Below are 57,091 nucleotides of genomic sequence, written 5' to 3' on the forward strand. Positions count from 1 at the left end.
GGCCGGACCGTTGCCCTCTGCCGGGAGCGGGGGATCGCCTGGTTCCCCGCGGGGAACTGGACGAACCTGATCATTGCCGACGCGGGCTGGCGGGGGGTCGTGGTGGCCCTCAGGAGCCTGCGTCGGATCCGGCTGGTCCGGGATGCCGGGAGCGGGGCGCGGATCGAGGCAGGGGCGGGGGCGCTCCTGGCGGAGGCGGTGGCCCTGGCCGCCCGGGAGGCATTGACGGGGCTGGAGTTCGGCGCCGGAATCCCGGGAAGCGTGGGCGGTGCCGTGCGGATGAATGCGGGGGCCTTCGGGCGGGAGATGAAGGACGTGGTGGAGAGTGTTCGACTGCTGGATGACGGCGGGAGTTTCCGGGAAATGGCAAGTCGGGACCTGGCCTTTGCCTACCGGAACCTTGATCTGTCTCCGGGATCGGTCATCACGGGCGCCCGGTTTCATCTGGAGGAGGGCGACGAAGCGGCGGTGCGCGGCCGGATCGCCGAGATCATGGCCCTCCGGCGGCAGAAGCATCCGCTGGAGTACCGGAGCGCCGGATCGGTCTTCAAGAACCCCCGGGGTATCCCGGCGGGGCGGCTGATCGAGGAGGCGGGCCTCAAGGGGACCCGCGTCGGCGACGCACAGGTCTCGGAGAAGCACGGGAATTTCATCGTCAACCTGGGGAAGGCACGGGCCGGGGATGTCCTGGCCCTGATCGAGCTGGTCCGGGAGCGCGTCCGGGAAAAAACGGGAGTGACCCTGGAAACGGAGGTGCGCATCGTGGGGGGGGCGTCGTGAGGACATCGCTGCGGACAAAACTCCTGACCCGACGAAACCGGATGCAGCGGACCCGGCGGCCATTCCTCAGGGAATCGCTGTTGGCGCTGCTGCTCCTGTCGGTCGTGGCGGTGATGTCAGCGGCCGCGATCGGCATCTTTTACGGGATCGTCCAGGCGCCTTATTTCCATCTCCGGGAAACGGTGGTCCGGGGCTGCAAGGAGATCACCGAGCAGGAGGTGCTGGCGCTTGCGGCCCTCCGGCCCTCCGTGAGCATTCTGGCGGTGAACCGCGAGAAGCTCGCCCGGCGGGTGAAGCAGAACCCCTGGGTCCGGGAGGTCTCGGTTGGCCTGGAACTCCCCGACAGAATGGTCATCCGGGTGCAGGAGCGGACGGTCCGGGCCCTCGTGAAGGGAAAAGACGGACTGTACCTCATGGACACGGCGGGCAATCTCTTCAAGCGGATGGAGAAACACGACGACGTCGATTTCCCGGTGATCACGGGCTATGAGAATCAGGCCGCCGTGGATGCCGGGTTTCAGAAGGCGGTGGCCTTCCTGAACAGAATGGCGGAGACCAAAACCCATCCCAATCTTCAGGACATCGCCAGCGTCCACCTGGATCCGGTGACGGGCCTCTCCGTCGTGACCACCTCGGGCCTGTGCCTGAAGCTGGGCTTCGACCAATACGACGAGAAACTGGCCCGCCTCGCCACGGTCATGGCGGACCTGGAGCGCCGGACCGGGCGGCCCCGGTACGCGGGGGTGGATCTGGACGATCCGTCGAAGGTGACGGTGCAGAAGAAGGAAATCCTCGGTCCGGCCGGGAACGCCGATCCGGGGAAGCAATTTCGGATGTAACGAAGGAACGGGGTAAAACGCATGGCAGGAAAAGGGAAATCGGTGATCGTCGGGCTGGATATCGGGACAACGAAGACCTGCGCCGTCGTCGGGGAACTGACGGAGCAGGGCGTGAGCATCATTGGGATCGGGTCCCACCCGTCGGAGGGCCTTCGCAGGGGCGTGGTGGTGAACATCGAGAGCACCGTCGAGGGAATCCGCCGGGCCGTGGAGGAGGCGGAGCGCATCTCCGGCTGCCAGATCCGGTCCGTCTTTGCCGGTGTCGCCGGAGCCCACATCCAGGGACAGAACAGCCTGGGCATCGTGGCGGTGAAGGGACGCGAGGTGGACCAGGACGACGTGAAGCGGGCCATCGAGGCGGCCAAGGCGGTGGCGATTCCCCTGGACCGCGAGATCATCCACACCCTGCCCCAGAGCTACACCGTGGACACGCAGGAGGGGGTCCGGATGCCCGTGGGGATGTCCGGCGTCCGGCTGGAGGCGAAGGTGCACCTGGTCACGGGCTCCGTCGCGTCCATCCAGAACGTCGTGAAATCGGTGAACCGCGTGGGCCTCGACATCGAGGGGATTGTCCTGGAGCAGCTCGCATCCAGCCTGGCCGCCCTCGGGGAGGACGAGAAGGACCTCGGGGTGGCCCTCCTGGACATCGGCGGCGGCACCACCGACATCGCTGTCTTCACCGAGGGGAGCATCCGCCACACCGCCGTCCTGCCCGTCGGGGGGAGCTACGTCACCAGTGACATCGCCACGGGCCTCCGGACGCCGGCGGCGGAGGCGGAAAAGATCAAGCTCAAGTACGGCTGTGCCTATCCCCCGCTGATCTCCAAGGATGAGACCATCGAGGTGCCCAGCGTGGGCGGCCGGGAGCCCCGGGAGGTGTCCCGGCAGATCCTGGGGCGGATCATCGAGGCCCGGGTGGAGGAGATCCTCATGATGGCCCAGAAGGAGATCGTCCGTTCCGGTTACGACGACCACCTGGCGGCGGGGATCGTCCTCACGGGAGGCACGGCTCTCCTGGAGGGGATCACGGAGCTGGCGGAGCGCGTGTTCAACGCCCCGGTTCGCCGGGGCTGTCCCCAGGGCGTCGTGGGGCTGGCGGACATCGTCAACAGCCCCCTGTACGCTACGGGGGTGGGACTGGTGGTTTTTGGAGGCATGGAGGCAATCAGGCAACAACGGTCTTTCAGGGGGAAGGGTCAGGTGATCGACCGAGCGGTAGACCGGATGAAGAGATGGATTCTTGATAACTTTTAGGGGGAGGAAATGTTCGAAATGACAGATTCATTGAGCATGGCCGCGGCAAAAATCAAGGTGGTCGGCGTTGGAGGCGGCGGGGGGAACGCCATCAACACGATGATCTCCTACAACCTGCAGGGCGTGGATTTCCTGGCCGCCAACACGGACGCCCAGGCCCTCCGGGCGAACGCTTCGCCCGTGAAGATCCAGCTTGGATCGGAGGCCACCCGGGGGCTCGGGGCGGGGGCGGATCCCGAGGTGGGGCGCCAGGCGACCATGGAGGTCCGGGACGAGATGTACCGCCACCTGGAGGGGGCGGACATGGTCTTCATCACCGCCGGCCTCGGCGGCGGGACGGGGACGGGCGGCGCGCCCATCGTGGCGGACATCGCCCGGGAACTGGGCGCCCTGACCGTCGCCGTGGTGACCAAGCCCTTCCAGTTCGAGGGGAAAAAGCGGACCGTCCAGGCGGACGACGGGATCGCGGAGCTCCGGAAGATCGTGGACACCCTCATCGTCGTCCCGAACCAGAGACTGCTCAGCCTCGGGGGGCGCGGACTCTCCATCCCCGACGCCTTCAAGAAGGCCGACGAGATCCTCTACAACGCCGTCAAGGGGATCTCCGATCTCATCACCGTTCCGGGCCTCATCAACCTGGATTTCGCCGACGTGAAGAACATCATGTCCGGGATGGGAATGGCCCTCATGGGAACGGGAACGTCCAGCGGGGAGAGCCGGGCGGTGGAGGCGGCCCAGAAGGCCATCTCGTCGCCGCTCCTCGAGGACAACACGATCCAGGGCGCCCAGGGAATCCTGCTGAACATCACCGGCAGCCCGGACATCACCCTCTTCGAGGTGAACGAGGCGTCCACCCTGATCCAGTCGGAGGCCCACGAGGACGCCAACATCATCTTCGGGATCGTCATCGACGAGAACCTGACGGACGAGATCCGGATCACCCTCATTGCCACCGGGTTCGACGGATCCATGGGGAAAAAGCGGCTGCCCCTCCCGGGGATCAACCTGGGCGCCTCGGCGGGCGAGGATCCCCTCCTGGTGCCGGCCTGGAAGCGGAAGCAGGTTCCCCTGGAGAGCATGAAGGTCGTGAAGCTCGGCCTGATCGACGACAACGACGACCTGGAGAGGCCGGCTTTCCTGAGGCGGCAGGCGGACTGAAAAGCAGGAGGACATTCCCCCTCCGGGTTTTGAGTTCCCTGGGACAATCTGGTACAAGGGAACGGGACCCGGTATGAACTCCTGGACGCTGAAACAGAAATATGCCCGTCTGACCGACGGCGAAGAAGGGGCGGTCCGAAAGGCCTGGACGGAGGCGGCCACCGTCTGCCTGGCCTACCCCAACGCCTACCGGACGGGCATGTCGAACCTGGGCTACCAGGTTGTCTATGCGATTCTGAACGAGCGTCCGGACTGGATCTGCGAACGGACATTTCTTCCCGACCCCGGGGACGAGGGCTTCTTCTCCCCGGGGTCCATCCCCCTTTTCAGCCTGGAGTCGCAGCGCCCCCTCACGGATTTCGACCTCCTGGCCTTTTCCGTCTCTTTCGAGAACGACTACCCCAACATCCTCTCGATCCTCGAAATGGCCCGTATCCCCCTTTCCGCTTCCCAGCGTGGAGACCGGGATCCCCTCGTCATCGGGGGAGGGGTCGCCCTCACGCTCAACCCGGAACCGCTGGCGCCCTTTTTCGACCTGTTCCTCCTCGGGGAGGGAGAGGAGATGCTCCGGGAGTTCATGGATGCCTACGGGGAGGCCCGGCACAGCCGCCTGTCCCGGGAGGAGACCCTCCGGAAGATCCAGGAGGAGATCCCCGGGGCCTATGTGCCCTCCCTCTGGCAGGTCCACTACGGCCCCGATTCCCGGATCGAGGCGGCGGAGCCCCTTCACTCCGGCTATCCCGGACGTGTCACCGTGCGGCGGGTCCGGGACATCGGCCGGTTTGCCACGGAGCAGGTCATCTCCACCGCCGGAACGGAGTTCGGGGAGATGTTCCTCACCGAGGTGAGCCGGGGTTGCGGTCGGGGGTGCCGCTTCTGTGCCGCCGGGTATCTGTACCGTCCCCCGCGATTCCGCCCGCCCGAGGTCCTGCTGCCTTCCATCGAGCGGGGCATCGCGCAGGGCCGGAAGATCGGGCTCCTGGGGACCGCCGTCTCGGACCACCCGGACCTGCGGCTTCTCTGCCGGGCCGTCCTGGAGCGGGGAGGCCGGGCGGCCATCGGCTCCCTCCGCCTGGACCGTCTGGACGGGGAAATGGCGGACCTCCTGGCACAGTCCGGGGTGGAGACGGTCTCCCTGGCACCGGAGGCGGGGACGCAGCGACTGCGGAACGTGATCCGGAAAGGCATTGACGAGGATCAGGTCCTGGAGGCGGCGGAGATGCTCATCGCCCGGGGGATTTCCAATCTCCGGCTCTACTTCATGACGGGCCTTCCCACCGAGACGGACGACGACGTCGAGGCGATCATCGAACTGACGCGGTCGGTGCAGCATCGCGCCCTGGCCTCTTCGCAGGGAAAGCGGCGGTTTCGCCGCCTCACCCTGAGCCTCAACCAGTTCATCCCCAAGCCGGCGACACCCTTCCAGTGGCATCCCCTGGAGGACGTCCGGACCGTCCAGCGGCGGATCCGGCGCATCACCCAGGCCTTCCGCCGCGAACGATCGGTGACGGTGCTCTCGGACCTGCCGAAGTGGAACTACATCCAGGCCCTCCTGTCCCTGGGGGACCGTCGCGTCGCGGACATTCTCCTCATGGTCCACCGCTCCGGCGGCAACTGGACGGAGTCGCTGAAGGCGGTGAACGTCAACCCGGATTTCTACGTCTACCGCCGGAAGGAACCCGATGAGATCCTGCCCTGGAGTTTCATCGACCACGGCGTTTCCGGGGACCTGCTCCGGAGGGAGTACCGGGACGCCCTGGCAGGATGGACGCCGCCGGAGGGGTGGGGGGCGGCGGAATGATGAATCCGCCACAGGTGCACGCCGCGACCGGGGGTGTTTACCTCCGGCTCTTCCTGACGGCCGTCCTGTGGGGCGGGACCTTCGTCGCCGCCCGCGTCGCCGCCCGGGAGGCGGGTCCCTTTGCCGGGTCGTTCCTGCGCTTCTTTGCCGCCTGTCTGCTCCTGGTCCCCCTGGTCTTTCATCGGGAAGGCCCGGGGCTCCGGATCCGGGGCCGCCAGGTTCTCTGGATCGCCCTCCTGGGCTTGACGGGGGTCTTCGGCTACAACTTCTTTTTCTTCCTGGGCCTGAAGACCGTGACCGCCAGCCGGGCGTCCCTCATCGTGGCGAACAACCCCGTCTTCATCGCCCTCTTCGCGGCGCTGATCTTCCGCGAGCGGCTGACCGGCACCCGGCTGGCGGGGATCCTCCTGTCCCTGGCGGGGGCTGTCACGGTCATCACCCGGGGGAACCCGGCGGAGATCCTCCACGGGGGCATTGGAATCGGAGAGCTTTCCATCCTGGGGTGCGTGGCGAGCTGGGTGGCCTATTCGCTCATCGGGAAGGTCGCCATGGACGGGATGAGCCCTCTCCTGGCGGTGACGGCCTCCTGTGTCACCGGGATGCTCTTCCTCCTCCCGCCGGCGGTTGCGGAGGGTATGATCGGGCAGGCCCCGGGCTACGGCTGGACGACCTGGGCGGGGATCGCCTACCTGGGCGTGTTCGGGACGGTTCTCGGCTTTCTCTGGTACTACGAGGGCATCCGGGCGATCGGCCCGTCCCGGGCGGGGATCTTCATCAACTTCGTCCCCGTCAGTGGCGTCATCCTGGGCTGGCTGATCCTGGGCGAGAAGATTGACCTGTCTCTCCTGGCCGGGGCGGTTATGGTGATCGGTGGCGTGGCCCTCGTGAACCGCACCCCGCCGCTTACCAGGGCAGATCGCCCAGACCTTCGAGGAACGCCAGGCAGTTGATGCCCAGGACGCGGTGGTTGTATCCGCCCTCCAGGACGGCAAAACAGCCGGCGCCGCAGTCGATCGCGGCCTCCTGGACCATCCTCCCGATCTCCCGGTAGTCCTCCGGGGCCAGGACGCCGCCCCAGTCTCCCTTCCCGTAGTCGAACCCGGCAGACACTGCAATCAGGTCCACCCCCTCCGAGGGGAGGGCCTCCTCCACCTGCCGCAGGTAGTCCGAGGCCCGGGAGGCGGAAGGATTGATGATGGTTGCGAAGTCCTGCGAGCCGAGGATGTTGACCGTCCCGTCGCCGAAGTGGAGGTCGATGTCCAGGATGAAGGCCCGCTCGATCCTTTCCTCCCGTTTGAGCTTCGCCACCGCCACGGCCATGTTGTTGAAGTAGCAGAAGCCCCAGGAGCGGCCGGCCGAGGCGTGGTGCCCCGGCGGGCGGACCAGCGCGAAGGCCGGCTCCTCCATTCCGATCATGGCCGCCTGGATCGTCGCGCCGGCAGCGAGGGCCGCCAGATCGTAAAGGCCGTAGGAGCCGACATGGTGGATATGGGTGTCCGTGTGGACTGCGGCGATGTCCGCCTCCGCGGCGGGCTCTGCCCGGAGGAAGTCCACCCGGCCCTCGAGGACGTTGACGATCGATTCCAGCCTGCCCGGCTCCGCCGCCGGGTCCGAGGTGTAGGTCTGGTAGAAGTCTTCGTGAAAGATCACGTTCATGGAGTCTCCTTTCCCACCTTGGCCGGCAGCGTCCGGACGAAGGCCCGCGCTTTTGCGAGCCAGGCCTTGAGGTCTTTGTCTTTCTCGACCCCCCGGGGGCCCACCATGACCCAGCCCGCCATGGGCCGGCCGGTCACGTCGAAGGGCCGGGCGTGGGGGGCGTCCAGGGCCTCCTGAAAACGATCCAGCCCCACCCGGACGATCAGGGAATCCTTCCAGATGCCGCACATCATGTTGCCCTTCAGGAGGAAACAGACCCCTCCGAACATCCTCTTCGCCGACAGGTCCGTCCATCGGTCGACAATGAGCCGGATGCGCTCCTCCAGAACCTGGTCATACGCCATGTTTTTCACCCGCTTTTCTGTTTGTCCTTGACGCCGCCCTGACTCTGCCGGAAAATCCGCTGCAAAAAAATACCCGAAAAGGCGTATGCATCATGAAACAGCGCGAAATCACGTCCACGGACCGCCTTCTGGCGGGCGTCTGCGCCTCCTGTCCGGTCTGCCGCCGTGCCCGGAAGACGCAGGCCGGAGCGGCATATTCCTTTGTCCGGACCATCGAGGCCGGGGCCTGCCCCTTTTGTCGGGCCTACGAGCGGGTTCACGGCCGCAAGGCTCATGAGCCGGTGCCCGGCAAGGCCGGGAGGTAAAGGCTGCGTGAAGGGGCGAAGACCCGAGTGGACCCGGTTTATCCCGGAAGCCGGAGCAACATCCGGATCGTCCAGAACCCCTGGGCCAGGCCGCCGATCAGGAGCAGCCAGAGGACGAGCCTGGAGGTGACGGTGTCGAACTCCGGCCGGCCCTTCGCCAGGAAATAGTGATGGATGGCGAAGGCAAAGATCCCGCCGGCGCTGACGACCAGGGAAAGTATGAGCCCGGCGGCGGCCCCCCGGTCCACGAGCACGAGGCCATAGAGGCCCGCCAGCCAGAGGGGGAGGTGGATCCAGAGAAAGCCCGCGAGTCCCCCGGGGAGGCGGAATATCTCCCACTCCTTCCAGTAGGCCGAGTCCATCTCGTGCAGGATCAGGAGCGTCAGGTTCACCAGGTAGAGCCAGAAGAGAATCTGCTGTTCCATGCGGGCTCCTTTCGGGCCTCTTATGCCGGTCAACTCCAGTCCGGAATGTCCATTTCCAGAATGGCCGAACTGAGCGACTTTCCATGGAGGTCAAGGGCCAGTGTCCGCGTCACGCCGCCGGAGAGGGCGTTGTGCATGACGAAGTTGAGGGCGCCGATGTTGGGAAGGGCATAGCGGACCACCTCCCCCTCGACGATCTCGGAGAAGAAGGCCTTGACGCGCTCGGCCGTAACGTACCGCTCGATCAGCGGATAGTCGGCCGGGTCGTACGCGATGACCGAGACATTCGCCGTGTTGCCCTTGTCTCCCGTGCGGGAGTGGGCAATCTCCTTCAGCTTCATTCCGTCACCTCGTAACGGATGGAAGGTTTCACCAGCGATCGCGGGATCAGGGTGGACACCATCGCCACGACCTCCCGGGCCGCCTTCCAGGCGCCCGCTCCCCCCGCCGGTCCGTTCGTGTACAGGGTTTCCACTTCATTGCCGATTCGGAGGGCCTCCGCCATGCTCTTCGTGCGGCCGGCGACCCGCACCCGGACCTCATAGGGATCGTGCCCGGCTGACAGCCTGTCCCGGTGGAGCGAATCGACGCCGATGAGGTCATGGCGGATCTCGTCGAACGGCACGCCCGTGAGCTTCAATCGCTCCGCCACGATCTCCAGGGCCAGCCTCCCCCGGGCGACCGCGCCGGGTCCGCCGTAGCTGATCTGGCCCTCACCGATCCAGCCGTCGAGGCAGCCGATGGAGACCTTCAGCGTATCGGTTCTCGGCTTCCCCCTTCCGCCGGAAACCTCCACCCGGTCGGGCCCGGCCGGGGCCATCCGGACGCCGGTGTAGTCGGCTACCACGTCCGGGGTGACGTAGGACGAGGGATCGTGGATCTCGTAGAGGAGCTGCTCCTTGCACGTGGCCAGGGTGACCATTCCGCCGGAGCCGGGCACCTTGGTGACGACGAAGACACCATCCTCCCGGACCTCGGCGATGGGAAACCCCAGCCGGGCCAGCCCGGGTACGTCCTTGCGGCCCGGATCGGCGAAATATCCGCCGGTGACCTGTCCCGCGCATTCGAGCAGGTGGCCCATGACGGTGGCCTGTCCCATCCGGTCCCAGTCGTTCATGTCCCAGCCGAACTCAAAGATCGCCGGGGCGGTGAAGAGCGCCGGGTCCGCCACGCGGCCGGTGATGACGACGTCGACGCCGTTCCGGAGGGCCTCAACCAGGCACTCCGCCCCCAGGTAGGCGTTGGCGGAGACCATCCGGTCTCTCAGGGCCGCCGACGATTCGCCCGTCTCCTCGATGCGGTAGTCGCCTGCCCGGATCGCCTCCAGGACGTCGTCGCCCGTCACGGCGGCGATCTTCAAGCCCCCGATGCCCAGCCTGCGGGCGACCTCCCCGATTTTCTCCGCCCCGGCGGCCGGATTGGCCGCGCCCATGTTGGTGACGATCCGGACCCCGTTTTTCCGGCACACGGGCAGGCAGGCCTCCATCCGCGCAGCCAGGAGCGGGTCGAAGCCCGCCTTTGGATCCTTCATCCGCGCCTGCTGGGCGATGGCGATGGTCCTCTCGGCGAGGCACTCGAAGACGAGGTACCCGATGCCGCCTTTTTCCGCCAGTTCGACGGCGGGCTCGATCCGGTCTCCCGAATAGCCGGCCCCCGAGCCGATCCGGAGGATCTTCATGAAGTCCGTCCTTTTGCCTTCTTCACGGTACTGGCCGCAATGCTCCTCTGCTTCACCGGGTGCGGAATTCCCGGAGTCTTGTGTGATCAACCATCCGATCCAGCGTTTTCAGTGTGAAGACTTTCCCCTGGGTCGACTCGATCAGCCTTCTCATGTCTTCCCGCCTCTCGCTGAAACCTCTTCCTCCAATACAGGCAACGACTTCATATTTTTGTTTTGGTGAGATTACCAGATCGTAACTGAGCGTTACCAGCCGCAGAATGCGGGTTACCTTGTCCCGTGCCGTTCCATCATCCTCTGTAATTTTTGCCTCGATCACGACCTGGGGATTGAATTCACTGGGAATGATGAAATCGGGCGTCTGATCGAACCCTTCGATTTTCTCGGCCCGTTTCGTTTTTCGATAACTGAGGCCTGCCCGCGTCAGAACATCCTCAATGGCCGATTCGAGACTGTCGCCGATCAGTTCACTCACGGAATCCCGATGACCGGCAAATGGCCTTCCAAGGAACCGTTCGTAAAGAAGCATGGCGTACGGTGATCCCAGGGATGCAAGATGGCGGATGCTGTCCCGGCCGTGTTTTGTGTCGGCCTTATCCAATCTGTGAATCTGATCCGGTTGAACTGCGGGTCCCCCCTCGCAGAGCAGGACGCAGGCGGTTTTCACCAGTGCATCGAGCCTCGCTGCAACAGCACTGGATGGTTTCAGGGACTTTCCCGGATTCATGCGGACCCTGCGGTCGAGGGTCCTGGCATATCCCTGGGACACGGTGATGCCTGTGCGCCGGGTTGTGACGTATCCCCATTCAGAAGGCGTAAATCCCAGCATGGCCCTGAGAACAACGAAAGAAATCGGCAGTTCCGTGATAACCGGAAGGATCTTTTCCGCTTTCAGATCGGTGAATCCGGCCGTTGCTACTTTGAGTGCCTCGTACCCTTTTTCGAAAACGGGGTACTCAATGAAGCCTTCCCCCTTGGGCATGACCATGAACTCCGATTCCAGGCAGGAAAAGACCGCGTCGATGTATCGATCCGGTTCGGCCAGGATTTCGTCGATCGTGGCTTCAAAAGGATATTTCATCCTCTCCTCCGTATTCCGAGATGTGTTCAGCAACCATCGGTGTCAATGCAAAAGGTTGCTCCGCTCTTTCGATGGTCAGGCACCTTTCCACTTCCAGCCAGCCGCCGAAGTCGAACAGCCAGCGGGCCACTTTTTCAATCCGGACCGATGTCTCATCGTCTCTCTTCCAGTCTGTTCGAAGATGCCAGACCGCCAGCCGTGTCAGGTGGCCGTAGGCAATACAGCGAGCGTCTCCACTCGAGGGCCGGACGCCCCCCAATGTTAATTTCCCCATGTCTGTGCGGACAAGTTCAGCAACTTCTTCCGGTGATTGCGAAATCCATTTTTGGGGAATCCGTCCTGTCGATCGGCAGACAAAGACCGTGTCGATGATGGAGGAACCGGTTCCCTTGATGTGGATGGAGGCGCCCATCTCCGCCGGACAAGGCAAGGAGGCGGAGCAGGTCAGGCCGGAGTCTAAAATGGCGACGGCGATGGGATAGTAGGCCTTGAGATCGTTATGGTGGTACGTGAAGGCAAGCGGGGCTCCCGGTTTCAGGGCATCGGCCATCCGCCTGTAGACGCGGGAAATGCCCTCCGTGAATTGAATCAGGCCCCGTCCCATGCTGACGTTGCCGGTCAATTCATCCTGGTGCCTGGTTGATCGGACCCGGAAGGCGGAATGATGTTGCCCCGCCAGACGCCGCAGCCAGACGTAACAGAAATCCATAAGCTCAGCGTACTGAATGTTGCCGAAGTAGGGGGGGTCGGTCAGGACGGCGTCCAGCGATGATTCCGGAAGCACCGAAACCGCCGCGTCCCCGCAAATCAGGTTCACGATTCTGTGTCGTTTTTTGCCGTTCCCGTTCCAGCGGTCGCCGATCCACTCGTTTCGAACGGGGACGGTCTGTTTCTTCCCTCCCTGATGGCGCACCTCGAAAGGTCGATCGCAATAGGCCTTAGCCTTTCGGTACTTGTCGATGATGTTGGCCCATCCGCCGCTGCCGATGCAGGTCCGCTTCACCGGATCGACAATCCCAAGCAGGTTCGATTCGCACTGGATGAGTCCGACCGGGAATCCGTGAACCGAGAAAATGTCCAATGACTTCAAGGCCATCGCATCGTAGCGGCAGAGCATGTTCTGGTACCGCAGAAGATCGGAAAAATTGGTGGCCAGGGCGTTTTTCACCCGCTCATCCGCGATCGCATCGATCAAGCCGGCGCTGATCTCCAGGCCCAGCAGCTGCCGCTCGTTGAACATTTCCCGATAGTGCCGGTACCCCCAGCGGTGGAGACGGTCCGTCTCGACGCCGCCGGGGATTTCATCATCGGGAACGAAGCGGGGATGGATGCCTTCCCAGCGCGTCGAAGCACTGTGGACGCGCTCAAGATCGTCACAGTCGGGTTTCTTGAAGAAGCGCCCGGAATGATGCTTCCGGCAGTCCGGACAGACGTATTCGATGGCGAAAAGCCGGTGCTGCGGCGGGCCGTTCCCTGCATCCGCATATGTGTTGACGGATTGGCAATGAGGGCATTTGCAGCTGTTCCGACCTGCCGGGCCGCCGCGGGCCAGCGGTGCATGGCAGGAGAGGCATTCGCCCGGATGGCGTCTGTCCTCCGCCTCCGTCAGTTCACCGCACCGGGGGCAGACAAAGACATTACTCGGATGCCGGACATTTTCGGCCAGGAGATACCCGGGGAACAGATCGAACCTTGCCCGGCACTGGCCGCAGGCTCTTGTCTTGACCCAGAGAAAATATTTCGCATGGGCGTCGGGCGAACCGCAGAGCGTGCAGCGGGTCCGATAGAGGGGGCCGATCTCCGCCTCCAGGGTATTCCTCAATGTTGCCGCCGCATCGGAATATTTCTTCAGATCAATGTGCTCGATCTCCCGGTTGACGATCCACCAGGCCATAGGATTGATGTCGTATCCGAGGACGTCGCAACCGGTCCGGTTGGCTTCCAGGAGCGGGGTGCCGCCGCCCATGAACGGATCGGCGATGCGGCGTCCGTGGAAGTCGTTGCCTTCATAAAAGCAGTCCTTCAGGGGCTTTGAGGCAAACTCGGAGAGGAGGAGTCCCCGGAAAAGGGTCCCCGGACGTCGGGCGAACCATTTGTGGACGGCGATCACGGGACGGTAATTCTGCTGGATCTGTTTCTCCCGGAGGGCAAGGTCGGCGATGAAAGGGATATCGAAGTCACGTTCGATCAAGGCGTCAACCTTCCTGAAGGATTCGGCATAAATCTTTCCATGCGGTCACGGTGATGAAAACGGGGGGATTGCTGGAGGCCGACCGCCATGATGTTTACTTGGAAAAGGGCAAATCGTCAAACGGATATCCCGGCCTCCGTCTCATTCCTCTCCGGCTCCCGGAGGTCCGTCCATCTCCCCGTGGAAGATCGGCAGGGGCAGGTGCCTCCGGCGGGTCTCGCCGTAGAGGACCGTCTGTTCCCGGACGGTGGGGGTGCCCCGCTTTCCCTTGCCCCGCTCCTCGATGAGGTGGGAGCCTCCCAGGTGGAGGGCGTGCTTGCCGTATTTCGCCCCCACCGCATCGGCCGCCTCGTAGAGCCGCTCGACCCGCTCCGCCCGGAGGGCGTCCTCGAAAAGGGAGTACTGGACCTGGGCGTCCGGCATGAGGTCCAGGAGGATGACGCCCGTGGCCCGGTAGAGGACGTGGCGCTCCCGCAGGCCGCCGAAGGCGTCCCGGAGGACTTCCGACAGCTCCAGGGGATAGGAGGACGGGCGGGTGAGGCGCACCTCCGCGGCGGCGAGGGAGAAGTTCTGCCGCTTGAGGAAGAGGACGAGGCTCCGGGGCGCCAGGTCGTAGCGCCGGGCCTTGATGCAGGCCGACTCGAGGTTCCGGAGGAGTTGGGCGAAGAGGTAGTCCGGGTCCGCTGAGGGCGGGGCGAAGGTCTTCGTCTTGCTGATGGAGAAGTAGGTGCTCTTCTCCTCCGCCGTGACGGAATAGACCGACTCACCCCGGATCTCCCGCCAGATCTCGACGCCCGGCTTGGTGAGGCGCCGCTTCACCGTCTCCTCGGGGAGGCGGGCGAACTCCAGGGCCGTCCGGACCCCCATCTTGTTCAGGTAGTTCGTGGTGGCGGGGCCGATGCCCCAGAGCTTCCCCACCGGCAGGTCCTGGAGATAGGAGGCGATGGCCCGGCCGGGGATGACGGTGAACCCGTCGGGCTTCCGGTGCTTCGAGGCCGCCTTGGCGAGGACCTTCGTGAGGCTGAGCCCCGCGGAGACGGTGATCCCCAGCTCCTTGATGATCTCCCTGCGGATCCGGTCCGCGATGGTTTCGTAGGAGGCCCGGAGGGCCCGGCGCATGCCCGTGAGGTCGGCGAAGGCCTCGTCGATGGAGTACTCTTCCACGTCGGGGGTGTAGCGCCGGATGATGTTGAACATCCGGCGGGAGAAGAGGCTGTAGGTCTCGTAGTCCGAAGGGAGGACGATCAGCCCCGGGCAGATCCGCTTCGCCTCCGGGAGGGAGACGCCCCGCTTGATCCCGATCCGCTTGGCGGCGTAGCTGGCGCAGGCCACGATGCCCCGCTCGCCCCCGGTGATGAGGGGCTTCCCGCGCAGCTCCGGGTGGATGGCCTCCTCGCAGGAGGTGAAGAAGGCGTCCCCGTCGACGTGGAGGATCGCCCGGGGCCACGAGGAGAGGCTGAAAAGGATGTCGTCGGTCCTGCCGCCGGGGGGTGCCACGGGTCGTACCTCGAAATCGGAAACGCCGCCGGTTCTCCGGACGGGGCGGAGAGGGGGATGCGGCGCCTTTCTCCTCCGCTCCCGGAAAAGCCCTTCCCGCCGCGGAGTGGCGGGGGTGGAGCGCCCGGCGGGAAGGGCGGGGGAGTCTTCCTTTGCCTTACTTGTGATATTTGCGGACCACCGCCGTCACCACGCCGCCGAGGCGCAGCTCCGAATGCGGGACGACGGGGGAATCCGTCGGGTCGGCCGTCCGGAGGACGACGCACCCCCTCTCCCGGCAGAAGTACCGGAGGAGCCACGCCCCGTCCGCCTCCGCCAGGACGACGTCGCCGTGCCTCGGAACCCGCCCCCGCTCGATGATGACAAGATCCCCCTTCCGGATCCCCTCGCCGGTCATGGAGTCGTCCCTGGCCTGCACGAGGAAGGACGCGTCGGGGAAGGGCACGAGATACTCGTCGAAGGAGAGGATGTCCCGAAGCTCCTCCTCCGCCGGGGAGGGAAACCCGGCCCGGACCTCTCCCGCCAGGGGCAGCACCCGGCCGGGGCCGGCGGGGGCTGTCGTCTCGGTGGTTCGTCTCTCGTCCATGACCTTCCTCTATAGAACGTTCGTTCTATTGTCAACGGGAAAAAATCTGTGCTATAGAAACCCCACTTTTCCTATCCCGGATCTTCCTGAAACAAGAGGAAAATGACCCTGTTCCGGATCGCCACCTACAACGTCAACTCCATCCGCTCCCGCCTCCACATCCTGCTTCCCTGGATCGAGGCGAACCGCCCCGACGTCCTGTGCCTCCAGGAGACCAAGGTGGACGACGCCCGGTTTCCCGCCGGCGACTTCACGGCCCTGGGCTACCGGGCCGCCTTCCGGGGCGAGAAGCAGTACAACGGCGTGGCGGTCTTGTCCCTCCAGGAACCGCGGAGCGTGTCCTTCGGCCTCGACGACGGGGGGCCCCGGGACGAGGACCGCCTGATCCGGGCCGACTTTGGTAAGCTCACGGTGATCAACGCCTATGTCCCCCAGGGGCGGGAGCGGGAGACGCCGCATTTTGCCTACAAGCTTGAATGGTTCCGGCGTTTCCGGGATGGCCTGGAGCGTAGCCTGTCGCCGGAGACGCCCCTTGCATGGGTCGGCGACCTGAACGTCGCGCCGGAGCCCATCGACGTCCACGACCCGAAGCGCCTCCTGGGGCACGTCTGCTTCTGCCCGGAGGTGTGGGAGGCCTTCCGGGGCGTCACCTCCTGGGGGCTCCTCGATGTTTTCCGGAAGCATCACCCCGGCGAGCCGAAGCAGTTCAGCTTCTTCGATTACCGGATGCCCAAGGCGGCGGAGCGGGGGCTGGGCTGGCGGATCGACCACATCCTGGCCACGGCGCCCCTGGCGGCGAAGTCGATCCGCTGCGACATCGACCTGGGGCCGAGGATGGCCGAGAAGCCGTCGGATCATACGGTGGTCATGGCGGAATTTGAAATCTGAAGCGGGCTGTTGAAAACGGGCCGTCTGCGGCGTTCCCCTTGTCCTTCGCCATTCGACGTACCGAAAAGTACGACTCACGGCTCAGGACTGCGGGCGCCTTGCAACCGGCCGGTCTTGAACGGCCTGCGGGGGAAGAGGAAGCGGTGAGCCGGATCGTCCGTATCCTGATCGGCGTTGTCCTGGCGCTTTCTTTTGCGCTGGTGATCTGGTTCGCCACCAGGCCGTCGGAGGTCCAGAAGGACCCGGCCATGCAGGAAATCATCCGTCCCTTGGGGAGATAATAAGGAGGGAGCTTGAAAGACCAGACCGACCGGCGGGAACAGATGGAAACGCTCCGGAAAAACAAGGAGATCGCCAGGAAGTACGCCCTCATAGGGGAGACCCTCCCGGCCTGCGGGGACGAGGGGAAGCTCTTCGAGACCCTCATCACGGCGGTCCGGGATGCCTTCGAGATTCCCTACGTGTGGCTTTCCCTGACGGACGCCCCGGAGGCGCGGGACCTCCTGGAAAAACTCCGTGGCGTCCCGTCGCTCAAGGATGTGCTGAACGTCGTCCGCCTGGAAACGCTCCAGGAACTCCTGGGGAACGGGACGGCGCCCGTGCTGGCCAATGATGGGCTCAAGCCCTTCTACCGGCTTCTCCCCCGGCGGCGGAAATTTTTCTTCAAGTCTATCGTGATTGCCCCGCTGATCCTGAAGGGCCGGGCCGTCGGCAGCCTCAACTCCGCCGATCCCTCTCCCGCCAGATATCAGCCCGGAATGGACACGGGGCTCCTGGAGCAGTTGATGGCCGTCGTGTCCCGCTGCCTGGAAGAAAAACAGCCTGACGGAACGGAAGCCGCCCCGGAGTCCTGACAGTTCCTCGCTATCCCTGCACCGCCGGCGGGCCGATCCGCTCCTCCAGGAGGCGGGCGATGCCCGTTGCCTCCTCTTCCCGGAGCACCTCCCGGAGGGTCTCCTCCGCCCCGGACCGCGTCGTCTTCCGCAGCAGATCCTTGACGACGGGGACCGCCGCGGCGTTCATGCTCAGCCGGTCGATTCCCATTCCCATGTAAAGGTAGGCCAGCCTGGGATCCGCGGCGGACTCGCCGCAGATCTCCGCGGGGACGCCCCGTTCGCGGCAGACCGCGGCCACCCGGGCGATCGTGGCGATCACCGCCGGGTGCATGGGATTGTATAGGGGGGCCACCTTCTGGTTGTTCCGGTCCACCGCCAGCACGTACTGGATCAGGTCGTTCGTGCCGATGCTGACGAAGGCGGCGTACTTGAGAAGGTTTTCGAGAATCTCCACGGCCGCGGGGACTTCCACCAGGACCCCCGCCGGGATGTCCGCATCGAAGGGGATGCCCTGCCGGGCGAGAATCTCCTTCTCCTGTTCCAGGATGGCGAGGATCTCCCGGACCTCCGTGACGGAGGTGATCATGGGAAACAGGATCTGGAGCGGCCCCGACGTGGAGGCCCGAAGGATCGCCCGGATCTGTTCCCGGAAGATGTCCGTCAGCTCCAGGGAGACCCGGATGGACCGCCAGCCCAGGTAGGGATTGTCCTCCCTCGGATAGTCCATGTAGCCCAGGAATTTGTCGCCTCCCACGTCAAGAGTCCGGATGGTCACCTGCCTTCCCCTGGCTCCCTTGAGGATCCGCCGGTACAGATGCGCCTGCTCGTCCTCGGAGGGGAAGCGGGCCCGCGACAGGAAGGGAAATTCCGTCCGGTACAGGCCGATGTGGTCGGCGCCGTACTTCTCCACCAGGTCCAGGTCCGAAAGGAGTCCGATGTTGGCCCCCATGCGGACGTGGAAGCCGTCCAGGGTTGTCGCGGGGAGGGTCCGGAGGCCGTCGAGCCGCTCGTTTCTCCGGATTTTTTCGTTTTCCATCCGCTGGTACTCGCGGACGACAAGGCGGCTCGGATTCGGGAAGACATACCCGGAGGTCCCGTCGACGATGACGAGGCCGTCCTCCCGGACCTCGTTCTGGACGCCCGGGACGCCGATTACCATGGGGATCTCGAAGGAGCGGGCGAGGATCGTGACGTGGGAGGTCTCGCCGCCCTTCGTCAGGACAATGCCCTTGAGGTTCTCCTGGCGGAAGCGGATCAGCTCGGCCGGCGAGATGTTGGCGGCAACGAGGATGGTATTCTTCTTGAACGAATGGACCTCCTCGTTGAACCCCAGGAGGTTGTCCAGGATCCGCTTGCCCACGACCTCGATGTCGTGTCCCCGCTCCCGGAGATAGGGATCCTCGATCCGGGAAAACACCTTCGTGTAGTCCAGGATCGTCTCCTTCAGGGCGTATTCGGCTGCATAACCCTTCCGGATGGTGTCGATGACCCTCTTCTTGAGCCCTCCGTCCCGGAGGTACATCAGGTAGGCCTGGAAGATGGCCGCGTCGCCGGGCGACAGCTCCTCCTGGAAATCGTAGAAGATGTGGAAGATCTGGTTCTCCGCCTCCTTGAGGGCCGCCTCGAACCGCGTGATCTCCAGCGGGACGTTGTCGATCTCCCGGAAATAGACGTCCGAGAAGCCGAGGGTCTCCCGGTAGAAGAAGGCGTATCCTTCTGCAAATCCGGGTGAGACGGGGATGCCCCGGAGGGGGCCTTTTTTCCGCTCTTTTCTTTCCGACCGGGTCTTTTCCGCCTGCTCCAGCCGCTCCTTGAGGCCCGCCGTCTCCTCTTCCGTCCGCTTGAGATTCCGGAGCAGGACGGCATAGGCCGCGGCCCCGGCGATCTGGGAGGCGATGGTGGAGAAAAGGGGGATGTCCGTCTCCTTGAGGGTGTCCGCCCGCTCCGTCTGCACCACCAGGACTCCCAGCATCTCACCGTGGTAGATCAGCGGCAGTCCCAGGAAAGAGCAGTATCGCTCCTCCCCGCTGTCCCGGAAGTGCTTGTACCGGGGATGGCAGGTGGGGTTCTGCACCAGCAGGGGGGCCGACTCCTCGAGGACAAGGCCTGCCAGCCCCTCGTCGATGTTCATGCAGACCCGCCCCACCGCATCGGGGTTCAGGCCCACCGTGGCCACGAGGGTGAGGCAGTGGCGGTCCCGCTCCAGGAGGTAGATGGAGCAGACGTCCACCCCCATTTTCCGGGCCACCAGGCGCACCACCTCCTGGAGGGTCTGGTCCGCGTTGGCGGACGTGGAGATGATCCTCCCCACGTCCTCGATGATGGAAAAACCGATTCGTTCGCCCTCGGGACCGTCCATGGGTTACCGGATCTTTCCTTCCTTCTGGAGGACACCGCGAAGCTCCTTCTTGAGGACTTTGCCGATGATGTTCTTCGGCAGGGAGTCCCGGAAGTCGATGTACCGCGGCACCTTGTAGGAGGCCATGTTCTGCCGGCACCAGTCCCGCAGCTCCTCTTCGCCGAGGGTCTCGCCGGGGCGGACCACGACGCAGGCCATGACCTCCTCCCCGTAGATCGGGTCGGGGACCCCGACGACGGAGGCCTCGAGAATCTTCGGGTGGGTGAAGAGGATGCCCTCCAGCTCCTTGGGGTAGATGTTTTCACCGCCCCGGATGATCATTTCCTTCTTCCGGTCCACGATGAAGAGATAGCCGTCCTCGTCCCGGTAGGCCATGTCCCCTGTGTGGAGCCAGCCGCCGCGGAGGGTCTGGGCGGTCTCTTCGGGCTTGTTGAAATACCCCTTCATGACGTGACCGCCGCGGATGGTGATCTCCCCGACCTCGCCCTGGGGGACCTCCCGGTCGTCGTCGTCGACCAGCCGGATCTCGCTCTCCTCGAAGGGGATCCCGATGGAGCCGATCTTCCGGACGCCGTTGATGGGGTTGGCCGTGGCCCCGGCGGTTCCCTCCGTGAGGCCGTAGCCCTCGACGATGATCATGTTGAACATTTCCTCGAACCGGCGGATCGCCTCCACGGGCATCGGGGCGGCGCCGCAGACGCCGTAGCGCAGCGAGCTGACATCGACCTTTTCGCTTCCGGGGGTGTTCAGGAGGATCTGGTAGACCGTGGGGACGCCGCTGAAGATGTTGACCCGGTATTGGGCGACGGTGTCCCAGAAGTCGGAGGCGGAGAAATTCTTTCGGAGGACGATCTGGGCGCCCACGGCCATGGGGGCCGTGCCGGTGATGACGAGGCCGTTGACGTGGAACAGGGGCAGGAAGCACATGACCACTTCCCGCTCGCTGATGTCGGCGAGCTTCGAGGCCTGCCAGGAGTTGGTCAGGATGTTGCCGTGGGAAAGGAGAACTCCCTTGGGGTTGCCCGTGGTGCCGGACGTGTAGACGATGGTGGAGATGTCGTCCCAGCCGATGGGGATTTCTTCCAGGCGGCTGTCGCCCGTCAGGAGATCGTCGAAGGACAGGTATCCCTCCGCCTCGAACCCCCGGGCGATCATGTGCTTCAGGGCAGGGGTCTCTTCACGGACCCGATCCGAGTGGACCCGGTAGGGGGCGTCGACGAACAGGGCCGCGGCACCGGAATCGTTGAGCAGGTATTGGATCTCGCCGGTCTGCCACCAGCAGTTGACGGGGCCGGCAATGGCGCCGAGCTTGATGATCCCGAAATAGACGTAGTAGAATTCAGGGCCGTTGTCCATGAGGAGGCACACCCGGTCTCCCTTCCGGATCCCCAATTTCCGGAGGCCGTTCGCAATGAGGCTGCTCCGCTCGTCCAACTGGCGGTAGGTCACATCCTCGTCGAGGAACCGGATCACAGCCTTGTCGCCGAATCGAGCAGCCTGTGTCTCGATCATGTCACGCAGGTTCTTGAACGTGAAATCCATCTCTTCTCCCTTTCAGCGGTTTATTTTCTCTCTACGCGGAGGATAAATCCGCCCCGGTGGACGGCGTTTTCCCAGTAGTCGATGATGAAAGCGCTTAGAAAGACGTCCTCGGGCCGGACCCCTGAAGCGAGGCTCGGGGTGGTGAAGGACACACTGTTCCCCGGCGAGAGAACGCGATAGTAGGTTGCGAAGCCGTCCTGCTCGTTGGTGCTGTAGAAAAGAATGACACCCGGGATGGGATCGGCGTCCCGGTCCGTGTCGGGCGAGAAGAAGGCGGCCCCGGAGAGGGCCACGGTGTAGGGAGCGCCGGGCGCGAGGAGGACCTTGAGAGCCCTGCTCTCGATGGACTCTTTGCTCTTCATGTGGACGCAGTTCTTTTCGGCGTCGATGATGTAGTCCGTAGCCGGGGCGCCGGTGCACAACAGGAGAGAGATCGCAATCGCCAGCAGGAGTCGTTTTGCCAAGGGGTTCCTCCTTTCAGGATACCGAAGAAATAATAATGATTTACGTGGCATATCGGAGCAAGAATGTAGCAGATTGACAGGTTCTGCACAAGATTGATTTTTGAATCAATAACGGATGGCGGGAGGATGAAGAAAGGGGACTGCAGAGGCCGCTCTTCCCGGAACAGGGGAATGCGCGGGGAAGGATTCCCGCCGGGATCCGACGGGAATCCGGGGAGAATCGTGCTTACCCGACCATGAGCCGGATGGCGTCGACGACGGGATTCGTGAAGAGAGCCACCAGCACGGTGTAGAGGGCAAACGAACCGACCGCTTCCGTCAGGTAGATTCTGGGGAAACGCTGCTTGAGGGAAACGATGAACATTCCGCCCAGCACTAGGCACCCGAACTGGAAATACGGGAAGTTGTCCTTCCCGGCGGCGGCGTATTCGGCGAATCCGAACGAGGCGGTCAGACAGATCATGACCCCGACCAGGATGGCGACGTGCATGCTCTTTCTCATTTCATAAACCTCCTTGGATGCTCTTCCTGTCTTTTTATATACATAAGGCATGGAAGGTTCGTGCCAGGTTTGCACATGAGCCGGGTGGTATCTCCCATCCTGTTGTTATTGTTTATATAGGTGTTCATTCGATCCGTCCCTTGGGCTGTGCCCGATCATGGATCGAGGGTGTTCCCGTTTAACGAAACGTTCAATTTGACGCAACCTGTTTACAAGACCCCCCGGTTGTGGTAATCAGCAAACGCCCCGCAGGCCATGATGGCCGGGAAGGAGTTGTAAGCCATGATTTTCATTCCGAAAGAGGAGAAGTTTTTCGATCACTTCGAGGATCTTGCCGACAAGATCGAAGAAGGCGGACGCCTCTTCATGGAGATCGTGGAAAACTACGATCACTCCGAGGGGAAGATCGCCCGCATGAAGGAGATCGAGCACGAGGCGGACAAGATCACCCACCTGATCTACGAAAAGATGCACAAGACCTTCCTGACCCCGCTGGACCGGGAAGATATCTACGCCCTGGCCAACAAGATGGACAGCATCCTCGACCTGATCGAGGCCGCCGCGGCGAGGATGTACCTCTACAAGGTCAAGACCACCTCGCGGGAGATTCGGGAGCTCGGCATCATCGTCAACAACTCCATCGCCCTGGTCAAAATGATCGTCCACGCCCTTCGCAACAAGAAGAACGCCGAGATGATCATGAAGGCCTGCGTGGAAATCAACACCCTGGAGAACGAGGGAGACTACATCCTTCGGCAGGCCATGGCCCGCCTGTTCGAGCAGGAGGGGGATGTGTTCGAGCTGATCAAGTGGAAAGAGATTCTCGAGCGTGTCGAAGAGTCCATCGATACCTGCGAGGACGTTTCCAACATTGTGGAAGGCATCGTCCTGAAACATGGTTAGCGCTTCATTGGCGATGGTGGTCTTCATCATCCTCATCGCCCTCGTCTTCGACTTCATCAACGGCTTTCACGACGCCGCGAATTCCATCTCCTGCGTTGTTTCCACAAGGGTCCTTTCCCCCCGTTACGCCGTGTACTGGGCCGCCCTGTTCAATTTCCTGGCGGCCTTCATGGTCGGAGCCCCCGTCGCGAAGACCATCGGGACCGGCATCGTCAACCCCGTCATCATCGACAATACCCTGATTCTCTCGGCCCTGGGAGGGGCGATCGTCTGGAACCTCATCACCTGGTGGTTCGGTCTCCCCAGCAGTTCTTCCCATGCCCTGATCGGGGGGCTCATCGGCGCCGGCGTGGTGAAGGGAGGGGTGGCGTTCCTCGTCTGGGAGGGAATCATCAAGACGGCCAGCTTCATCGTTCTGTCGCCCACGATCGGACTGGTGCTGGGGTTCGTCTACATGGCCCTGGTCCTCAATCTGACCAGAAAATTTTCCGCCTCGCAGACGGACACGGTCTTCCGGAAGCTTCAGCTTGTCTCGGCGGCGGTCCACAGCCTCGGGCACGGAATGAACGACGCCCAGAAGACCATGGGCATCATCGCCATCGTTCTCTTCAGCGGCGGTTACCTGGGGACGACCTTCTACATTCCCTTCTGGATCGTCCTGCTGTGCAACTTTACGATCGCCCTGGGAACCATGGCGGGGGGGTGGAGAATCGTGAAGACCATGGGCACGCGGATCACCAAGCTGCGGCCCATCGGCGGATTCTCGGCGGAGACGGCCGCCGCGTCCTCCCTGATCGGCGCCACCATCTTCGGCATCCCCGTCAGCACCACCCATACGATCACGGGGGCCATCATGGGCGTCGGCGCCACGAGGCGTCTCTCGGCGGTGCGGTGGGGCGTCGCCGGAAACATCCTCTGGGCCTGGATCCTGACGATTCCGGTCTCCGCCCTGATCTCGGCGGCCTGTTTCCTGCTTCTGGACCAGATCTTCTGAGAAGCCCGGGTTTTCGCCCTGCTGCTTTCCCGAGCCCCGTGAGGCGGCGCGGGGTCAGTCCGCTTCTTCGTCGCGCTCCCGTTTCCCGTGGAAGTAGCAGGCCGCCATGCCCGCCACGGTCCCGACAATGATCCCGGCGATGATGGCCTTGCGGATCCTTCGGCGGCGCCGGATCCGCCTCCGTTCGGCGCGTTCCCGAACGGCCTTTTCCAGGAACTCTTTCCAGTCGGGGATCTCCTCCCGTGGCGGCAGGCTGTAACAGCGCCTCCAGGTCTCCAGGTAGTCCCTTTCTTCCTTCTCCCAGCGGGCGTCGTCCCACCCCAGTTCCTCCCGGCAGATCCGGCCGGTCCGCTCCAGGATTTCCGCCCCGCCACAGGGCAGGAGAAGCCCGATGCGGACGCGGCGGAGCAGGAGGTCGTCCAGGTGCACCACGCCTTCCATCCGGCAGGCCCACCGCAACTCGGCCCACAGGGTGTTCGTCCCGGGAATGATTTCCCGTTCCCCCTCCTTCGCGGCCGCGATCAGGAGGGGCGCCACGGCCCCGTACCGGCCGACGATCCGCCGCTGCACCTCCGCTTCGAGTCCCGAGTCCTCCAGGATGTCCATGGAGACGGGATTCAGGGCCGGCGAATCCTCGATCGTGCCCAGGCGGCGCGCCGCGTCCTCCGGCAGCCGGGAGCGGATTGCCCGGAGGACGTCATGGGCGATCACCCGGAACGTGGTGAGCTTTCCCCCGGTCACCGTCAGGAGCCCCTCCTCCTCCCAGACGACGTGATCCCGGGATTCCTGCGACGGATCCGCCTTTCCCGTGCCGATGACAGGGCGGACGCCGGCGAAGGAGGAGATGACGTCCTCCAGCTTCAGGTCCAGCCCGGGAAACTGGGCCTCCACGGCGGCCATCAGGTACGACGTTTCATCCGGCGAGATGGCGGGCTCTTCCTGAAGGTTTTCGAGGTGGTCCACGTCGGTCGTTCCCACGAGGGTGATCCCTTCCCATGGGAAAATGAAGACCGGCCGGCCGTCGGCCGGATGGATGAAGCAGAGGGCCTGGGCCACGGGGATCCTCCAGGAGGGAAAGATCAGGTGGCTGCCCCGGAGCGGACGCATCCGGGGCGGGGCGTGGACCCTGGACCGGAGGAAGTCCGCCCAGGCTCCCGTGGCGTTCACGACGACCCGGGCCCGCACCTCTGCCCGGCGGTTTCCCGCCAGGTCCTGGAGAACCGCACCGGCGACGGTCCGCCGGCCCGATGACGGGTCCTCCTCGAAGAGGAGATCTTCGGCCGATGTATAATTGAGGACCTTGCCCCCGGCCTCCTCGGCCTCGAGGAGAACCCGCAGGACCAGGCGGGCGTCGTCCGTCTGGGCGTCCCCGTAACAGAAGCCTCCACGGAGTCCTTCCCGGCTGATATGCGGAGCCAGCATCTGGAATTCCTCGGGCGGGTGATAGGTGTGGTCCCAGCGCAGGGCCAGGAGGTCGTAGACGGACAGTCCGATGCCGTACAGGAGCCGCCCGGGGGAATTGCCTTTGTAGACGGACAGGAGGAACCCGAGGGGATCGACAAGCCCCGGCCCTTCCGCCATGAGCTCCTGCCGCTCCTGGACGGCGGTGCGTGTCAGGAGCAGGTCGCCTTCCTTCAGGTATCGGAGTCCGCCATGGACAAGCTTGGACGAGCGGCTCGACGTCCCCCAGGCAAAATCTTTCTGCTCCACCAGGAGGGCCTGCAGGCCCAGCCGGACGGCCTCGCGGAGGAGCCCGGCACCGGTGATGCCGCCGCCGACGATCAGGATGTCCCAGGGACGGCCCAGCTTCGACCAGATCCTGTCTCTTCCGGCAAATCCATCCATATCCGTTCCTCCCTGTCTTCCGGTCCGGTGTTGTTCCACTCCGTCCCGATGCGGCCGCGGTCCTTCGGATCGGTCCGGAACGCGTCCTATCCGATCAGCTTCCCCGGATTCATGATCCCCGAGGGATCGAACCGTCGGCAGAGGTCGCCCAGGACGGCCATCCCCAGGGCGCCCTTCTCCGCCGGCAGGTACGGGGCATGGTCCACTCCTACCCCGTGCTGGTGGCTGATGGTCCCCCCCTGGGCGACAATGGCCCTGCTGGCCCCGTCCTTGAGGAGCCGCCAGCGGTGCAGGGTTTCCTCCGGGTCCTCCGCCAGCCGGAACAGGTAGCTCGTGTAGAGGCTGGAGCCCCAGGGATACAGGTGGGACAGGTGGGTGAAAAAGAGGACCTTTTCCCCTCGATCGGCGATGGCCTCTCCCAGAACCCGCTCGATCTCCCGGATCATCCTGGGGACGGATGACCACGGGACGGCCGTTTCCAGCGTGTCCACGGCGTATCCCGCTTCCCAGAGGGCATTGCGCAGGTAGGGCGTCCGGAACCGGTTCCGGTGCCACTCCCTGCCGAAGGTCTTTCCCGCCGGGATGCCTCCGCATTCGGCGGCGACCGTCATGGCCTCCCGGCGGGCTGTCCTCGCGATCCGCTCGCTTCCGGAGGCTGCGAGAAGGAGCATGCACTTGTGTCGTGACGCCCCCCGGGCGGAGAGGTAGCGCTCCAGCGCGCCGATCAGGAATTCGTGGCCCGCCAGGGCGAGGGTGGTCTCCGTCTCCCGGGCGGTGCTGAGGCGAAGCATGGAAAGGGGGATCCCCGACCACAGAATCCGCCGTGCCGCCTCGGCGCCCCGCTCGAAGTCGGGGAAGAACAGGGCTTGGAATTCCTCCGTCTGCGGAATGGCGGTCACCCGGACCACCGCCTCGGTGAGGATCCCGAAGCGGCCTTCCGATCCCAGGACTGCCTCGCGGAGATCCGGTCCGGCGGCGGATGCCGGGAACGGGGGCAGCTCCAGGGTGCCGGAAGGCGTTTCCAGCCGGCCGCCCGCGAAGAGCCGCTCGATTCTTCCGAAGCCGAGGGACTGCTGGCCGCTGGAGCGGGTGGCGATCCAGCCGCCGAGGGTGGAGTATTCAAAGGACTGCGGATAATGGCCGAGGGTGTATCCCCTCGACCGGAGCTGTGCCTCCAGGTCCGGCCCCGCCACCCCCGCCTCGAAGACGGCCTGGTGGCTCCGCTCGTCGAACAGGAGCAGGCGGTTCATCCGTGACAGGTCCATCGTCAGGATGGGCTCCGCGCCGGGCAGCGGATTGATGTGGCCCGTGACGCTGGTGCCTCCGCCGTACGGGATCACCCGCACCCAGTTGCGCTTGGCATAGTCGAGGAGGTTCCGGACATCCTCCCCGGTGAACGGCCGGGCGATGCCGTCGGGATACGTGTCGATCCGGCCGCTGCGAAGGGCGATCCAGTCAGGGAGGCTCTGGCCGCGGGCATGGCGCAGCCGATCCTCCGGGTCCGTCGAGACGAGCGGGTGCGCCGGCAACCGCGAGGGAGGAACCCGAAGGAGGACCTCTTCCAGGGATGCATCCCGCGGAGCGGTTCCCGGGCCGATTTCCCTGCGCAGGAACTTCAGCGCCGATTCGGGCAGGGCATGGACCTCCGTATCGTCTCCCCAGCCGTTCCATCGTCTCATCGCGATCCCTCCTGTCGTTGCGGTGGCGCCTGTTCAGGTGCCCGCTACAGGGCTTTTTTTATGAACACCGGTACGTTGCAGAGTTCCTGGAAGGTCCTGGCATCCGCGGCGGCGCCGACAATGTCGCCCCAGTGGATGGGAATGGCCGCCTCCGGCCTGATGACGTTGACGGCCCCGGCCGCCTCGACGGCGGTCATCGTGTAGGTTCCCCCGACCGGAACGATCACGACATCCGCCCGGACTGCTTCCATCTCCGGGGTGCGGTCGGTGTCGCCGGCGTAATAGATCCGCTTGCCTTCCAGGGTGATCACGAATCCGATCCAGCCGCTCTTCCGGGGATGGAAGGCCTTGTTTGTGTTGTACGCCGGGATCGCCTCCACGGGAATGCCATGGACGGCGAGGCTTTCTCCCGGCTTCAGGGTCCGGACGTCGCCGGGCAGCCGGGGTGCGGCGTCGGCGGCGGTGACGACGACCGTGTCATCTTTCCTGATCCGCTCCACGTCCGCCGGCGACAGGTGGTCGTAGTGGCTGTGGCTGATCAGGACCAGATCCGCCTTGTCTTTCGTACGGACCTTCCAGGGATCGATGTATACGGTCTTGTCGCTCCGGATCAGGACGCTTGAATGGCCCAGCCAGAAGATCTTGTCGGTGATCACGGCTCCCCCCTGCCCATGTCCTTAAAAGCGTTTTTATTCCGGATTATTACGATAAGCCCTTTTAGCGTCAAACATCGGCGGCGTCAAGAGGTCTCGCGGACCCGGTGAATCTGTGGTAATGGATCCGCATTCTGCCCGAAAGGAGACCGGAGGGACATGAAAGGGACAAAGGCCCCGCTGGTGAGCGTCGTCATGGGAAGCGATTCCGACCTTCCCTTGATGGAGGAGGCGATAACGGTTCTTCAGGACTTTCAGGTTCCCCACGAGGTATTCCTGACGTCGGCCCACCGGGCGCCGCAGCGGACTTCCGAATTTGCAGCCGGGGCGGCCGGGCGGGGAATCCGCGTCATCATTGCCGGAGCCGGCGCGGCGGCCCACCTGGCGGGGGTGATGGCCTCCCAGACCCCCCTGCCCGTCATCGGGGTTCCCATCGATGCCACCTCCCTGAAAGGTCTCGACGCCCTTCTCGCCACCGTCCAGATGCCCGGGGGGATCCCTGTGGCCACCATGGCCGTCGGCAAGGCGGGGGCGAAGAACGCCGCCCTCCTGGCCGTCCGGATCCTGGCCCTCACGGACGCGCGCCTGCGGAAGCGCCTCGACGCCTTTGTGGAGAAGATGGCGAAGGACGTGGAAACCCGGCACGAAGGCCTGCTGAAGAAGATCAATCCTTAGAAGAGAGGACGGAGCCCGCGTTCGCCCCGGGAAGGGCGACGCAGCAGCGGCCCGGTCCCGGAAGGAGCAGTTGTGGCCGAGCGGATCGAGATTCATCCCGAACAGCCCGATCCGCGGACCATCGAGCGGATTGCCGGCATCCTCCGGGATGGGGGCCTGGTCGCCTACCCCACCGAGACGTTCTACGGCCTCGGGGCGGACGCCATGAACCCCGCCGCGGTGGACCGGGTGTTCGCCGCCAAGGGGAGGGACTTCAGGAGCCCCGTCGGCCTGGTGATCGGCCGCATCGAAGACCTGGATCCGCTCGTGGCGGAGATCCCCGCCGCGGGCCGCCTTCTGATGGACGCCTTCTGGCCGGGGCCGCTCACCCTCGTTTTCCGGGCCTCCGGGACGATCCTGCCGCGCCTAATGGCGGGAACCGGAAAGATCGGGATCCGCCTGTCCGGCCTGCCGGCCGCCCGGGCTCTCGCGGCGGCCCTCGGCGGTCCGCTCACGGCCACCAGCGCGAACCGGTCCGGGGAGAGGGAATGCAACAACGCCGGCGAGGTGCTCGATCAGCTCGGCGGCGTCATCGACGCCGTGGCGGACGGGGGAGACACCGCGGGAGGGCTGGGATCGACCTTCGTGGATGTCTCCGGCGAGATCCCGGTCATCCTCCGCCGGGGCGCGATCGCCGAGGAGGACATCCGGGGGATTCTGGGAAAGATGTGATCCCGGACCGGGACATGAAAAGGGGGCGGATATCCAATCCGCCCCCCTCCTTTATTTTTTCCCCTTTTTGCAGAAAATCAGGCGCGGATGGGGGCTGGTATGTGGGAGCGAAGGCTTCCCTCGCGCTCAGAAGCGTTTTTTCGACCCTGCATCGTCTCGCTCCGCTGCAAAGTCATAACTCGCGCCTGGGGGCGCTCAGACAGATGACTTTGCGGGCGCTGCGCTGCGACGGCAGGGTGCCCCGAAAAAGCCGCTATTCGCGCTCCGGGAAGCCCCCTCTCCCCTGACAAACGTTCGCGGGGGCGCGACCGGGGGTTCCCAGAGGAGCGATCAGGACGTTTTTCCCATCCCTCATGCCTGACAAACCGTCGACGACAGATCGCGGGAAAGACGTCCGCGACAGCGGGAGCCCCCGTGGCAGCCCCCGCGCCCCGGAAGATCACACTTGGTTGCGGGAAAAGGATGAGGGAAACGCAGCAGACGGGTATTTTTTTTAACAGCCTGTCCGGAAACGTTTCCGCGACAGCGGGAGCCCCCTGGCAGCCCCCGTGCCTCGATGTGAAGTGGAAAAAAAGGAGGGGCGGATTGGATATCCGCCCCCCTCTGTCATCTGTTTTTTCAACCACTGACTACGGCAGCACCCGCTCCGCGTCCAGCGGAATCGCTCCGGTCGTGATTTTCCCGGTCTTGTCCACTCCGGCCTTGTCCAGGGCGAAGACGATCATGAACGGGATCGCCGCACCTGGAACCAGGCTGTCCTTGGGGGCGGGCGTAATCTGGGGGAAGGACAGGCGCTTCTGAAGGTCCTCTTCCGTAAGGCTCGTAAGCTCGGCGTCGGTGAGGTGGTTCCCCGCGTAGGAGATGCGGCTGCGGATGATCTGGTCCTCCGGGCCGTACAGCTTTCCCTGGATGCGGATCCGGGTCACCGTGTGGGGAGAGGCGTTCTGTGCCGTGCCCTCCAGGACCAGCAGGTCGCCCAGCAGGACGTTGGCCACCATGCGGCGCCGCACCTGCTGGATCCGGATGTCTCCGGGGTTGACCTCCGCCGGCTGGACATCCTTGCCGAACACCGCTTCCAGGGCGGGGACGTTGTAGACGAGGTCCGAGATGACGGCCTTCCGCACGTCCGGATACAGGAACAGGAACGCCGTTCCGCCGATCAGCAGGATCAGGATCACCGTCAGGAAAATGAGCAGCAGGGATGGGCGATGCCGGGGGGCCTCCATTTCAGGGGGAAGGGGTTCTTCCTCGTCCTCCTTTTCACCCACCCGGGCCAGCCGGTCGGAGGCCGGCGGAGGGTAGTCCACGGGCATGCTCCGGGGCTCCGCTTCCCGAAGCGCCTCCCGAATCCGGTCCGCCGCAAGCGTCACCGTGTCGCTCTGCCGGGGCGGCTCGGCGGGGGGCTGGGTTCCGGGCAGCAGGATCTTGAGATCCGAGGCCTCGGACAGTTTCGGGGGTGCGGCCGACGGCTCTTCAGTGACCTTCTCCGGTTCGGCGGAATGAATCGCCTCCCGGTTCGGGTTCTCCTGGAAAAACACGGCCTCGCAGCGGGTGCATCGCACCCAGGCCCCCCCGGCCTCCATCAGGCTATCGTCAAAGCGGTACTTCGTCCCGCATGCTTCGCACCGGATAATCATGGTTCCTCCTTGCTGCGTGATTTTCTTCCGGCCTGCCGGAAGCCCGGCCCTGCCTTTACTCTCCCGCGCTCAGGATGCAGACGTCGGGAAGAAAGCGGCCCTGTTCGTCGAAGTCGAGTCCGTAGCCGACGACAAAACCGTCGTCCATGGTGAACCCCACGAAATCCGCCTCGAAGGGGACCTTCCGGCGGAGCTTCTTGTCGATGAACGCGCAGACCTTCAGGCTGCGGGGATTCCGGGCGCGCAGGGTTTCCACGAGGTAGGTCAGGGTAAGGCCCGTGTCGACGATGTCCTCGACAACGAGGACGTCCTTTCCGGCGATGTCGATTTCAATGTCCTTGGTGAGCTCGATCCGGCCGGAGGTCTCCGTGCCGGATCCGTAGCTGGCGAGACGGATAAAGTCGATCCGGCAGGGAATGCGGAGGGCCCGGATGAGGTCCGCCATGAACATGAAGGCCCCCTTCAGGACGCCGATGACGACGAGGGTGCGGCCTTCGTAGGCCCTGGAGACCTCTTCCCCCAGTTCGAGTACTCTCTCCCGGATGGCTTCCCGCGGATAGAGGACCGACTTTTTCATGGTCTCCATCGTCATCCCTCCTTATGTTGCCGATTTTCCATATCTTATGCGCCCTTCGCTGTCAACCCGAAATCCTTTCTCAGGTCTCGCTTCCAAAGGCCCGGGCGAAGGCCGCGATATGGGACTCCAGAATCGCCTCGGCCCGCCGGAGGTCGTCCAGGCTTTTAAGCTCCGAGGAAAGGCTGAGAAAAATCCGGTCGAAGGGAGAGCGTTCGCATCCCAGCACATCGTAGTCGATGAAGGAGATCATGTACTGGGATCCGTCGAAGTAGTACTTCCCCAGCCGGTTCACATCGGGGGAGCGGAAGGGCCAGGTCAGCTTGAGCTCGAAGAAGGCGATGGCCCTCTCCCGGGTCGATCCTGTCCGGAAGGCCTCCGGCGGCGGCATGCGGCCGACACGCTCGCTGATGAGCCGAAAATACTCCTTGGCGAAATCGATGTCCGTCACACACAGGCCGTACAGGTACCAGTCGTCCAGGAGATCCACGAGGGCCCTCTGCTCCGCCGGGGCCAGGTAGGTGTAGCTGGGACAGAAGTGGCCGTCGCAGAGCTCCCGGCCGTAGAAGGAGGCATCCCGCAGGTCGCGGCCCCCGTTCTGCATCGGATGGAGGAGACAGCCCACCCGCGTTTCCTCATCGTTCAGGAAGCCGACAAACTCGCAGCAGTAGATGACCTCGTAGCGCTTCGCCGGGTCTTCCCCCTCCAGAACAAGCCGTGAGAAGGCCTCCGGGTCGAAATCCGGTCCGGCCATGCGGTGGTAGAGCTCGGTTCGCCTCCGGAAGCGCCGGACGAGGGATTCCCGGGTGCTGTCTGCGTAGTTGTAGATGCCGCAGCAGGCGCCGCAGGACTGGCGGCCGGGCTGGCAGAGATGGACGAAATCGGGACCCCGGTTCATGACGGACGGGGCCTATTCGAAGACGACCGTTTTCGAGCCGTAGGGGAGGATGCGGTTCTCCAGGTGGAGGCGCACGGCCCGGGCGAGGACGATCCGCTCCAGGTCCTGGCTCTTGAGCTTGATGTCTTCCACGGAGTCGCGGTGGCTGATCTTGATGACGTCCTGGGCGATGATCGGGCCGTCGTCCAGCTTCTGCGTCACGTAGTGGCTCGTGGCGCCGATGATCTTCACGCCCCGGTCGTAGGCCTGCTGGTAGGGCTTGGGACCGGCGAAGGCGGGAAGGAAGGAGTGGTGGATGTTGATGATCCGGTTGGGATACTCACGGACGAATTTGCCGCTCAGGATTTGCATGTACCGCGCCAGGACAATGACGTCGATCTTCTCCTTTTTCAGGAGGGCGATCTCCCTCGTTTCCTGGCGGCTCTTGGTCTCCGGCGTGACGGGGAAGCATTCGAAGCGGAGGCCGAAGGGCTCCACCAGGGACCGCAATTCCTCATGATTGCCGATGACCAGGGGGATATCCGCCCGGAATTCCCCCATCCGGTGCCGGAGCATCAGGTCGTAAAGGCAGTGGGGGTGGCGGGACGCGAAGATCGCCATGCGGGGGACCGTGTCCGTGAAGTGCAGGCTCCAGGTCATGTCGAACTTACGGGCCGTGTGCTTGAAGACGCTGTCGATCTCGTCCCGGGGGATGTTGAATCCGTCCAGCTCCCACTCAATGCGCATGAAGAACATCTTCTTCCTCATGGAGGTGTGCTGGGCGGCGTGGACGATGTTGCCGTTCTGCTGGAAGATGAAATTGGAGATGTTCGCCACCAGCCCCTTCTGGTCCGGGCAGGACAGGAGCAGGACGGCGTTGGGCCCGTTCATGGTGTGTCTCCTCAAGGGTTCGGAATGAAAGGATAATGGAACATCTTCCCCGGGGCTATATAGGAGGAATGGAATTGCAGGTCAAGGATAAAGATGATAAGAGGACCGCTCCGGCGGAGGCCGGCGGTCTCCCGCCGTCGCCAGGGGACGGGCCGGACCGGAAAGGGTGAAACGCATGAGCAGGATCGTCGAGAACGTGAAGCTGTCCAACGGGCTTTCCCTGGAGGTCTGGGACCTGTCCCGTCCCATCGCGGCCGACACGACGAAGGTGGAGCTGTACATCCGGATCAAGGTGCGTTTCGAGGGGTCCCATTTCGACGATCCCGGACACTGCGACCTGACCCGGCGGGTATTCGGTCCCGAAGGCGTCTATGAATACCGGAAAGAACGGACCTTTGTGAACAACGCCGACCGGGAGGCCGTCTTCGCGGAGCTCCTGAGCGGCTTCCGGGAGGACGCCCTCCCCTATCTCGAACGGGCCGATTTTCCCCGGCGGTTTTCCCTGAACCGGTACCGGGAGATACTCCAGAACCCATGGAAGTACCCGGTCCGGCTGCCCGATGGAGACGCGACGTGAAGGAGCTGCTGACGGATCTTGCGAATGAGCAGGCGGCCCTGGACGGCCTGGTGGCGGGCATCCGGGAGGACCAGTGGACTGTCATGACCCCCTTTCCCGAGTGGACCGTACAGGACCAGATCAGCCACCTGGCTTTTTTCGACGGGGCGGCGGTTCTGGCGATGACGGATCCGCGGGCCTTTCAGGCGCAGACGGCGTCGTTCCCGCAGGACGAGACGGTCTTCGAGGTCACCCTGGAAAAGGGACGGCGGATGGCGCCGGCGGATCTGCTGGCCTGGTGGCGCCGCGAACGGGAATCCCTCCTGGAGGCTCTCGGCAGCCGGGGAGTGAAGGACCGGATCGAATGGTTCGGTCCACCCATGAGCGTCCGGACCCTGGCCACGGCCCGCCTGATGGAGACCTGGGCCCACGGACAGGACGTCGTCGATGCCCTGGGACTGCTGCGTCCCGCCACGAAGCGGCTTCGCCACATCGCCCAGCTGGGGTACATCACCTTCGGCTGGAGCTTCTTCAATCGCCGCCTCGATCCGCCCGACCGGTTGATCCGGCTGGAACTCCTGGCTCCGGATGGCGATACTTGGGCATGGGGTCCCGAGACGGCCGACGAGACCGTCCGCGGAACGGCGGAGGACTTCTGCCTCGTCGTCACCCAGCGCCGCCATCCCGGCGATACGGGGCTTCAGTGCAGCGGTCCCGTGACGGAGCAGTGGCTCCTGTACGCCCAGGCCTTTGCCGGTCCGCCGACTCTCGGCCCCAAGCCGGGAAGCTTTCCCAAGGCGGGAGAGTGAAGAGCGAGACCGGACGGAGCGTGCAGATGCTCCCGGTGTCCGCCCTGTTGTCCTGGAAACCCTGAACCCGCAGGATTGTCGGACTGTACCGGAGGCGGAAGGATGTTCCCTTTCCCGGCGCCGCCGGGGGCCCCGGCAAGCCTGCCCGCGTGGCGTTACGTTTCGCCGGGGTGCCGTGAAAGGCGGCCGCGGACTCATGAACTGGGAAGATCTGCTGGTATCCGTTGAGAAGCCAGGCCGGTACATCGGCGGCGAGGTGAATTCCCTGCGGAGGGATCCCGCTTCCTGCCGGCTCCGGTTTGCCCTGGCCTTTCCCGACGCCTACGAAGTGGGCATGTCCCACCTGGGGCTCCAGATCCTTTACTCAATCCTCGGTGCCCGGCCCGGCATCCTGGTGGAGCGCTGCTTCGCTCCCTGGCCGGACATGGAGCGCCTGCTCCGGGAAACGGGGGTCCCCCTCTCTTCCCTCGAATCCGGAATCCCCCTCCGGGACTTCGACGTCGTCGGTTTTTCCCTTCAGTACGAACTCTGCTTCACGAACGTCCTCAACATGCTGGACCTGGGAGGCATCCCCCTCCGGAGCGCCGACAGGCGGGACGGGGATCCCGTCGTGGTCGCGGGCGGTCCCTGCGCCTTCAACCCGGCTCCCGTGGCGGCCTTTATCGACGCCTTTGCCGTCGGCGAGGGGGAGGAGGTCGTCTCGGAGATTGCCGCGGCAGTCCTGGAAGGCCGCGAACGGGGAGAGGGGCGCCGGGGCGTCCTGGAGCGCCTGGCCGCCCTGGAGGGCGTGTATGTTCCATCCCTGCCGCCGGCGGGTCGTGTCCGGAAGCGCGTCGTGGCGGATCTCAACCGGTGGCGGGAGCCGCAGCGGCCCGTGGTTCCCCTGGTGAAGGCCGTCCACGACCGGGTAAACCTGGAGATCGCCCGGGGATGCACCCGGGGGTGCCGCTTCTGCCAGGCCGGCATGGTCTGGCGTCCCGTACGGGAGCGGGACCCGGCCCTGCTCGTGGAGATGGCCGACAGCATGCTCTGCGCCACCGGCTACGACGAGCTCTCGCTCCTCTCGCTCAGCTCGGGCGATTACAGCCGGATCGAGCCGCTCCTGGAGTGCCTCATGGCCCGCCACTACGACGACCGGGTTGCCCTGGCCCTGCCGTCGCTCCGCGTGGAGACCCTCACGGGGAATCTCATCGAGCAGGTCCGGCGGGTCCGCAAGACGAGCTTCACCCTGGCCCCGGAGGCGGGGACCCAGCGCCTGCGGAACCGGATCAACAAAGGGAACTCGGAGGAGGACCTTATTCGCACGGCCTCCCGGGTCTTCGATGCGGGCTGGCGGTCCCTGAAACTCTATTTCATGATCGGTCTTCCCGGGGAGACCCCGGACGACCTTGAGGGGATCGCCGGACTGGCATACCGGACGCTGGGCGTGGCGGGGAAGCGGGGACAGGTGACGGTGAGCCTGTCCACCTTCGTGCCGAAACCCCACACTCCTTTCCAGTGGGATGCGCAGGCCTCCCTGGATGAAACCGTCGGGAAGCAGCTGTTTTTCCGGGAGCGGATCCGGAACCGGAACCTCCCCGTCAAGTGGCACGACGCCCGGATGAGCCTCCTGGAAGGCGTTTTCTCCCGGGGGGACGAGCGTCTGGCGGACCTGCTGGAAGGGGCGTTCCGCCTGGGATGCCGGTTCGACGGCTGGTCCGACCACTACCGTTTCGAACTCTGGGAAGAGGCCATGCACGGGGCGGGCATCCGTCCGGAGGAGTACCTGCGGGAGCGCGGAACCGGCGAGGCGCTGCCCTGGGACGTCATCGACGCCGGTGTAGAGCGGGATTTCCTCCTGGAGGAGCGGGAACGGGGCCGGTGGGAAGAGACCACGGCGGACTGCCGGACCGCCGGGTGCACGAACTGCGGAGCATGCGACCACGACGTGGTCCGCATCGTCGAGGCTGCCGAGGAAGCGCTCCCGGAGCCGGATACGGGAGAGGGGAGCCGGATGCCCGACGTCGCGATCCCCGTCTGTTACCGGATGACCTTCGCCAAGCGGGGGACGTCGCGTTTTCTCTCCCACCTGGAGCTGTCGGCGGCCCTCCTCCGGGCCATGAAGCAGGCCGGCCTGTCCTTCGTGTTCAGCGGCGGATTCCATCCCCACCCGAAGGTCTCCTTCGCCTCAGCCACCGCCGTCGGCATGGAAAGCGCGGCCGAATACCTGGAGGCCCAGGTCCAGGAAAAGGACCCTTCGCCGCTCTCCCTCCCGGGGCGGATCAACGCCTTCCTGCCGGCCGGCCTGGAGATCACCGCGGTCGAGGAGATCCCCCCCTTCGGATGGTCCCTGGCGGAGCAGGTCACCGGTTTTTCCTTCCGGATCTCCCTGCCCCGGGAGACCTCTCCAGCCGAGTGGGACCGCCTGGCCGGCTGCACCGGGGCATTCCTGGCGGCGGAGAGCTTTCCCGTCACCCGGGAGGCAAAGGGCAAGGTCACGACCCGGGACGTCCGTCCCCTGGTGACCCGCCTCTCGGTGGATCCGTCCGCCTCCACCGTGGAGGCCGACGTGACGATCAGCCCGGCGGGCTCCGTCCGCCCCATGGAGATCCTCACGCAGGTCCTCGGCATCCCGAAAGCGGACGCGGCTCGCCTGCCCGTCCTCAAGACGGGGACCTTCTTCCGGTGATTTGCCGGACCCCCGGCCGCGCCCCCGCGGCTGGGCGTTTCTTCCGGGGCGCGGGGGCTGTTACGGGGGCTTCCGGACACGGCATCCAGGGGGAGAAATTTTGGTTGACAAACGGCGTTGAATTGCGTAGGTAGCCTTTTCCAATTTTTCTGACAGCGAAGGAATATCTCCCATGTACGCAGTCATCCAGACGGGTGGTAAACAGCACCGGGTTTCCGAAGGCGATGTCCTGGCGGTTGAAAAGATCGAGGGGCAGAAGGGAGACGCGGTGGTGTTCAGTGAGGTTCTCCTGGTTTCGAAAGATGAAGATGTCCGGATCGGCCAGCCTTTCGTGGATGGCGCAAAGGTCGTCGGAGAGATCGTCGCCCAGGAGAAGGGTCCCAAGATTGTCGTCTTCAAAATGAAGCGCCGCAAGGGATTCCGCAAGAAGACGGGACACAGGCAGCTTCTCACCCGAATGAAGATCAAAGAAATTTCTCTGTAGGCGGAGGGTCCGATGGCACACAAGAAAGGACAGGGGAGCTCCCGGAACGGCCGGGACAGCAATGCCCAGCGCCGGGGCGTGAAGGTCTACGGCGGCCAGAAGATTACCGCCGGCTCCATCATCATCCGCCAGCTGGGAACCAAAATTCATCCGGGCAACAACGTCGGCATGGGGAAGGATTACACCCTCTTCGCCAAGATTGACGGAGTCGTGACGTTCGAGAGGCTCGACAAGACGCGCAAGAAGGTCAGCGTCTACGCCGCCGCTTAAGGCGAGGGGATCCGGATCCTCCGGAGAACCGTCACACCTGGATCGGCCAATTCACGGGAAGGCACTTTGCATACAGTAAAGTGCCTTTCTTTTTTCAGGCGGGCCATTGAAAACCGCCCGTACGCGGCACTCCCCCCGTCCCGTGCCATTCCATGTACGAACGGTACGACTCACGGCCCGGGACTTCGGGCGCTTTGCATCCGGACGTTTTTGAACGGTCCGGATGCATGACTGTCGGCAGATCGCCATGAAATTCATCGACGAGGCAAAAATCTACGTGAAGGCCGGTGACGGCGGCCGGGGCTGCGTCAGCTTCCGCCGGGAGAAGTATGTCCCCCGGGGCGGCCCCGACGGCGGCGACGGCGGCAAGGGTGGAGATGTGATCCTCGTGCCGACGACAGCCCTGCAGACGCTCCTGGATCTGAAGTACCGCCAGCACCATACGGCCGATCGTGGAGGGCATGGCGGCGGCAACAACCGGACAGGCAGGAACTCCCAGGACATCCGGATCCGCGTTCCCGTCGGCACCCTCGTCAAGGATGCCGAAACGGGCGAACTCCTGGCGGACCTGACAGAGGAGGGCCTGGAATTTACCGTCGCCCGGGGCGGCATCGGGGGAAAAGGGAACGCTTTTTTCAAGACATCCACCAACCAGGCGCCGCGATTTTCCCAGGAAGGCATACCCGGCGAGGAGCGGACGATCCTGCTGGAGCTGAAGCTCCTGGCGGATGTCGGGATCGTGGGGCTTCCCAATGTCGGGAAATCCACGTTCATCTCCCGTGTCTCCGCAGCCCGCCCCAAGATCGCCGACTATCCCTTTACAACGCTGGTTCCAAATCTCGGTGTCGTCCGCTATACCGACGACCGGTCCTTCGTCGTCGCCGACATCCCGGGCCTGATCCGCGGGGCCTCGGAAGGCCACGGCATGGGCATCCAGTTCCTCCGGCACATCGAGCGGACGGTTGTCCTGCTCCACATCCTGGACATCTCCGGCGAGGACGAGGCATCCGGCTGGGAACGCTACGAGACGGTGAACACCGAGCTGGGACGCTTCAATCCCTCCCTCCTGAAAAAGCCCCAGGTCGTGGCGGTCAACAAGACGGACCTGACGGAGGTCCGGGAAAGGTTGCAAAAAGAAATTGACACGTTCGCCGCAAAAGGGATAAAAATCCATACCTTTTCGGCAGTTACCGGCGAGGGGCTGGCTGTGGTCCTCCACGCCGTGGCGGCGGAACTGGAAAAGCAGAGGGAACCCATCCAATGAATATGGTGCGGAAAGACGTCCTGGGGTCGGTGAAGCGAGTCGTCGTCAAGATCGGTTCGGCCGTGGTGACGGGCGAGGACGGGATCGACCGCGACATCATCGAGCAGCTTGTCGGCGAGGTGGCCGCCCTGATCGGGAGAGGGTGCCAGGTGGTCATCGTCACCTCCGGCGCCATCGCCTCCGGCAAACACCGCATGGGCATCACGACCCCCTTGAAGAGCATGCCCCAGAAGCAGGCGGCGGCGGCCATCGGACAGGGCAGGCTGATGCGGGTCTATTCGAACGCCTTCGGCCGGCACGGCATCTACGTGGGGCAGATCCTCCTCACCATGAGCGACCTGACGGACCGGAAGCGGTTCATCAACGTCCGCAACACCATGACGACCCTGATGGAGTGGGGCGTCGTGCCGATCATCAACGAGAACGACACCGTCGCCGTGGACGAAATCAAGTTCGGCGACAACGACTCCCTGGCCGCCATGGTGGCCAACATCGTCGAGGCCCACCTCCTGGTCAACCTGACCAGCACGGAGGGCCTCTACGACCGGAATCCCGCCAAGTCGAAAAAGGCGAAGATCCTGCATCTCGTCGAGGAGATCACCGACGACATCCAGGCGGCGGCGACGGACGAGACATCCGACGTGGGGACCGGTGGCATGCGGAGCAAGGTCCTGGCCGCCCGCCGGGTCACCGCCTTCGGGATCCCCTACATCATCGCCTCGGGCAAACGGAAGGGAGTCCTGACGGGCATCCTGGACGGGGAGGAGATCGGCACCCTGTTCCTGCCTTCCAGCGAGCACCTCAACAGCCGCAAGTACTGGATCGCCTTCACCCTCCGCTCCCGGGGGAAACTCGTCCTCGACGACGGGGCGAAGAAGGCCCTGCTGGAGCATGGGAAGAGCCTCCTGCCCTCGGGTATCCTGAACGTGGATGGGGAATTCGGCGTCGGGGACCCGGTGATCTGCGTCGATCAGCAGGGGATGCTCCTGGCCAAGGGGCTGGTCAACTTCAGCGCCCAGGACGTCCGGAAGATCATGGGGCTCAAGACCTCGAAGATCCAGCAGGTCCTGGGATACAAAGATTACGACGAGGTCATCCACCGGGACAACATGGCCGTCTCCAAGGAGCCGCGCCGGGTCCGGTAGGCTCGTCGGTATGGGCAGAAAAAAACGAAGGCCGCCATTTCCTGAGTGGCGGCCTGTTTCATGGGGCGCTCCGTCAGAACGGGTCTCCCCATTCAGCGTTTCTCCGTTGCCGGGAGCGGCGAGCTCCAGGCCCCATCCCTGCAATTGCCGATTCCCATCGGCCGTCGATTGCAGCGGCCGTCGCGAAGCCCCGAGCGGCTCAAATCCGGCATCCGTCGGTCAGACTCCCCCGCCCAGAACCTTGTAGAGGGTGACCTGGTTGGCGTACCGGGCCAAGCGCAGGGAGATCAGTCCCTGTTGTGCGCTGTAGAGGGAGCGCTGGGCATCGAGAACGCCCAGGTAGCTGTCGATTCCCTTTTCGTACCGGGCATTGGAAAGGCGGAAGGCCTCCGCGAGCGCCTCGACCAGCGCCTGCTGGGCCGCGATCTGCTGCTCCACGGTGCCCCGCACGGCAAGGGCGTCGGCCGTTTCCCGGAACGCCGTCTGAATGGTCTTCTCGTACTGGGCCACCGCCATTTCCCGGGCCACTTTCGTCACCTCGTAAGCCGACCACGTGCGGGCATCAAAGATCGGCAGCACGATCTGCGGCGCGAAGGTCCACGCGGCGGAGCCGGCGCGGAAGAGCCCCGACAGTTCGGCGCTGGCCGTGCCGATGGTCGTGGAGAGGGAGATGCGGGGGAAGAAGGCCGCCCGGGCGGCGCCGATGTCGGCGTGGGCTGCCTTGAGCCTGTGCTCCGCCGCCAGTACGTCCGGCCGCTTGAGGAGCGGGTCCGATGTCAGGCCGGAAGCGATTTCCACGGGCGGCTCGATGCGGGTCAGCGACTCCGGCAGGAGCTCCGGCGGCAGGGGGGAGCCGGCCAGGAGACGGAGGGCGTTTTCATCCTGCGCGGCCAGTTGCGTGTACCGGGCGACGTTTCCCCGGGCCGCCTCCACCTGGCTCTGGGCCTGCCGGAGGATCAGCGCCGAGACCAGTCCCACGTCGTGACGCTTCCGGACCAGGTTGTAGGTGGTCTCCTGCGCCTCCAGGGTGGCGGTTGCCAGTTTCAGGTTCTCCCGGTCCGCCGCCAGGGCGAAATAGGTGTTGGCCACGGCGGAGACGAGCATGATCCGGGCGCTCCGGCGATCCTGGTCCGTGGCGAGGTACTGTTCCCATGCCTCGTCCTTCAGGCTCTGGAGGCGGCCGAAGAAGTCGATCTCCCAGGCGCTGACGCCGGCGGCGACGCTGTTTTTCCTGGATATCATGTCTGTTCCGGAGCTCGAGAGGTCCGCCGGGATCCGTTCCCTGTACACGCTGCCGGTTGCGTTGACCGACGGCAGGAGGGACGCTCTCTGGATTCCGTAGAGCGCCTCCGCCTTTTCGACGTTCAGGACGGCCAGGCGGAGGTCGCGGTTGTTGGCGAGGGCGATCTCGACGATGTCCCGCAGGCCCCCGTCGGTGATGAAATCCCGCCATTGCAATTCCCACGCGGCCGGGGCTGGCACGGCCTCTGTCGTTTCCGTGTAGGCCGCCCCGGACGGCCACTCCGCGGGAACGGGAGGAGCGGGCCTGGTGTATTTCGGGGCCAGCGTGCATCCACCGAGGAGCACCGCCGTCACGGCCAGGCAAAGAATGGTCTTTCTGCTCATATCAACGATCCTCTGCCGGGCTTGGATCCTCCGGCTTGACGGTTTTGGTTTCGCCTGTGCTGCGCTTTCCAAAGAGTTTTTCCTTCAGTGCCGGGAAGAATCCGCTTCCGCCGCCGGGTCCGGCCTTCTCGACCCTTCCTCGCTTGCCGAAGACGCGCTCGACCAGGACGTAGAAGAGGGGTGAGAAGATGACCACGAGCACCGTGGCGGTCACCATTCCTCCCAGCACGCCGGTGCCGATGGCATTCTGCGCCCCCGCGCCGGCGCCGGTACTGATGGCCAGGGGCAGGACGCCGAATCCGAAGGCCAGCGAGGTCATCACGATGGGTCGGAAACGCAGCTTCGCCCCTTCCAGGGTGGCCTCGATCAGCCCCATACCCTTTTCCAGACCCCCCTTGGCGAACTGCACGATCAGGATGGCGTTCTTGGTCGTGAGGCCCAGGGTGGTCAGGAGGCCGATCTGGAAATAGACGTCGTTGGTCATCCCCCGCATGCTCGAGGCGATGACGCCGCCGATCACGCCCAGGGGCAGGACCAGCAGGATCGAAATGGGGATCGTCCAGCTCTCGTAAAGCGCCGCCAGGCACAGGAAGATCACGAAGATGGAGAAGGCGTAGAGCAGAGGCGCCTGGGAGCTCGACATCCGTTCCTGGTAGGAAAGGCCTGTCCAGTCGTAGCCGATCCCCTTGGGCAGCTTTGCCACGGCCTCTTCCATGGCTTGCATGGCCTCTCCCGAACTGATCCCCTGCTTTGGCTCGCCCCAGATGTTGATGGAGGGGAACCCGTTGAAACGCGACAGCTGGGGAGGACCGGAGGTCCAGCGGCCCGTGGCGAACGATGAAAACGGAACCATTTCTCCCCGCGTGTTCCGGACATAGAGCTTTTCCAGGTCGCCGGGCAGCATGCGGTGGGGGGCGTCCGCCTGAACATAAACGCGCTTCACCCGGCCCCCCTGGATGAAATCATTGGCGTAGGCTCCGCCGAAGGTCGCGGAGATCATGCTGTGGATAGACGAGATGGGAGCCCCCATGGCGCCGGCCTTTCCCCAGTCCACGTCGACCCGGTACTCGGGCACGTCGGGGATGCTGTTGGGCCGCACGGAGGTGAGCCGACTGTCCTCGGCCGCGAGGCCGAGAAGCTGGTTTTGTGCGTCGATCAGGGCGGCGTGCCCGAGGCCGCCACGGTCCAGGAGCTGGAAATCGACTCCCCGGGCCATGCCCAGCTCGGACACGGCGGGCGGCGCGAAGATAAAAACCATGGCGTTGCGGATGCCCGAGAGAGAGCCCATGGCCCTGCCCGCGACGGCCTTCGCCTTCAGGTCGCTCCGGTTGCGAAGCTCCCAGTCCTTCAGCTTGATGAACACCATGCCGTTGTTCTGCGACCGTCCGGAGAAGCCGATTCCACGGATGCCCATCGTCGAGGCTACCGCCTCCTTCTCGTGCTCCTGGAAGTAGCGCTCGATCTTTCTGGTGACCTGTTCGGTCTGCTCCAGTGTGGATCCCGTCGGCATGATCACCTGGGCGAGAAGGATGCCCTGGTCTTCGTCGGGAAGGTAACCCGTGGGCATCCGGAGGTACAGGAGCCCCATGACGACCACGATCACCATGAAGATGGCCAGGTAGCGCCGCTTCCTGGAGAGAGACCGGCTTACCAGTTTTGTATACAGCTCCCGCGTCCGGAAGAACCAGCGGTCAAACCGGAGGAAGAAGGGGCGCAGGAAGCGGATCGCATTCTCCGCCGGTTCATGCCCCGCCGCCACCGGCTTGAGGAGGGACGCGCAGAGCACCGGCGTCAGGATCAGAGCCACCACGACCGACAGGAGCATGGAGGAAATGATGGTCACGGAGAACTGGCGGTAGATGATCCCGGTGGAGCCGGGGAAAAAGGCCATGGGGCCGAATACAGCCGAGAGGACGAGGCCGATGCCGATCAGGGCGCTGGTGATCTGCTCCATCGACTTGGCGGTCGCCTCCCGGGGCGAAAGGCCTTCTTCGCTCATGATCCGCTCCACGTTCTCCACCACCACGATGGCGTCGTCCACGAGCAACCCGATGGCCAGCACCATGGCGAACATGGTCAGCATGTTGATGGAGAAGCCGAACAGCCCCAGCACGGCGAATGTTCCCAGGATCACGACGGGCACCGCGATGGTCGGGATCAGGGTCGCCCGCATGTTGCCGAGGAACAGCAACATGACCAGAAAGACCAGGAAGATCGCCTCGAAGAGGGTCTTGACCACCTCGTTGATGGCCACCCGGATGAAGGGAGTGGTGTCGTGGGGATAGACGATCGTGATCCCCGCGGGGAAGAACCGGCTCATCTCCGCCATCTTTTCCCGGACGGCGTTGGCCGTGTCCAGGGCGTTGGCGCCTGCGGCCTGCCGGATGGCGATGCCCGCGGAGGGTTTCCCGTTGAAGGCCCCCGAGATGTCGTAGGCCTCCGTCCCCAGCTCCGTCCAGCCCACGTCCCGGATCCGGACGGTGGAGCCGTCGGGATTGATGCGGATGGGGATGGCGGCGAACTCCTCGGGGGTCTTGAGCATGTTCTGGACGACGATGGAGGCGTTCAGGCGCTGGCCCTTCACCGCCGGCGCCCCGCCGAACTGCCCGGCGGAGACCTCCACGTTATAGGCCTTCAGGGCCGCGAGCACATCCGCCATCGTCAGGCTGTAATCCCTCAATTTGTTGGGATCGACCCAGACGCGCATGGCGTAGCCGCTGCCGAAGATCTGCACCTCGCCCACGCCGGGCACCCGCGCCAGGACCTTCTCCAGGTTGGAGACGGCGAAGTCCCGCAGGTCGTTGCCGTCCATGCTTCCGTCTTCCGAGATCAGGCCGATGACCATCAGGTAGTTCCGGGTGGATTTGCTGACCTGGACCCCCTGGTTCTTGACCACGTCGGGCAGGCTCGACATGGCGAGCTGCAGCTTGTTCTGCACTTGGGCCCAGGCGAGATCCGGATCGGTCCCCGCCTCGAAGGTCAACTCCAGGCGGGAGGATCCCGAGGAATCGCTGGTGGCGGACATGTAGAGCAGCTTCTCGAAGCCCGTCATCTTCTGCTCGATGATCTGGGTGACGCTGTTCTCCACGGTCTCCGCCGAGGCCCCGGGGTAGTAGGCGCTGATGGCGATGGAGGGCGGCGCGATGAGGGGATACTGGGAGATGGGCAGGTTGTAGATCGCAAGCCCCCCCGCCGCCATGATGATGATGGCGATGACCCACGCGAAGACCGGACGGTCCAGGAAGAATTTCGACAGCATCGCCGGTCACCGCCCGCTCTTGTCCGCCGTCGGTGCGGCTGCGTCTTTTGCCTTCCCGGCGTTGTTTTCGTCCTCGGCGACGAAGGGGACCGTCTTCACGGTGGCGCCGGGCCGTGCCTTCTGCATGCCCTCGACGACGACCTTCTCGCCCGCCGCCAGGCCGGAGGCGACAAGCCACTGGTCGCCGATGGCGCGGTCCGTCGTGATCATCCGCTGCTGGACTTTCCCTTCCTTATCCACGACCAGGACGAGCGGGTTTCCCTTGGGATCCCGTGACACTCCCTGCTGGGGGACGAGGATGGCCTGCCTGCGTACGCCTTCCTGCACCACCGCCCGGACGTACATGCCCGGCAGGAGGATCCCCTTCGGATTGGGAAAGACCGCCCGCAGGACGACCGAGCCGGTCGTCGGATCGACCGTGACGTCCCGGAACTGGAGGGTTCCCTCCAGGGGATAGGGCCTGCCGTCATCCAGGATGAGCCGCACCTTTCTCTGTCCGGCCCCGTTCGGGTCCAGGCGGCCCTCCTCGGTGCTCCGCCGCAGCCGCAGGAGTTCGGCTGTCGACTGGGGCACATCCACGTACATGGGATCCAGCCGCTGAATGGTGGCCAGGGCCGCCGGCTGCTGGGCCGAGACGAGGGCGCCCTCGGTGACGCTGGATCGTCCGATGCGGCCCGAGATGGGTGCCGTGACGGAGGTGTATTTCAGGTTGATCCGGGCGTTTTCGACCGTGGCTTTCCAGTACTGGACGTCCGCCTCCGCCTGTTTCAGGGCGGCCGAGGCGTCGTCGTAATCCTGCTGGCTGACGGCCTTGTCGGCCAGGAGTTCCTTCACGCGTTCGGCCCGTAAGCGAATCGCCGGCAGGTTGGCCTCGGATCGGGCCAGGGCGGCCCGGGCGTTGTCGAAGGCGGCCTGATACGTCGCCGGGTCGATCCGGTAGAGAACCTGTCCCGCCTTGACGTCGGCACCTTCCGTGAACAGCCGCTTCTGGACGATGCCTCCCACCTGGGGCCGCACCTCGGCGATCTGATGGGCGGATGTCCGGCCGGCCAGTTCCGTCGTGGTGGCCACCACCCGGGGCTGGATCGTCACGACGGCTACCTCGGGCGGTCCGCCCTGCGGAGGCCCTCCCGCCGTCTGCTGCCCGCATCCGGCGGCGATCAGTACCCCCAGGAAGATTCCCACGACGGCTTTGTATCCGGCTCTTTTGAAAATCTGCATGCCACACCTCGATGTCGTTACTCGCAAATCCCTCACCGCCCGCTTCCGGGCACGGAATGCATTGCTGAAAGACCTTCCGGAGACATATTCACGGAATGAATGTTCATTCTTTCCAGCATAAAAACCAGGGACAGATCTTCGCACCGCCTGCCCCGGCTTTCGTTACCTCTTCAACGCGTCCCAGCATGCCTCCGCGATTCTTTCGGTCAGGTCGTCATCCATTTCGATGAACCCGTTCAACTGGTCCTGGATCAGGCCGAACAGGGGACCGAAGGCCAAGGAAAAGATCACCAGAACGGGCAGATTCTTCAGGATCTGCTGCTCGACCCCCTCCTCGAAAAGGTCCCGGATGGGGTCCTGTTCTTCCGGCTTGTTCAAGAGCCTGTCACGGTGCTGGGCCACACCGTAGGGGGAGTTGTGATACTGCTCCAGGTACCGGAAATGGAGAGGGTTGGCGATCAGGTACCGGAACAGCGCTTTCCATAAATGAAAAAAACGCTCCCGGGCGGGCCTTTCGGCCGGGTGATCCGCCAGGAGGGTAGCCATGAGCTTTGCTTTCAACTCCTCGAAGAGCTGCCGGATCAGGGCTTCTTTCGTCTCGAAATAGCGATAGATTGTCCCCGCTCCCACTCCCGCCTTTTCGGCGATCATGGCCATGGGCGCCCCGTGGAAGCCGCGCTCGGCGATCAGCTCCAGGGCGGCTTCAAGAATTTCGTCTCGTTTGGTGGGTGCTTTCAAACGCCGGGTGCTCCTTGCCGGTGGTGCGGAATGAACGTTCGCTCCGTTTAAAGGGGCATGGCTATAAAGTCAAGGTTTTTTTGTCAGGGATTCGAAAAGGACCCTTCCACGCGGAAGATTTTTTGACCTCTCCGGCGACGGGGATTCTTTACGGTGCCGCCAGTTTCATGCCCAGGGCCCGGGCCTCCTTCATCACCTTTTCGTCGGCACGGATCTTCCCGGCCTCCATGGCGCTGCCATAGACCATTCCGACGAGATTCGCCTCCACATAGGCGTAGGCGTCCTGGAATGCCCGCAGGGCGTTGACGGCTCCGGAATCGAAGGGATCTTCACCCCCGTAGGCCATGGCCACGGCGATCCGCTTTCCCCGGAAGGGGTCCTTCCCGTAGGCGGGCAGGGCGAAGCAACGGTCCATCCAGAGCTTGGTCTGGGCGGTCATGGTGAACCAGTAGACGGGGCTGGCGATAACCCAGGCATCGGCGGCCAGGAGCTTTGGGTAGATCGCCTGCATGTCGTCGTCGATGGCGCAGCGCTTTGCGTTCTTCTTCTGGCAGGCCATGCAGCCCTGGCAGGGGGAAATTTTCTGACCGTGGAGGTACACCGTCTCCACCTCCGCCCCCTTCGACGCGGCCCCCCGGGCGATCTCGGCGGCGAGGATCGCCGTGTTTCCCTTCTTCCGGGGGCTGCCCAGAAGCACCAGCACCTTTTTTCCCGTTTCATTCGTCCTCATTGGATATTTCTCCTTGTCCTTCCTTTGTTTTTCCCTGGGTCGCGAATCCCGGCACGTCCGGATTTCTCCGGGAGGCGGGCCTCCGGTCCCGACGGCCGCCGATCCCTTCCGGACAGGGGAGTCTTCCCCGGACGCCGCCATGCGGCGCAGCTCCCGGCGCAGGATTTTACCCATGGGATTGCGCGGCAGGCACTCGACGATGGTTACTCGGAGGGGCCGCTTGTGCGGGGAGAGGTGGTCCCGGCAGTGCCGGAGGAGGCTTTCCTCCGTGGCGGACTCGCCTTCCCGGAGCTCCACGTAGACGACGGCCTCTTCCCCGACGACCGGATCGGGCATGCCCACGGCCACGGCATCCCGGACGGCCGGATGACCGTGGAGGACCTCCTCGATGTCGCGGGGATAGATGTTGAAGCCCCCGCGGATGATCAGGTCCTTCTTCCGCTCCACGATGTACAGGTAGCCGTCCCCGTCCATCCGGGCCATGTCTCCCGTGTACAGCCAGCCGTCCCGGAAGGCCCGGGCGGTCTCTTCGGGGAGATTCAGGTAGCCCGCCGCAACGTTGGGGCCCCGAACGAGCAGCTCTCCCACCTCTCCAGCGGGGACGTCTTGATCCCGGTCGTCGACGATCCGCACCTTCACGGAGGGAATCGGCTGGCCGACGGAGTCCGGCTTGACGGGCCGGCCCTGGTAATTGGTGCTGACCGCCGGCGACGCCTCCGAGAGCCCGTAGGCGGGATAGACGGTGCAGCGGAACGTTTCCTCGAAGCGCCGGAGCGCCGGAAGGGGAAAAGGCGCCGAGCCGGCGAGGCATTTCTTCAGCGAGGAGAGGTCGTATTTTCCCGCAACCGGACTTCCCAGCATCATCATGAACATGGCCGGAACACCCGGGAAATCGGTCACCCGGTGCCTCTCGATCAGGGCGAAGGCCTCCTCCGCCTGGAAGCGCCGCATCAGGACGTGAAGATTCCCGTATTGATAGGCCTTGTTCATGGTGGTGATGCCGAAGGAATGGGAGAGAGGCAGGGCCACCAGCGTGACGTCCGAGGCCTTCGTCCCGTGGGCCCGGGCGGCGTTGACCGCGTTGGAGTAGAGATTGGCGTGGGTCAGGATCACGCCCTTGGGATTCCAGGTCGTTCCGGCCGTGTAGAGAATAACGGCGAGGTCCGTCTCCCTGAGGTCCGTCTTGCCGACGTTTTCCGGGACCGCCGCAGTGAGGGACCGGAAGGAGATCGTTCCGGGTGGAGGGGTGTCTCCCGTGACGAGGAGGTGTTTCAGGGATGTGGCGGATGCGAGGACCGCCCGGTGTGCCTGCAGAATCTCCGGGCCCGTGACGAGGGCCCTGGCTTCGCAGTCGTTCAGGATATGCCCGAGCTCCACGGCTCCGACCGACGGGATGATCGGGACGATGGCGGCGCCGCATCGCAGGATTCCCTGGTAGCCGACGATGACCTCGGGGCTGTTGGGGAGAAGCACCGCCACCCGGTCGCCCCTGCCGATGCCGAGCGTCTTCAGGCCGGAGGCCAGGCGGTTGGCATCCCGGAGGATTTCCGTGTTGGTGAAGGGTTTCCCTTCGAAGATCACAAACGGGTATTCACCAAAGCGGTCGAGGTTGTCGTCGGCCAGCGTGACGAGGTTCATGCCCCTTGAGTCCTCCGGTCCTTGCAGATCATGCGGCGATCAGGTTTTTTTCAGCCGGTCATAGACCTTGCAGGCGTCCTTGACGCCCAGGGTGCAGGCCGTCCGGGCGTCTTCCAGGGATTTCTGCACATCCCCCTTCCGGTAGTAGCAGCTGCCCCGGTTGTAGTAGGCCCAGCCGTTGTTGGGACGAAGCTCGATGGCTTTGGTGAGGGCGGCGATGGCCTCGTCGTTCCGCTTGCTGCGGCTGTGGATCCATCCCATCCAGTTCCATGCGTCGGCATTCCGGGGATTCAGCGTCACTGCCCGGTCCAGGTCCACCAGGGCACGGGCCTCCTCATTCTGTCTTGCCAGGGCCCGTCCCCGCAGGTAATGGGCCTTGTCGTTCGTCGGATCCGCCTTGATGGCGCGGCTGAAGGCTGCCACGGCCTTATCCAGCCTGTTTTGCTTCAGGTGCAGCAGGCCCTCCTGGATGGGCTCCGCAGCGGCGGGTCGGACGGCGATGAGGGGGGTGTCGCCTGGGAGGGGGGTATTTCTGGTGACGGGGATGTCGCTTGTGACGGGGGTTTCGCCGGGACGCGCCGCTCCCGGAGTCTCCAGAACGAGGGGCTGCATCCTTCCCTGGCGGTCCTCGTAGGCGGCCGTCAGGATCTTCCAGGTGCCGCGCTGTTTCGACAGGGTCATCTGGGCCTTGGTGGACCTCGTCGTGCCTTCCACGAGAAACGTCATGGAGGCCCGCCCGAACTGCCCGGAGGTGCTGATGCTGACGGGGAACCAGGGCTTCACCTCCCGTACTTCCCCCACCTCCTGGCGGATCTGCGGATTCTGCTTCAGGTAGGTCTCGCAGAGCTTGAAGGGATCCGACTCGCGGACAAAGTCATAGGCTGCGGAGATGACCAGGATGATCCCGACGATGAGGAGGAACGGCAGCGCCCTCCACCCCCCGCCCTTGGGTTTGACCGGCTCGTAGGACGCCGGCGGCTTCGGAGGGGGCGGCGGCGGGGACGGGGAGGAGTGCATGTCCGGGTAGGACGGTCCCTGTCCTTTTTTTCTCAGGATTTTTTTCATGACCGGTGCCTCCTTCCTCTTGACCCGGGGGAATGCGTCCCCCGCGTCCGGAATTGCGGGAGCCGCGTCACGCTGCGCCCCCGGGAACGGTTTCAGAGGAGAAATTCGGGGCGGACCCGCCCCCGACCGTCAAACAGGATGCCCTCCCGCTCAAGCAGCGTTCGCTTCAGGTCCGGACCGCCGCCGAATCCGCCCAGGCTGCCGTCGGACCGGACGACCCGGTGGCAGGGGATCGCCAGGGGGAAGGGATTGGAGGCCATCACGGAGCCGACGGCCCGGGCCGCTCCCGCATGGCCGGCGGCGGCCGCCAGCGAGCCGTAGGTCCTCACCTTTCCCCGGGGAATCCGTCCCGTTTCCACAAGCACCCGGCGCCGGAAAGGGGCCAGGGATTCCATCTCCATCTCTTCGAAAGGAACGGGGGCGGCCTCTCCGCGGATGAGGCGGCGGAGGCTCTCTTCCATGTCTCCGTTCGCGTCGCTCTTCCGTGGGCGGGCTCCGGGAAAATCCAGGCCGATCCTGCGAGTCAACTCGCGGCGGGGGGCGGGTAGGTAGATGCGGATGACGGGGCCGGCTCCACCAGCCTCCCGGACCACCGCGGTGATGCCCGATTCCGACGGCAGCAGATGGAAGCGGAGATCCCGTGCCGTTTCCCCGTGATGCTCTCCCTTGTTTTTCATGACCCCTCCCGGTCCGGTTATGTCATGTGTTCGATGAGGATCTGGACACCGATGCCGATCAGGATCAGCCCGCCCAGCAGTTCCACCTTCCGTCCGAAAAGGGACGCCAGCCGTCGTCCGGCCAGCATGCCCGCCATGGTCATGGCGAAGGCGACAACGCCGATGACGGCGCTCGGGTACAGGATCGGCGTCTTGAGCAGGGCCAAGGTCATGCCCACCGCCAGGGCGTCGATGCTGGTGGCCACCGAGAGCATCAGGAGCGTCCAGCCCCGCGTCGGGTCTTCCCGGTCCGTGCGATCCCTTCCTTCCCCGGCGAAGGATTCATGGATCATCCGGACTCCCACGAAGAGAAGAAGCCCGAAGGCCACCCAGTGGTCGTACGCGGAGATGCGCTCGACGACGGTTCTTCCCGCCAGCCAGCCGAGGATCGGCATGAAAAACTGGAAGACCCCGAAGGAGACGGAAAGCCGGAGAACGGGACCCGGAGAGACGCGTCCCCGGACGGCGCCGATGCCGATGGCCACGGAGAAGGCGTCCATGCCGAGCCCCACGGCAATGATCAGGATGGAAAGAAAGCTCATGAACCGGCCGGGCCGCCCGGCAGTTTTCGGAAGAAGGCGGCGATCCTCTCAGCGGTCTTTTTACCAATCCCGCCGGCCTTTTGCAAGGTCGGGACATCGGCTGTGCGGACGGCCGCTGCGGAGCCCAGGGTCGAAAGCAGGGCCTTTAAGCGGGTCGGGCCGATACCGGGGATGCCTTCCAGGACGGAAGAAAGATCTTTTTTTGCCTTTCGCTGATGCAGGTAGGCCTGGGCGAAGCGGTGGGCTTCGTCGCGGACCTGCTGCAGCAGGTACAGGAGCGGCGGCCAGCGGGACGGGTCGAGGGGGTCCTTTCGTCCGGGGAGGAAGACCCGGTCTCCCCGGGATTCTTTCCTTCCGGCCGGGTGCTCCCGGGACTCCTTGGCCAGGGCGACGACCTCCACGTCCTTCACACCGGTGTCCCGGAGGGCCGACAGGGCCACCCGCAGGTGCCCCTTCCCGCCGTCCACGACGATCAGGTTCGGCGGCTCCTCGTTTCCCGAGAGTCGCCGGCGGAGAACCTCGTACATCATCCCGTAGTCGTCGATGCCTTCCACTGTCCGAATCCGATAGCGCCGATACCGCCCCCGATCGGGCCGTCCCTCGCGGAAGGCGACCTTGGAGCCGACGGCGACGTCCGCCCCGAGGCTGGCGATGTCGAAGCACTCGATCCGCTCCGGAATTTTCTTCAGGGACAGCTTCTCCGCTGCAAGCTCCAGGGCCCGCCGTGGATCGGACCCGGGGGAGCGTGCCGCCCGGAGGGCGTTTTCCGCGTTCCGGCCGGCCATCTCCACGAGTTTCCTCGGCTCCCCCCTCTGCGGGAGGGAGATCGTGACCCCCCGTCCCCTCCGCTCTCCCAGCCACTCGGACACGACCTCCCGGTCCGGGATGTCGACGGGCAGGAGGATCTCCGGCGGAATGCGGACCTCCCCGTCATAGTAGCGCTTCAGGAGGGCCGAAAGGATCTCCTCCCGCTCCAGGGCCAGGCGGATCGGGGGAAACAGGAGCTGCCCCGTGACCTTTCCCTTGCGGACGAACAAAAGACAGACCTGCGTCAGCCCTTCTTCCCCATGGATCCCGAAGACGTCCCGGTCGCGGTGCGTCATGGAAAGGACGTACTGCTTCTCCAGGACGCGCTCGATTGCTCCGATGCGGTCGCGGAGCCGGGCGGCTTCCTCGAACAGGAGGTTCTCCGCGGCCTTTTCCATTCGGCGTCGCAGGTCCGCCAGGAGGACCCGCTCCCGCCCTTCCAGGAAGGCCAGGCTGTCCCTGACGAGCGCGGCGTAGGGGCCCGCTTCGATGAGCCCCGTGCAGGGGGCCGAGCAGCGCCGGATCTGGTACTCCAGGCAGGGACGGCGGCGGCCGCGGAAGTCCGCGTCCCGGCAGGTGCGGAGCGGGAACAGGCCGTGCAGGAAGGAGAGGGTCTCCCGGGCCGAGGTGCTGGAGGGGAAGGGGCCGAAATAGCGGGCGCCGTCCTTCCGTGGACGCCGGACGAACTGGTAGCGAGGGAAGGGGTCCCGCGTGTCGATGCGGATGTGGAAGTAGGCCTTGTCGTCCCGGAAGTCGACGTTGTAGCGGGGACGGTGCTCCTTGATGAGGGTGTTCTCCAGGAGGAGGGCTTCCTTTTCCGTGGCCGTGACGATGAACTCCACGTCTTCAAGGCGGCCGACGAGAAAGGGGATCATGAACCGCCCGTCCGTACCGCCGGCATAGCTCTTGAGACGGCTCCGGATGTCCCTGGCCTTGCCGACGTAGAGGACCTCCCCGTCCCGTCCCTTCATGAGATAGACGCCGGGTCCCCGGGGGGCGCCGTCCACGAGGGCGTCGAGGGTGGCCCGGTCCACGGCTATCCCTCCAGGCGCCGCACGGCGCGCAGGACCTGGAGCGACTTGATCTCCCGCCCGAGCAGGTGCCGGATGAAGCAGGCCGTCAAGACCCGGCTTTCTTCCGCCGCCTGGCGGGTGAAGGAGATCCGTCCGATCCGCTCCAGCTCCACGTCCTTGCCCAGGAGAAGGGTTTTCAGAGTGCCCGCCGTGACGGCCACGGCGTCGGGATCTCCGGTCCCGCAGGCGCCGCAGCGGATTCCGCCCTGCCGCGGATCGAAGCGCCAGGCCCCGCTGCCCGCCTCGCACCGGCAGGCGGTGCAGCGGTCCAGGACGGGCTCGAATCCGGAGGCCTTGAGCAGGCGGATCTCGTAAAACCGCAGGTGGTCTTCCGTCAGGGCCGGCTCCCGGTCGAGAAGGCGGAGAAAGTCCCGGACCAGCCCGAAGAGCGCGTCGTTTCTCTTCCCCTCCACGGAGAAATGGTCGGCCAGGTCGACGACGTACGAGGCGAGGAGCGTCTTCTCCAGGTCTCCCCGGAGGGCTTCGTGGTGGTCCACGGGATCGCTCGCCTCGATCAGGGCGAGGGAGTCCCGGGAGCGGCGGGAGAAGAGGATCCGGACCCGCGAGAATGGCTCCAGGGCGTTGGCGAACCGTTTCCGGCTTTTCCGGGCACCCTTGGCGATTCCCCGGACCTTGCCGAATTCGTCCGTCAGGAAGGTGACGATGCGGTCCGAGTCCCCGTAATCCAGCGTCCGCAGGACGAAGGCCTCGGCCTTAAGAGGCGTTCTCGGATTCACGGTAGACGACCTGGCCGCCCACGATGGTCATCACCGCCCTGCCCTTCATGGGCATGTCCTGGAACGGCGTGTTCCGGCTCCGGGAGCGGAAAGAGCCGCTGTCCACCGTCCAGAAGCGGTTCAGGTCCAGCACGGTGATGTCCGCGTCGGAGCCGGGCTTCAGGGTGCCCCCGGGGACGCGGAGGATCTGCGCCGGCCGGAGGCTCATCCGGAGGACCATCTCCGGCAGCGTGAGGATCCCCTTGTGGACCAGCTTCAGGGTCAGGCCCAGGGACGTCTCGAGGCCCACCATCCCGAAGGCGGCGACATCGAACTCGACGGCCTTGTCGGTCAGGGCGTGGGGGGCGTGGTCGCTGGCCACGGCGTCGATGGTCCCGTCCCGCAGGGCCTCGCGGATCGCCTCCACGTCGGCGGCGGAGCGGAGCGGCGGGTTGACCTTCAGGTTCGTGTCGTAGTCCCGGAGGGCTTCATCGGACAGGGTAAAGTAATGGGGGGCCGTCTCCGCTGTCACGGCGACGCCCCGCGCCCTGGCCTCGCGGAGGAGGCGGACGGATCCGGCGGTCGTGACGTGGCAGATGTGGATGGACGTGCGGGTGTACTCCGCCAGCAGGATGTCCCGGGCGATCATGGCCTCCTCGGCCGCCGAGGGAATGCCCCGGAGACCGAGTTCCGTCGAGACCAGGCTCTCGTTCATCAGGCCGCCCGCCGACAGGGTCGGGTCCTCGCTGTGGGACAGAACGGGCATGTCCAGGGAATGGGCGTATTCCAGGGCGCGTCGCATGACGGAGCCGTTCGTGACGGGGCGGCCGTCGTCGGAGAAGGCCGCTGCGCCGGCCTCCTTCAGGTCCCAGAATTCCGAGAGGATCTTTCCCTCGAGGTTCCGGGTGATCGACGCCACCGGGTAGACCCGGGCCTTCCCGCTGGCCGCGGCCTCCCGGAGGATGAACTCCGTCACGGAACGGTTGTCGTTGACGGGATCGGTGTTGGCCATGCAGGCCACGGCGGTGAAGCCTCCTGCTACGGCGGCCTCGCAGCCCGTGGCGATCGTTTCCTTGTACTCGAAGCCGGGTTCCCGGAGGTGGACGTGCATGTCGATGAGTCCCGGAACCACCACGAGCCCCTTCATGTCCAGAATGGACGTGCCATTGTCGGTCTTTTTCCCCTTGCCGGCCGGGGAGGGGATGTTCCGGGCGATCCGGGCCACCTTGCCGTTCCGGATCAGGATATCCATGGGGCCGTCGATGTCCTGGGAGGGATCGACGAGCCGCCCGTTTTTGAGAAGAAGGGTCATTGTTTTCCCCCTGTCAGGAGGTAGAGGAGGGCCATCCGCACGGCCACCCCGTTGGTTACCTGTTCCAGGATCACCGACGACGGGCCGTCGGCGATCTCCGGGGCGATCTCCACCCCCCGGTTGATGGGTCCGGGGTGCATGACCAGGACGTCCGGCCCGGCCAGGTCGAGATGACGCCGGCTCAGGCAGTAGCGCCGGGCGTACTCCCGGAGCGAGGGGAAGAAGTTCTGCTGCTGCCGCTCCGCCTGGATGCGAAGCATCATGATCACGTCCGCTCCCGAGACGGCCTCCTCGAGGGACGTCCGGACTTCCACGCCCAGGCCTTCGATGTCCCGGGGCATCATCGTGGCGGGGCCCGCCACGATTACCTGCGCCCCCATCTTGTGGAGGCCGTAGATGTTGGAGCGGGCCACCCGGCTGTGGGCGATGTCCCCGACGATGGCCACCTTCAGGCCCGCCACGCCGCCTTTCTTCAGGCGGATCGTCATGAGGTCGAGCAGGGCCTGGGTCGGGTGCTCGTTGGCTCCGTCGCCGGCGTTGATAATGGACTGCCGGACCATCCGGGCCAGCATGTGGGGCGCCCCGGAGGCGCTGTGGCGGATGACGATCACATCGGGATTCATGGCCTCCAGGGTTCTGGCCGTGTCGATCAGGGTTTCCCCTTTCACGACGCTGCTGGTGGAGGCGGAGATGTTGATGGTGTCGGCGCTCAGCCGCTTCCCGGCGATCTCAAAGGAGGTCCGGGTGCGCGTACTGGCCTCGTAGAAGAGGTTGATGATCGTCTTGCCGCGCAGGGTCGGCACCTTCTTGATCTCCCGGGAGGATAC

General features: G+C 64.8%; 53 protein-coding genes (2 of these 53 cut by a window edge). 21 read left to right on the forward strand and 32 right to left on the reverse strand.

Going from position 1 to position 57,091, the window contains the following annotated elements; translation table 11 throughout:
- The 6 genes from murB to PLO63_01000 all read left to right on the forward strand — a co-directional run.
- On the forward strand, positions 1–780 hold the 3' portion of the coding sequence (gene murB, locus PLO63_00975; protein ID HOI72691.1) for a UDP-N-acetylmuramate dehydrogenase. Its footprint begins 147 nt before the window's first position; the window shows 780 of its 927 coding nt (coding positions 148–927); its start codon lies beyond the left edge, outside the window; it ends in the stop codon at positions 778–780.
- Positions 777–1,619 (forward strand): FtsQ-type POTRA domain-containing protein, encoded by an 843-nt coding sequence (locus PLO63_00980; protein ID HOI72692.1) that lies wholly within the window; start codon positions 777–779, stop codon positions 1,617–1,619. Before murB ends, PLO63_00980 begins: the two co-directional genes overlap by 4 nt.
- 21 nt (positions 1,620–1,640) lie before the next feature.
- Positions 1,641–2,873 (forward strand): cell division protein FtsA, encoded by a 1,233-nt coding sequence (ftsA, locus tag PLO63_00985; GenBank protein HOI72693.1) that lies wholly within the window; start codon positions 1,641–1,643, stop codon positions 2,871–2,873.
- An 18-nt stretch (positions 2,874–2,891) separates the two neighbouring features.
- Complete coding sequence (gene ftsZ / locus PLO63_00990) at positions 2,892–4,031, forward strand: cell division protein FtsZ (GenBank protein ID HOI72694.1); 1,140 nt, start codon at positions 2,892–2,894, stop codon at positions 4,029–4,031.
- Positions 4,032–4,104: 73 nt separating this feature from the next.
- Positions 4,105–5,832 carry a radical SAM protein gene (locus PLO63_00995; protein ID HOI72695.1) on the forward strand — a complete coding sequence of 576 codons (1,728 nt, stop codon included), beginning with the start codon at positions 4,105–4,107 and terminating at the stop codon, positions 5,830–5,832.
- Positions 5,829–6,782, forward strand: coding sequence for a DMT family transporter (locus PLO63_01000; GenBank protein HOI72696.1), 954 nt, complete (start codon positions 5,829–5,831; stop codon positions 6,780–6,782). Before PLO63_00995 ends, PLO63_01000 begins: the two co-directional genes overlap by 4 nt.
- Here the strand turns inward: PLO63_01000 and PLO63_01005 are convergent.
- Both PLO63_01005 and PLO63_01010 read right to left on the reverse strand, forming a co-directional pair.
- Positions 6,736–7,488 (reverse strand): histone deacetylase family protein, encoded by a 753-nt coding sequence (locus PLO63_01005; GenBank protein ID HOI72697.1) that lies wholly within the window; start codon positions 7,486–7,488, stop codon positions 6,736–6,738. The genes PLO63_01000 and PLO63_01005 overlap by 47 nt on opposite strands.
- On the reverse strand, positions 7,485–7,832 hold the full coding sequence (locus PLO63_01010) for a TfoX/Sxy family protein (protein ID HOI72698.1): 348 nt from the start codon (positions 7,830–7,832) through the stop codon (positions 7,485–7,487). Before PLO63_01010 ends, PLO63_01005 begins: the two co-directional genes overlap by 4 nt.
- 92 nt (positions 7,833–7,924) lie before the next feature.
- Between PLO63_01010 and PLO63_01015 the strand changes: the two genes are divergently transcribed.
- Positions 7,925–8,137, forward strand: a complete 213-nt coding sequence (locus PLO63_01015; GenBank protein HOI72699.1) for a hypothetical protein — start codon at positions 7,925–7,927, stop codon at positions 8,135–8,137.
- A 38-nt stretch (positions 8,138–8,175) separates the two neighbouring features.
- Here the strand turns inward: PLO63_01015 and PLO63_01020 are convergent, their stop codons facing one another.
- The 7 genes from PLO63_01020 to PLO63_01050 form a co-directional block, all read right to left on the reverse strand.
- Positions 8,176–8,562: a hypothetical protein gene (locus PLO63_01020; GenBank protein HOI72700.1), complete on the reverse strand. Its 387-nt coding sequence runs from the start codon at positions 8,560–8,562 to the stop codon at positions 8,176–8,178.
- A 29-nt stretch (positions 8,563–8,591) separates the two neighbouring features.
- Complete coding sequence (locus PLO63_01025; protein HOI72701.1) at positions 8,592–8,903, reverse strand: hypothetical protein; 312 nt, start codon at positions 8,901–8,903, stop codon at positions 8,592–8,594.
- A complete protein-coding gene (locus PLO63_01030; protein HOI72702.1) occupies positions 8,900–10,240 on the reverse strand; it encodes a DUF1446 domain-containing protein in 1,341 nt (446 codons plus the stop codon). The genes PLO63_01025 and PLO63_01030 overlap by 4 nt, the downstream gene beginning before the upstream one ends.
- A 52-nt stretch (positions 10,241–10,292) precedes the next feature.
- A complete protein-coding gene (locus tag PLO63_01035; GenBank protein ID HOI72703.1) occupies positions 10,293–11,321 on the reverse strand; it encodes a hypothetical protein in 1,029 nt (342 codons plus the stop codon).
- The gene (locus tag PLO63_01040) at positions 11,305–13,512 is read right to left on the reverse strand and encodes a hypothetical protein (protein HOI72704.1); all 2,208 of its coding nucleotides are present in this window, start codon (positions 13,510–13,512) and stop codon (positions 11,305–11,307) included. Before PLO63_01040 ends, PLO63_01035 begins: the two co-directional genes overlap by 17 nt.
- A gap of 141 nt (positions 13,513–13,653) precedes the next feature.
- On the reverse strand, positions 13,654–15,009 hold the full coding sequence (locus tag PLO63_01045) for a DNA polymerase IV (GenBank protein ID HOI72705.1): 1,356 nt from the start codon (positions 15,007–15,009) through the stop codon (positions 13,654–13,656).
- Between the two features lie 157 nt (positions 15,010–15,166).
- The gene (locus tag PLO63_01050; GenBank protein HOI72706.1) at positions 15,167–15,595 is read right to left on the reverse strand and encodes a S24 family peptidase; all 429 of its coding nucleotides are present in this window, start codon (positions 15,593–15,595) and stop codon (positions 15,167–15,169) included.
- Between the two features lie 102 nt (positions 15,596–15,697).
- Between PLO63_01050 and xth the strand changes: the two genes are divergently transcribed.
- The 3 genes from xth (at position 15,698) to PLO63_01065 (ending at position 17,337) form a co-directional block, all read left to right on the forward strand.
- On the forward strand, positions 15,698–16,483 hold the full coding sequence (gene xth / locus PLO63_01055; GenBank protein HOI72707.1) for an exodeoxyribonuclease III: 786 nt from the start codon (positions 15,698–15,700) through the stop codon (positions 16,481–16,483).
- Positions 16,484–16,626: 143 nt separating this feature from the next.
- Positions 16,627–16,764, forward strand: a complete 138-nt coding sequence (locus PLO63_01060; GenBank protein ID HOI72708.1) for a hypothetical protein — start codon at positions 16,627–16,629, stop codon at positions 16,762–16,764.
- 12 nt (positions 16,765–16,776) lie between these two features.
- Entirely contained in the window at positions 16,777–17,337 is a 561-nt protein-coding gene (locus tag PLO63_01065) for a GAF domain-containing protein (protein HOI72709.1), read from the forward strand.
- A 10-nt stretch (positions 17,338–17,347) separates the two neighbouring features.
- On the opposite strand, the gene ptsP is transcribed toward PLO63_01065, so the two are convergent.
- The 4 genes from ptsP to PLO63_01085 form a co-directional block, all read right to left on the reverse strand.
- Complete coding sequence (gene ptsP, locus PLO63_01070; protein ID HOI72710.1) at positions 17,348–19,678, reverse strand: phosphoenolpyruvate--protein phosphotransferase; 2,331 nt, start codon at positions 19,676–19,678, stop codon at positions 17,348–17,350.
- A 3-nt stretch (positions 19,679–19,681) separates the two neighbouring features.
- Complete coding sequence (locus PLO63_01075; protein ID HOI72711.1) at positions 19,682–21,220, reverse strand: long-chain fatty acid--CoA ligase; 1,539 nt, start codon at positions 21,218–21,220, stop codon at positions 19,682–19,684.
- 20 nt (positions 21,221–21,240) lie between these two features.
- Positions 21,241–21,684, reverse strand: coding sequence for a hypothetical protein (locus PLO63_01080; GenBank protein ID HOI72712.1), 444 nt, complete (start codon positions 21,682–21,684; stop codon positions 21,241–21,243).
- Positions 21,685–21,910: 226 nt separating this feature from the next.
- Entirely contained in the window at positions 21,911–22,186 is a 276-nt protein-coding gene (locus PLO63_01085; protein ID HOI72713.1) for a hypothetical protein, read from the reverse strand.
- 282 nt (positions 22,187–22,468) lie between these two features.
- Between PLO63_01085 and PLO63_01090 the strand changes: the two genes are divergently transcribed.
- Positions 22,469–23,089 (forward strand): DUF47 family protein, encoded by a 621-nt coding sequence (locus PLO63_01090; protein ID HOI72714.1) that lies wholly within the window; start codon positions 22,469–22,471, stop codon positions 23,087–23,089.
- Positions 23,082–24,083 carry an inorganic phosphate transporter gene (locus tag PLO63_01095; GenBank protein ID HOI72715.1) on the forward strand — a complete coding sequence of 334 codons (1,002 nt, stop codon included), beginning with the start codon at positions 23,082–23,084 and terminating at the stop codon, positions 24,081–24,083. Before PLO63_01090 ends, PLO63_01095 begins: the two co-directional genes overlap by 8 nt.
- 54 nt (positions 24,084–24,137) lie before the next feature.
- On the opposite strand, the gene PLO63_01100 is transcribed toward PLO63_01095, so the two are convergent.
- From PLO63_01100 to PLO63_01110, 3 genes are all read right to left on the reverse strand, one after another.
- Positions 24,138–25,928: a glycerol-3-phosphate dehydrogenase/oxidase gene (locus PLO63_01100; protein HOI72716.1), complete on the reverse strand. Its 1,791-nt coding sequence runs from the start codon at positions 25,926–25,928 to the stop codon at positions 24,138–24,140.
- Between the two features lie 86 nt (positions 25,929–26,014).
- On the reverse strand, positions 26,015–27,607 hold the full coding sequence (locus PLO63_01105; protein HOI72717.1) for an FAD-binding oxidoreductase: 1,593 nt from the start codon (positions 27,605–27,607) through the stop codon (positions 26,015–26,017).
- A 44-nt stretch (positions 27,608–27,651) separates the two neighbouring features.
- Positions 27,652–28,263 (reverse strand): MBL fold metallo-hydrolase, encoded by a 612-nt coding sequence (locus PLO63_01110; GenBank protein ID HOI72718.1) that lies wholly within the window; start codon positions 28,261–28,263, stop codon positions 27,652–27,654.
- Positions 28,264–28,419: 156 nt separating this feature from the next.
- Here PLO63_01110 and purE point away from each other — a divergent pair, with 156 nt between their 5' ends.
- Positions 28,420–28,935, forward strand: a complete 516-nt coding sequence (gene purE, locus PLO63_01115) for a 5-(carboxyamino)imidazole ribonucleotide mutase (GenBank protein HOI72719.1) — start codon at positions 28,420–28,422, stop codon at positions 28,933–28,935.
- A gap of 72 nt (positions 28,936–29,007) precedes the next feature.
- Positions 29,008–29,646, forward strand: coding sequence for an L-threonylcarbamoyladenylate synthase (locus PLO63_01120; GenBank protein ID HOI72720.1), 639 nt, complete (start codon positions 29,008–29,010; stop codon positions 29,644–29,646).
- Between the two features lie 629 nt (positions 29,647–30,275).
- On the opposite strand, the gene PLO63_01125 is transcribed toward PLO63_01120, so the two are convergent.
- From PLO63_01125 to purU, 4 genes are all read right to left on the reverse strand, one after another.
- On the reverse strand, positions 30,276–31,283 hold the full coding sequence (locus PLO63_01125; protein HOI72721.1) for a DUF3426 domain-containing protein: 1,008 nt from the start codon (positions 31,281–31,283) through the stop codon (positions 30,276–30,278).
- A gap of 55 nt (positions 31,284–31,338) precedes the next feature.
- Positions 31,339–31,869: a hypoxanthine phosphoribosyltransferase gene (gene hpt / locus PLO63_01130; GenBank protein HOI72722.1), complete on the reverse strand. Its 531-nt coding sequence runs from the start codon at positions 31,867–31,869 to the stop codon at positions 31,339–31,341.
- 70 nt (positions 31,870–31,939) lie between these two features.
- Complete coding sequence (locus tag PLO63_01135) at positions 31,940–32,755, reverse strand: hypothetical protein (GenBank protein ID HOI72723.1); 816 nt, start codon at positions 32,753–32,755, stop codon at positions 31,940–31,942.
- Positions 32,756–32,767: 12 nt separating this feature from the next.
- Positions 32,768–33,625, reverse strand: coding sequence for a formyltetrahydrofolate deformylase (gene purU, locus PLO63_01140; GenBank protein HOI72724.1), 858 nt, complete (start codon positions 33,623–33,625; stop codon positions 32,768–32,770).
- Between the two features lie 175 nt (positions 33,626–33,800).
- Between purU and PLO63_01145 the strand changes: the two genes are divergently transcribed.
- The 7 genes from PLO63_01145 to proB all read left to right on the forward strand — a co-directional run bounded on the left by PLO63_01145 (position 33,801) and on the right by proB (position 40,821).
- Entirely contained in the window at positions 33,801–34,202 is a 402-nt protein-coding gene (locus tag PLO63_01145; GenBank protein HOI72725.1) for a hypothetical protein, read from the forward strand.
- Positions 34,199–34,990, forward strand: coding sequence for a TIGR03084 family metal-binding protein (locus PLO63_01150; GenBank protein HOI72726.1), 792 nt, complete (start codon positions 34,199–34,201; stop codon positions 34,988–34,990). The genes PLO63_01145 and PLO63_01150 overlap by 4 nt, the downstream gene beginning before the upstream one ends.
- Before the next feature lie 196 nt (positions 34,991–35,186).
- Positions 35,187–37,658, forward strand: a complete 2,472-nt coding sequence (locus PLO63_01155) for a TIGR03960 family B12-binding radical SAM protein (GenBank protein HOI72727.1) — start codon at positions 35,187–35,189, stop codon at positions 37,656–37,658.
- Between the two features lie 172 nt (positions 37,659–37,830).
- The gene (gene rplU / locus PLO63_01160) at positions 37,831–38,142 is read left to right on the forward strand and encodes a 50S ribosomal protein L21 (GenBank protein ID HOI72728.1); all 312 of its coding nucleotides are present in this window, start codon (positions 37,831–37,833) and stop codon (positions 38,140–38,142) included.
- Between the two features lie 12 nt (positions 38,143–38,154).
- Positions 38,155–38,412 (forward strand): 50S ribosomal protein L27, encoded by a 258-nt coding sequence (gene rpmA / locus PLO63_01165; GenBank protein HOI72729.1) that lies wholly within the window; start codon positions 38,155–38,157, stop codon positions 38,410–38,412.
- 247 nt (positions 38,413–38,659) lie between these two features.
- Positions 38,660–39,676, forward strand: coding sequence for a GTPase ObgE (gene obgE, locus PLO63_01170; GenBank protein ID HOI72730.1), 1,017 nt, complete (start codon positions 38,660–38,662; stop codon positions 39,674–39,676).
- Entirely contained in the window at positions 39,673–40,821 is a 1,149-nt protein-coding gene (gene proB / locus PLO63_01175) for a glutamate 5-kinase (protein ID HOI72731.1), read from the forward strand. The genes obgE and proB overlap by 4 nt, the downstream gene beginning before the upstream one ends.
- Positions 40,822–41,040: 219 nt before the next feature.
- Here proB and PLO63_01180 read toward each other — a convergent pair whose 3' ends face one another.
- The 12 genes from PLO63_01180 to PLO63_01235 form a co-directional block, all read right to left on the reverse strand.
- The gene (locus PLO63_01180) at positions 41,041–42,447 is read right to left on the reverse strand and encodes an efflux transporter outer membrane subunit (protein HOI72732.1); all 1,407 of its coding nucleotides are present in this window, start codon (positions 42,445–42,447) and stop codon (positions 41,041–41,043) included.
- Between the two features lies 1 nt (position 42,448).
- Positions 42,449–45,706, reverse strand: a complete 3,258-nt coding sequence (locus PLO63_01185) for an efflux RND transporter permease subunit (GenBank protein HOI72733.1) — start codon at positions 45,704–45,706, stop codon at positions 42,449–42,451.
- 6 nt (positions 45,707–45,712) lie between these two features.
- On the reverse strand, positions 45,713–46,927 hold the full coding sequence (locus tag PLO63_01190) for an efflux RND transporter periplasmic adaptor subunit (protein HOI72734.1): 1,215 nt from the start codon (positions 46,925–46,927) through the stop codon (positions 45,713–45,715).
- A 162-nt stretch (positions 46,928–47,089) separates the two neighbouring features.
- Positions 47,090–47,665 (reverse strand): TetR/AcrR family transcriptional regulator, encoded by a 576-nt coding sequence (locus tag PLO63_01195; protein ID HOI72735.1) that lies wholly within the window; start codon positions 47,663–47,665, stop codon positions 47,090–47,092.
- A 148-nt stretch (positions 47,666–47,813) separates the two neighbouring features.
- Positions 47,814–50,033, reverse strand: a complete 2,220-nt coding sequence (locus PLO63_01200; protein HOI72736.1) for an AMP-binding protein — start codon at positions 50,031–50,033, stop codon at positions 47,814–47,816.
- 39 nt (positions 50,034–50,072) lie between these two features.
- Positions 50,073–51,098: a tetratricopeptide repeat protein gene (locus PLO63_01205; protein HOI72737.1), complete on the reverse strand. Its 1,026-nt coding sequence runs from the start codon at positions 51,096–51,098 to the stop codon at positions 50,073–50,075.
- A 92-nt stretch (positions 51,099–51,190) separates the two neighbouring features.
- Positions 51,191–51,775, reverse strand: coding sequence for a methylated-DNA--[protein]-cysteine S-methyltransferase (locus tag PLO63_01210; protein ID HOI72738.1), 585 nt, complete (start codon positions 51,773–51,775; stop codon positions 51,191–51,193).
- Between the two features lie 17 nt (positions 51,776–51,792).
- Entirely contained in the window at positions 51,793–52,356 is a 564-nt protein-coding gene (locus tag PLO63_01215) for a manganese efflux pump MntP family protein (protein HOI72739.1), read from the reverse strand.
- Positions 52,353–54,197: an excinuclease ABC subunit UvrC gene (uvrC, locus tag PLO63_01220; protein ID HOI72740.1), complete on the reverse strand. Its 1,845-nt coding sequence runs from the start codon at positions 54,195–54,197 to the stop codon at positions 52,353–52,355. Before uvrC ends, PLO63_01215 begins: the two co-directional genes overlap by 4 nt.
- A 2-nt stretch (positions 54,198–54,199) precedes the next feature.
- Positions 54,200–54,973 carry a DNA repair protein RecO gene (recO, locus tag PLO63_01225; protein HOI72741.1) on the reverse strand — a complete coding sequence of 258 codons (774 nt, stop codon included), beginning with the start codon at positions 54,971–54,973 and terminating at the stop codon, positions 54,200–54,202.
- The gene (locus PLO63_01230) at positions 54,951–56,264 is read right to left on the reverse strand and encodes a dihydroorotase (GenBank protein ID HOI72742.1); all 1,314 of its coding nucleotides are present in this window, start codon (positions 56,262–56,264) and stop codon (positions 54,951–54,953) included. Before PLO63_01230 ends, recO begins: the two co-directional genes overlap by 23 nt.
- Positions 56,261–57,091 carry the 3' portion of an aspartate carbamoyltransferase catalytic subunit gene (locus PLO63_01235; protein ID HOI72743.1) on the reverse strand. Its footprint extends 93 nt past the window's final position, so the window shows 831 of its 924 coding nt (coding positions 94–924); its start codon lies off the right edge, out of view; the stop codon is at positions 56,261–56,263. The genes PLO63_01230 and PLO63_01235 overlap by 4 nt, the downstream gene beginning before the upstream one ends.

This window comes from Syntrophales bacterium, assembly GCA_035363115.1.
Classification (GTDB): Bacteria; Desulfobacterota; Syntrophia; order Syntrophales; family PHBD01; genus PHBD01.

Coding starts and splice junctions, on each gene's coding strand:
- PLO63_01075 (HOI72711.1), bottom strand. CDS start 21,220: ATGGATTTCACGTTCAAGAACCTGCGTGACATGATCGAGACACAGGCT.
- PLO63_01155 (HOI72727.1), top strand. CDS start 35,187: ATGAACTGGGAAGATCTGCTGGTATCCGTTGAGAAGCCAGGCCGGTAC.
- PLO63_01210 (HOI72738.1), bottom strand. CDS start 51,775: ATGAAAAACAAGGGAGAGCATCACGGGGAAACGGCACGGGATCTCCGC.
- PLO63_01145 (HOI72725.1), top strand. CDS start 33,801: ATGAGCAGGATCGTCGAGAACGTGAAGCTGTCCAACGGGCTTTCCCTG.
- PLO63_01125 (HOI72721.1), bottom strand. CDS start 31,283: ATGATTATCCGGTGCGAAGCATGCGGGACGAAGTACCGCTTTGACGAT.
- rplU (HOI72728.1), top strand. CDS start 37,831: ATGTACGCAGTCATCCAGACGGGTGGTAAACAGCACCGGGTTTCCGAA.
- PLO63_01230 (HOI72742.1), bottom strand. CDS start 56,264: ATGACCCTTCTTCTCAAAAACGGGCGGCTCGTCGATCCCTCCCAGGAC.
- purE (HOI72719.1), top strand. CDS start 28,420: ATGAAAGGGACAAAGGCCCCGCTGGTGAGCGTCGTCATGGGAAGCGAT.
- PLO63_01000 (HOI72696.1), top strand. CDS start 5,829: ATGATGAATCCGCCACAGGTGCACGCCGCGACCGGGGGTGTTTACCTC.
- PLO63_01205 (HOI72737.1), bottom strand. CDS start 51,098: ATGAAAAAAATCCTGAGAAAAAAAGGACAGGGACCGTCCTACCCGGAC.
- PLO63_00995 (HOI72695.1), top strand. CDS start 4,105: ATGAACTCCTGGACGCTGAAACAGAAATATGCCCGTCTGACCGACGGC.
- xth (HOI72707.1), top strand. CDS start 15,698: ATGACCCTGTTCCGGATCGCCACCTACAACGTCAACTCCATCCGCTCC.
- PLO63_01005 (HOI72697.1), bottom strand. CDS start 7,488: ATGAACGTGATCTTTCACGAAGACTTCTACCAGACCTACACCTCGGAC.
- PLO63_01020 (HOI72700.1), bottom strand. CDS start 8,562: ATGGAACAGCAGATTCTCTTCTGGCTCTACCTGGTGAACCTGACGCTC.
- ptsP (HOI72710.1), bottom strand. CDS start 19,678: ATGGACGGTCCCGAGGGCGAACGAATCGGTTTTTCCATCATCGAGGAC.
- PLO63_01015 (HOI72699.1), top strand. CDS start 7,925: ATGAAACAGCGCGAAATCACGTCCACGGACCGCCTTCTGGCGGGCGTC.
- PLO63_01190 (HOI72734.1), bottom strand. CDS start 46,927: ATGCAGATTTTCAAAAGAGCCGGATACAAAGCCGTCGTGGGAATCTTC.
- PLO63_01105 (HOI72717.1), bottom strand. CDS start 27,607: ATGAGACGATGGAACGGCTGGGGAGACGATACGGAGGTCCATGCCCTG.
- PLO63_01035 (HOI72703.1), bottom strand. CDS start 11,321: ATGAAATATCCTTTTGAAGCCACGATCGACGAAATCCTGGCCGAACCG.
- PLO63_01050 (HOI72706.1), bottom strand. CDS start 15,595: ATGGACGAGAGACGAACCACCGAGACGACAGCCCCCGCCGGCCCCGGC.
- rpmA (HOI72729.1), top strand. CDS start 38,155: ATGGCACACAAGAAAGGACAGGGGAGCTCCCGGAACGGCCGGGACAGC.
- hpt (HOI72722.1), bottom strand. CDS start 31,869: ATGGAGACCATGAAAAAGTCGGTCCTCTATCCGCGGGAAGCCATCCGG.
- PLO63_01025 (HOI72701.1), bottom strand. CDS start 8,903: ATGAAGCTGAAGGAGATTGCCCACTCCCGCACGGGAGACAAGGGCAAC.
- PLO63_01215 (HOI72739.1), bottom strand. CDS start 52,356: ATGAGCTTTCTTTCCATCCTGATCATTGCCGTGGGGCTCGGCATGGAC.
- PLO63_01090 (HOI72714.1), top strand. CDS start 22,469: ATGATTTTCATTCCGAAAGAGGAGAAGTTTTTCGATCACTTCGAGGAT.
- PLO63_01200 (HOI72736.1), bottom strand. CDS start 50,033: ATGAACCTCGTCACGCTGGCCGACGACAACCTCGACCGCTTTGGTGAA.
- PLO63_01185 (HOI72733.1), bottom strand. CDS start 45,706: ATGCTGTCGAAATTCTTCCTGGACCGTCCGGTCTTCGCGTGGGTCATC.
- PLO63_01095 (HOI72715.1), top strand. CDS start 23,082: ATGGTTAGCGCTTCATTGGCGATGGTGGTCTTCATCATCCTCATCGCC.
- purU (HOI72724.1), bottom strand. CDS start 33,625: ATGAACGGGCCCAACGCCGTCCTGCTCCTGTCCTGCCCGGACCAGAAG.
- obgE (HOI72730.1), top strand. CDS start 38,660: ATGAAATTCATCGACGAGGCAAAAATCTACGTGAAGGCCGGTGACGGC.
- PLO63_01180 (HOI72732.1), bottom strand. CDS start 42,447: ATGAGCAGAAAGACCATTCTTTGCCTGGCCGTGACGGCGGTGCTCCTC.
- proB (HOI72731.1), top strand. CDS start 39,673: ATGAATATGGTGCGGAAAGACGTCCTGGGGTCGGTGAAGCGAGTCGTC.
- PLO63_01030 (HOI72702.1), bottom strand. CDS start 10,240: ATGAAGATCCTCCGGATCGGCTCGGGGGCCGGCTATTCGGGAGACCGG.
- PLO63_01100 (HOI72716.1), bottom strand. CDS start 25,928: ATGGATGGATTTGCCGGAAGAGACAGGATCTGGTCGAAGCTGGGCCGT.
- PLO63_01085 (HOI72713.1), bottom strand. CDS start 22,186: ATGAGAAAGAGCATGCACGTCGCCATCCTGGTCGGGGTCATGATCTGT.
- PLO63_01135 (HOI72723.1), bottom strand. CDS start 32,755: ATGAACCGGGGTCCCGATTTCGTCCATCTCTGCCAGCCCGGCCGCCAG.
- PLO63_01010 (HOI72698.1), bottom strand. CDS start 7,832: ATGGCGTATGACCAGGTTCTGGAGGAGCGCATCCGGCTCATTGTCGAC.
- ftsZ (HOI72694.1), top strand. CDS start 2,892: ATGACAGATTCATTGAGCATGGCCGCGGCAAAAATCAAGGTGGTCGGC.
- ftsA (HOI72693.1), top strand. CDS start 1,641: ATGGCAGGAAAAGGGAAATCGGTGATCGTCGGGCTGGATATCGGGACA.